We start from the raw sequence: 57,671 nt of genomic DNA on the forward strand, positions 1-57,671 counted from the left end.
CACGCCGATCGACAGGGTCAAGGCGGCCTCGATGACGAGGATCAGGGGTTTGGCAATCGCCTCCGGATAGGCCAGGAAGCCGTCGGCGATGATGAAGCCGATGAGGCCGACAGCGAGGAACAGGGCGGGGCCGCCGACCAGGAGCAGCCGCAGCGTCTTGAGCGCGGTATCGGGCGGCTGGCGCAAACCCGCGATCATCACGATCAGCCACATCGCGGCCAGCACCGTACCGGCCTGGAAGGTGCCGCCCGGCGCATCGGCGCCGACCCAGAACATATAGACGGCGATGAGCACGCCGAAAGGTGGGAGCACGCGTGCGAGATAGGCGAGGGGCTCAGGCACCTCGGCCGGCCGCAGAGCCGGCGCCCCGTCCCAGAGGCGATCCGGCGCCAACGACCAGACGCCGACCAGGGCGAGCAGCAGGACAACTTTCTCCAGCAGCGTGTCCAGCGCCCGATAGGCGAGCAGCACGGCGGTGACGGGATTGCCGAGGCCTGTTGCGTCGAGCGCCGCCGCTGCCGCGGGCGCGAGTGTCGGGGCGGGATTTGGAAGGAGGAGAACGGCGAAACCGAGCCCCACCGTGACGGCGGCACAGGCGATGGCCGTTGTGATGACCCCGACGGCTCCTATACGTCGTCCTTCGTCTATAGTCGTGGCCTTGCTGACGGTCCCGGTCGTGGAGGCCTCGGCTTTGGCGATCTTGGTGCCGGTGGCCTTGGTGCTTGTTCTGGCCTTGCGCATATGCGCCTCGGCGCTCAGCAGCAGGATGCCGGTCACACCAGCCCCGATCGCTATTTCGGTCAAAGCGACATCAAAGGCTGACAGCTGCACCCAACCGAGCCCGAGCAGCAAGCCGAAGGCAATGAAGGCGATGATCGCGTTCTGATCCGTGCGGGCCATCGTAATATGCACGGCCAGCGCGATGAGCCAGATGACAAGGGCAAGATCGAAAAGCTGTGCCATGGCTGCTTCATGACCCTGACTTCATGAGCCGGATTTGCGGCGATGGATCCGGCCCGCGATGAGCTGACTCGCCGTCGCGGCCGAGAGCTGGGCGAGGAGCCAAACGCAAACCAGCTTGAGACCGCCGGAGAGGCTGCCAGCCTGAGGCAGAAGCCCCAGCACGATCAACCCGAGGCCAAGATTATCTGCCTTGCTGAGGGCGTGCAGCCGGCTCAGGGTGTCGGGAAAGCGGAGCAGGCCGATTGTGCCGGCGAGAAACAGGAGGGCACCGGCGGAAACGGCAATAACCGTGAAGGCATCTGCGAGAAGGGTCACCGGCTTTCCTCCTCCGACCCAAGGTTTTCCGTTGGCGTGGTCTCCAGGCCGAGGGTGAACGCCGCACAGGAAAATGTCGCGAACAGCATTAGCAGCAAGGCCGCGTCGTTTGCAGCCGAAACCCCTGATGCGACGCCCAACAGCAAGAGCGCGGCGCCGCCGCCGGTTCCCAGCAACTGGACGGCCATCATGCGCTCGACTGCGATCCGCGCGCGCAGCACGCGGTAAAGGCCCAGCGCGGTCACAGCCGAAATGAACAGCGCCGTTCCGATGAGAAAATCAGCCATGGTCGCCGCCATGGAGCAGAACACGACGGAAAGCGGCCTCGTCGGCCGCGAGCTGCTGTTGCACCGGTTCTCGCAGATCAAGGCAATGGATGAGAAGCGCGCCATCGCCGTCTGAGGCGATCGGCAATTTACCCGGCTGAAGACTCATCACGGTCCTGGAGGCATCGCGGGCCATGCCGGCAGGCAGCGATGTCCGATAGGTCACGAGGCCCGGCGACAGTTCCGGCGGCGTCGTTACGGCACGCCAAGCCACATCGATGCCCGCTGATGCTGACTGGGGCAGGAAGCGCAGGAGAAAGCTCATGATGCCGCGCGATGACAGGGCTCCACCCGGCGGCCAGAGCGCCGTGCTGGCCCAGGTTGCGGCGGCTGCCGCGACGAGGCCGACGGGCAGGTCTTTGAGCGCCGGTCCGATCAGGACCATCCAAAGGGCGAGAAAGCCGATGCCGCGCCTGAAAAGCCTCGGCAAAGTGAGGCGCGCGCCGGGGCGCGTGACCCGCGTCATGCGCCGCCGTTTCTGGCGGCCTGTAATCGGCTCGCGTTTTTCGCGGCTTGCCGCTGGTCCGCGGCAGTCAAGCAGTTTTTAGTTGATGGTATAAGATTATCTATTTTTAGAAGATGCGTAGCTGAAAAGGCGGAAATCGTCGAATTCATAAGCTTTCTCTCGACAGATTCGTTCATTTCGGCCTTCATAAAGGTGAGTCGGACAGATCGATGATGTCTTTTCTGATCAACTATACTGCAATAGAGGAAGCATGCTGGAGAAAATTTCATATTAATGCTTGGTTTCATTGCAGACGGATGGCGGTCAATTCTCGGCTAACTAGCTGAGGTTAAAGTAGCATTCGCTCCGTTTATGGTCATCGGCTTCTTGTCCCACGGCTGTGCCTGGCGTCCCATTCTCGCGCTTCCCCACGACCGGATAAGCGAAAGCCTGTGCAAGATGCGTGGATGTCAGTATGCCAAATCTGGAGAACGGCGAGCGGACGCCGTCGAAGCGGATGAGTACATCTAATGGCCGTTGACCAATGAATCCGATCATCGATCCGCGCGGCGGCGATGCCGAAGATGACGCCTGCAGTTCCAAAAAGCGGTCGCTGTTCGCGATCGCGGGAAGCCTGCTCGGTGAGATCAACCTCCCCAAGCTGGCGCTGGCGTGGGTCATCCTGGCGCTGATACCCGGCGTCCTGCTGGGGCTTGTGCCGCTCATCGCCACCGCGTGGTTCTCATCGGTGTCGGACCGTGTCCACGCGATCGCGGGCATCGGATCGCTGATGCTTCTGGCTCTGGTCGCGGCGATCGGGTGGTATGCCTTTCGCCCACTCTTTCGCGTCGCCGAGCGAAACTTCTGGTCGTTGAACTCTCTGGTGGTGCAACCGGGCTATGCCTTATGTCGCGAGGGGTTGCGCCATCTCGCCGAGCGCTTCCTTTCGCATGACGCCAACGAAGCCCGTCGCGCGTATCTGAGGGCGGCAACCGCGATCGGGGCGGGCGTTCTTGCCTGCGGCGTTGCCTCCGCAATCGCGTTGACCGCGTGGCCGCACACCCGCTGGTCCGGTGGCATGGCCGACCTTGCAGATCCCCTGCGTTTGGTCGTTCCCGCGTTGGCAAATACGGTTTCCGTGATGGCGGCGTATCTGGCAGCCGCATCCCTCACCTGGGGCATTGCCGATGGTTCGATGGACCAGCCGCGCGATCTGGTGAACTTCGACAAGGTTCCCGCCAATGTCCGCAGGTGGCGCGTGGCCCATCTCTCGGACATTCACGTCGTGGGGGAGCGCTATGGCTTCCGGATCGAAAGCGGCCGCGCCGGTCCCCGGGGTAACGAGCGGCTTCACGAGGTCCTGGCGCGGCTCGATGCCGTCCATGCGCGTGACCCTCTGGATCTTCTCCTGATCACGGGGGACATGACCGACGCGGGGCGCTCCGCCGAATGGGCGGAGTTTCTGGATGCCATGGCGCGTCATCCCGCATTGGCCGCGCGCAGCTTCATCCTGCCGGGAAATCACGACGTGAATATCGTCGATCGCGCCAATCCCGCCCGGCTTGAACTCCCCGGCAGCGCCGGCAAGACATTGCGGCAGATGCGAGCGCTGTCGGCCATGGACACGGTGCAGGGAAGCCGCGTGCATGTCGTCGACCCGGCGGAATCGGGACTGGGGGCGGGGTCAGGACTGGGTGTCAGTCTGGCTGAGGCTCTGGAGCCTCACAGAATCCGGATCGCGGCCTTTGCGGATACTGGCGGTTTCCGCCTGTCGATGGGGCTCGGCGACGTCTGGGCGAGGGCCTTCCCGATGGTGTTGCCGCCGGCGGAGGCGGACGGTCTTGGGGTCGTTCTTCTAAACTCGAACGCCGAGACGCACTTTTCCTTCACCAACGCGCTTGGGATGGTCGGTGAAGAGGATATGCGGGCGATGCTCTCGGTACTGGCGCAATTTCCGAAGGCACGGTGGATTATCGCGCTGCATCATCACCCGGTCGAATATCCTATGCCGGCGGCGTTCTCCGAGCGTGTCGGCACCGCGCTGATCAACGGCAGCTTCTTCGTGCGCCAGCTCAAGCCCCATGGCCATCGGATCGTCGCGATGCATGGCCACCGCCATGTCGACTGGGTCGGACGCTGTGGTCCGTTGAAGATCATCTCCGCGCCGTCGCCGGTGATGGAGGCAACGGATAGCGAGCCCACCCATTTCTACATTCATACGCTCGCCGCGGCCCCGGATGGCGGCCTTGCCCTCCTTGAGCCGGAACGGATCGATATGACATCTGGACCGGTTTCGGCCCTGAGCCCCGAGCTGGCGGTTTCATGACTCTGCGACAGGGTTTTCGACCGGGGGCTGTTCCTGCTTTTCGGGAGAGCCGAACAGTTCGGCGATCCATAGGCTCGAGGGGTGCTGGGCGCAGAATGTGAGCAGGGCGATGGTGATCGGCACTCCGATGAAAGCACCGAAGATGCCCCACAGATAGCTCCAGAAGAACACGGAGAACAACACGACCGCCGGTGACACCGAGAGCGCGTTGCCCGCGACGCGTGGCTCGATATAGCTGCCGACGATGAACTGGATCAGGTTCAGGCAGGCGAATACCGCGAAGACAGCCTGCCACGACTCGAAATGCGCCATGGCGAAGAGCGTCGGGAAGACGGTGGCGACGAGCGGGCCGAGGAAGGGGATGTAATTCAGCGAGAAGGCGATGAAGCCCCATTCCTCCGCGAGCTGCAGGCCGACGAGTTTGGCGAAGGCGAAAACCAACAGGCCGGTGATGACGCTCATCCATGTTCTCACCAGCATGTAGCGGCCGATCTTGCGCGCCGTCGCCGTGCTGCCGAGAAGAAGGACCCGGCTGATCTCCCGGTTGCGCATGCCGCGCAGCTTCCGCCCGAAGTCGTCGACCTCCAGCAGGCCAAGAACCACATAGACGAGCACGACCAGCCAGAAGCTCATCGTGCTGTTGAGGCGACCGGTGATCGTCTGTGCCGTGCGCAGGATCCAGCCGACGTTGAAATTCTCGGACCATGCGCCGGCGACGGCCACGCCGTGCCCTTCCAGCCATATTGTGACCTGGTCGTAGAAGGCCTGAAAGCGCGCGGCGTCGCTGACGATCCAGCGGCCGACACGGCCGAAGGCCCAGACAATCAATGAGCCGAATGCGAAAAACGCGACGACCATGACGATGACGCTGATGGCCAGCGCCAGCAGTTTCGGCAGAAAGGCCTGGAGGCTCTTCTGCAACGGCCAGACGAGCGCGATGATGAAGAGCGCGAAGGCGACCGGCGCGAAGACCGAGCTGGCAATGGACAGCGCCGCGACGGTCAGAATAACTGCGATCAGGACCTGCGCGCTCTGGTAGATTTTGCCGGTGGTCATCTGCATTCCTGTCAGGCCTTGGTGGGTCGGGCGGCGGCGCCCGCTTACTGCTAGAGCATCGGACCAAAAGGTGTGTGCGGTTTTTGGACGAATCCGATGCTCAAACAAAGAGATAGAGCGGCAGCGCTGATTCCGTCAGAGCGTCCGCCGCTCTAGTATCAGACCCCTTCGGTCAGTTCATCGAGGTTCAAGGTCGATGTCTTGCCAATGGAATCCCGATGCGCGCGGTAAAAGTTTTCAGCGGAGCGACGCCCCTCGTCGTGCAGCATGGTCAGAAATTCCCATTCCGCGTTGAGCTTCGAGGAATATCCAAGATCGGCCATCGCGTCGCTCGTGATGCGATGCAGGCGCATGCCCGCCCAGCGCGCGCCTTCACCGCTTTCCGGATTGGCGTCCCGGCGCAGCAGCGCCATCATCCGCAGTTCCTTGAGCAGCACCGCATTGAACGAGACCTCATTCAGGCGATTGAGGATGTCGCGCGCCGTGCGCGGCGTGCCGGGACGCTCGACCGGGTTGATCTGCACCAGGATGGTGTCCAGCGCCTCGCTCTCCCTGATCAAGGGCGTCATGGTCGGATTGCCGGAATACCCACCGTCCCAGTAGCTCTCGCCGTCGATCTCCACGGCCTGAAACAGGGTCGGCAGACAGGCGGAAGCCAGCAGCACCTGGGGCGTGATCTCGGCGTTGCGGAAGACACGGCCACGTCCGGTGCGCACATTGGTCGCGGTGATGAAGAGCTTGATCGGACAGTGCGCGAGGCTGTCGAAATCGATGACCTCGGACAGGATGTCGGTCAGCGGATTGGTGCCAGCGGGGTTGAGATTGTAGGGCGAAACCACGCGGGACATCATGTCCATCGCAACGAAGAGCGGGGAATTGTCGAGTGTCCAGCGGCCGAGCAGAACGTCGAGAGGACTGCGCTGGAAGGGGCTGAAGCGGGCGGCCTCCGACACCCTGCGCCAGAACAGATCGAGCGCCTCGCGCGCTCCTTTCCGTCCGCCGGCGACATAGCCCGAGGCGAGCACGGCGGCGTTCATGGCGCCAGCCGAGGTTCCGGAGATGGCGTTGACGTCCAGCCACTCCTCCTCGAGAATCCTGCCAAGGACACCCCAGGTGAACGCACCATGGGCGCCGCCACCCTGCAGGGCGAGATCAATGGTCAACGACGCGCGCACGCCGCCGTCATGCTGGGCTGTCTGGGCCGGTGAAGAAGCTTGGGTCACGTTGTTCTCATCCTGGTTCAACGTGAAGCAGTCCCGTCAGGACGACTTCACCAATCCTGAAAAGCCGGCGACCGCCAGCAGGCTCAGCGCCCAACCGATGACCGATTGAAAGTAGAAGTAGTTTATAGCGATCAGGCCTCCCGGCTTGAGCGGATTAGGGCGCCAGAATGACTTCTGCCCCATGTCGAGCACAGGCAACAAGGTGTCGAGCGAATACATCGACGGATTGAAATGCGGATAGCTCGATGCCTCCCAGCGTTTGCGGAAACAGTCCAGCTGGGTCTGTCCCTTTTCGGCCAATCCCTGCGTCGCCTGGCTCGCTATCAATGAGCGGTGTTCGGTGATCTCGATCCCGCACAGGGTCCATTCCGGCGATCGCAGCACCACAGGGCTGTTGGGCATGATCGCGCCGCGATATTCGGCATAGATGAATACGCCAGTACCCAGCGCCCAGAATACGAAAAGCCAGACAAAGGCCAGCAGGGGTTGGCGGCCATAGGCGAGCGTAACCCCGAGAACGCCATCAGTCGCGCCCAGCAAGGCGCGCCAAACCGGGCTTCGCGCCCTATCGCGCCTCGCACGTCGCTGGAGACGTTCCTTGACGATCAGCACCGCGCGGGCGTCCTCGCCGTGGCCCATGTCGCGAAAGACCGCGGCCAGCTGCTCATAGGGTTGCGGCCAGAAATCCTCCCCGCCTCGTCCGGGCGCCTGGCGGGCGAGCCAGTCAAGGCGGCTTTCGTCGTCGACCGGCCCGTCGATGAAAGCGCCATAGCGGCAGCGATTAAGGAGAAGGTTGCCCTTTTTCGGCCAGCACTGCGCTTCGTCGTGGATCGTTCCTATCGAAGCGCCGGTGAGGTTGAGCATGCCGTCAACCTCGGCGTCCCGCCGCAGGAAGAAGGCGCCCTTGATTACCGCGCGGCTCAATTCCAGGGCACTGTCGCCCGGATTGCGCAGGGTCGCGCCGGAGCAATCAATGTCGCCCTCGATCTGCGAGGCCGTCAGCCGAACCTCGCCTGCGATACGGGCGCTGCGCATGACCACGTTGCCACGGGTCTCGACCGCCGTCGCGTCGATCGCGATGCCTGCCGTGGAGGTGAGGATGGCCCCCGCACAATCGAGATCGGCGGTCAGCACGGCGCCGGAAAGATTGATGCCACCACGGATGTCCGCGCCGCGCGCCAGCATGTTGCGGACTTCAAGGCTGGAAGCCTGCAACGCGTAGCCGCCGTGCGAACGGATGATCGCGCCATCGCATTCGAGGTTTCCGCCAAGGCGGCACTGGATGAGATTGACCTCGCCGTTGATTTCCGAGCCGCGCAGATAGATGCCCCCTCGCGCCTCCAACCGCTCCGCCTGAAGGCCAGGCAGCCGAGAGCCATCGAGAAAGAGGCGGTTGATGATGGCTGCGCGCAGGATTGGCGTGGCCTCGAAGTGGCAATCGTTCAGGCCGATATCGCGGAAGATGCGGCATGCCTCGAGGTCCAGAACGCCGTCGATCCAGGCGCCGGTGATCCGGACGCCTTTCTCATGCGGCCGGCATCCCGGCTCTCCGCCGAGCACGAGGAAGCGCAGAAACGGCGCCCGAACCACCCGCGCGGGATCGGGCTGATCAGGACGTGAACCGTCTCCCAACCGGTCGAAGTCGCCACTGAGCAGCTTGGCGACGACCTCCGCCTCCGCCGGCAGAAGCGGCATGAAGTCATCGAGCCGCGCTGTCGCATTGGCGCGTTGCATGTCTTCGGCGCTCCCGCCGCTGCCCCATTCCATCGTCATGGGATGATCAGCGGCGACGCAACTTCCGCGGCCCGTTCAAGGATGGTGGTCATAGGTGGACAGCCGTCCTTTCGAATAAGCGCAAGCCCATCGGGAGCTCATCAACTGCGGCTGCCGGGCGCGGTCGATGATGGATCGCCGCACCGCCGAGGTCCGCGGCCCGGCGCGGAAGCGGCAACTTCCGGCCTAGGTGGGAGGAACTCCGCGCTTGCCGGATTGTGGATCAGTTGTGGCCGTGCGGCCGCCTGCGGGCATCGGCGTCAGTTGACGCACGCGCTGGCCGGGGTGGAGGGCCTGGATCCCGCCCGAAACGATGATGTCTCCCGGTTCGAGCCCCTGCGAGACGATGACCTGTCCGGGATCGAAGCGCAGGACATCAATGGTGCGCATGGAGACCGTCGACGTCGCCGGATCAACGATCCAGACCGCCGGCGACTGACCTTGCTGGGTCAAGGCACTGGCGGGTATCGCGATGATCGCGGCGGTGGAGAGTTCCAGCCGTCCGACAACCGTCGCGCCCAGCTGCATGGCTTCCGGGGGATTGTCCAGGCCGACCTTGACCGTGAAGGTGCGTGTCACCGGGTCAGCCTGCGGTGAGACTTCGCGCACGCGCCCAGTCGTCGTGACGGTCGGCGCGTCAGCCAATGTCACGAAGACGGTGCCGTCATCGGCCTGTGTCTCCAGAAGCCGGGCGGGAACGTTGAAGACCGCGTCGCGGCCGTCCTCCCGCGCCACCTGGAGAACGACCTGCCCGGGCTGCACGACCTCGCCAGGCTCGATCGTCCGTGCGGTCACGATACCTTCGATGCCGGACCGCAGTTCGGTGAAGCCAAGCCTGTCCTGGGCGAGGTCGAGCTGCGCCTCGGCGTTTTCGAGTTGCGCCTGAGCAGCCTCCTGCGCCTTCAGCGCCTGGTCGAAGCGCGGCCGCGTCGTGAAACCCTGTGCCATCAGCCGGTCCTGGCGCTCGAAGGTGTTGCGTGTGGTATTGACCTCGCCTCGGGCCGCCTGGAGGGCTGCTTTCGCGGCCACGAGCTGATTGCGCTCAAGCGTTGGATCGAGGCGCGCCACCACCTGCCCGGCGGAGACGCGGTCCCCGACATTGACCAGACGCTCCGCGACCCGTCCTCCTATCCGGAACGCAAGCCCGACATTCTTTTCCGCCTGGATCTCGCCGCTGAGCGTGATGTCGCTGGAGAGCTTCCCCGCCTCCACCTTCACTACACTGACGGGACGTCCCTCGGCGGGCGCGGCGGCTTCCTGCTGGCAGGCGCCAAGTGACAAGAGCATCAACGCGGAGGCCATTCCGATGGACAAGCCACGGAAGCGGTGGCCCCTGACCTGATGATTGGATGTCGGGATCATGGCGCCGATACTCCAGCGGTGGACGTTCTTCCCGCGCTCATCCCGCCTTCCGAGGACGTGCCCCTGTTGAACACGGCGACATAGAGCACCGGGAGCAGGATCAGCGTGAGCACGGTCGCAACCAGCAGTCCACCCATGATGGCGAAGGCCATCGGGCCCCAGAATACCGTCGGGGCGATCGGGATCATGCCGAGGACGGTCGAGATCGCCGTCAGCATGATCGGCCGGAAGCGGGTGCTGCTGGCGTCCAGCGCGGCCTCCACGATCGTCTTGCCGCTTTCGCGCTCCGCCTCGATCTGGCCGATCAGGATCACCGCGTTTTTTGTAATGATGCCGATCAGGGCGAGGATACCGAGAAGCGCGACGAAACCGAGCGGTTTACCTGACAGAAGAAGCGCGCCAACCACACCGATGAGACCGAGCGGCGCGATGCTGAGCACGATGGCGAGCAGCCGGAAGCTCCGGAGCTGCGCCATCAGCACCGTGAACATGATCAACAGCATGACGGGCACGACGGCGATGACGGAGGCCTGTGACTTTGCGCTCTCCTCGACGGTTCCCCCGACGGTGATCGCGTAGTCGGGCGGCAGTGTCTTGTTCAACGCCTCGATGGACGGTTCAAGGGCGGATACGACGGTCTCGGGCAGGACGCCCTGCTTGACATCAGCCGCGACCGTCAGATTGGGAATGCGATCGCGGCGCCAGATCAGCGGCGCGTCCAATCCGTATTCGAAGGTGAGAAACTGCGACAGGGGTGCCGAGCGCCCTCCGGGCAGGGCGACCTGCATCGTCCGCAGCGTCTCCAGGGAAACGCGGTCGGCGTCCTGCGCGCGCACCACCACGTCGACAAGATAGATGTCGTCACGCACCTGCGTCACGACCGTTCCCGACACCACCGCATTCAGCGCTGAGGCCAGCGCCTGGGAGCTCAGCCCAAGACGGCGCGCCTCATCCTGATCGACCCGCAGGCGCAGTTCCCGCGACGGCTCGATCCAGTCGAAATTGACCTGCTCGGCCTGCGGATTGGCGGCGATGACCTGCGCCACCTTCATGGCGATCGAGCGAACCTCCGCGATATCCGGTCCGCTGACGCGATATTGAACCGGCCAACCGACCGGGGGGCCGAGTTCGAGCGGATAGACGCGGGCGACGACGTTCGGAAAGTCATTCGCCAGCATCTCCTCCAGCTTGGCCTGCAGCCGTTCGCGGGCCGCGACGTCCTTGGCGACGATGACGGCCTGGCTGAAGAAGTCATTGGGGAGCTGCGCGTTCAGCGGCAGATAGAAACGGATCGCGCCGCGCCCGATGTAGCTGCTCCAGCGCTCGATATCCGGATTGTTCTTCAAGGCCGCGTCGAAGCGGGAGACGAGATCCTCACTGGCGTAGATCGACGCGTTCTGCGGGAGCGTCAGGTCGACGAGCAGCTCGGGTCGATCGGAGGCCGGGAAGAACTGCCGTGGGACGAGCGGCATCGCCAGTACGGACAGGGCAAACAGCACCAGCGTGACCGCGATCGTGACCCAGCGGAGCTTGATGGCGCCGGACAACAACTGTCGGAAGGTCCGCTCCACACGTCCTGGCTCGGCTTTCGTCGCCTTGCTGTCGGGGGCCTTCAGCATGGCGACACCGAGCACCGGCGCGAAGATGATCGCGACGAACCAGGAGACCACCAAGGCTATGCTGACGACGGCGAAGAGGGTGAATGTGTACTCGCCGGCGGAGCTTGCCGCGAAGCCGATGGGTACGAAGCCCGCGATCGTGACCAAAGTCCCCGCCAGCATCGCCATGGCGTATTTTTTGAACGCGTAGGTCGCGGCCTTGGTCTTTGCCTCGCCGGCCGCGAGGCGTGTCACCATCGCGTCCGTCGTCGTCATGGCGTCGTCGACGAGCAGCGCCAGCGCGATGATGAGCGCGCCCAGCGAGATACGTTGCATGTCGATGCCGCTGACGAGCATCACGGCGAAGACGACGGCGAGCGTCAGGGGAATGGACAGCGCGACGACAAGACCCGGGCGCACGCCGAGGCTGATGAAGCTCACGGCCATGATGATCGCGATGGACTGCCAGAGCGATGTCATGAAATCAGCGATCGCATGATCGACGGTCACGGCCTGGTCGGCAACCAGCCGCGGCTCGATGCCGAGCGGCAGATTGCTTGTTATCTCGGTCATCGCGTTCTTGATGTTCTGGCCGAGGGCCAGAATGTCGCCGCCGTCTCGCATTGCGATGCCGAGGCCGATCGCTTCCTGACCATTGACGCGGAACATGGGCTGCGGCGGGTCGGCATGGCCACGTCGCACCGTGGCGATGTCGGCGAGGCGTACCATGCGATCGCCAACGGGGAAGTTGACGTTCATGAGGTCCGCTTCGGACTGGAATGCTCCCGAGACACGCAGAGAGAGCTTCTCGTCCTCGGTCTGGATGACACCGGCGGGACGCACCACGTTCTGGCTTTGCAGGGCGGCGAGCAAGGTATTGCGGTCAATGCCGAGATTGGCCAGTTCCCTCACCGAGAATTCCACGAATATGCGCTCATCCTGGGCGCCGATGATCTCGATCTTGGAGACATCGGGGACCAGCAGGAGACGCGAACGTGCCGCCTCGACATAGTCTCGCAGTTCGCGGCCGGAAAATCCGTCCGCGGTGAACCCGTAGATGATGCCGAAGGTATCTCCGAACCGGTCGTTGAAGAACGGGCCAACCGTGCCGGCCGGCAGCGTGTGGCGGATGTCCGCGACAAGGTTACGGACACGATACCAGGTGTCCTGCACATCGCGCGCCGGGACTGCCTGGTCCAACTGGACAAAAATCGTCGTGACGCCCGGCGTCGTGAAACTGCGCACGGTATCGAGACCGGGCGTCTCCTCAAGCTGGCGCTCGAGACGCTCGGTGACCTGGGTCAGCGTATCCTCGATCGTCGCTCCCGGCCAGGCGGCAGAGACGACCATCGACTTGATGACGAAGGAGGGATCCTCGTTGCGGCCAAGGCGCTGGAAGGCGAACAAGCCCGCGGCCACGGCGACGATCATGAGATAGATGACGACGGAACGGTTCTTGAGCGCCCATTCGGAAAGATTGAAGGTCATCGTGTTTCCGTTCCCGTCAGCCGCACCTGCTGGCCATGGCGCAACTGATTGACGCCGGCCGTGACGACGATATCGCCCAATGAGAGCCCTTTCCCGACCAGGGCGGTCGCTGGATCAGCGCTGACGATGTCGAGCTTGCGCATGGAGACGGTGAGTTTCTGGGGATCGACGATCCACACGCCGAATTCCTGTCCCTGTTGCTTCAGGGCGGTCGCCGGTATCGCGATGACCGATGCGTCGCTGCCAGCGATCGTGCCTGAAACCGTCGATCCGAGACGGAAGGCTGGCGGCGGGTCGGACAGTCCAACCCTTATCCTGAAGGTTCTTGTCACCGGATCCGCCTGGGGTGCGATCTCACGGACACGGCCGGAGACGGTGACGCCGGGATCGCTGGCGAGGGCCACGCGGACGGGTGCGTTGGGGGTGAGCGAGCGGATGACGTCGGCAGGCACCTCGAAAACCGCGTCGCGCCCGTCCCGCCGGGCAAGTTCCACGATCATGCGTCCAGGCGTGACGACCTCGCCCGGTTCGGCCCCGACCCTCGTGACGACGCCCGGCGCGTCAGCCTTCAGGGTGGTGAAGCCGACGACATCCTCCGCCGAGGTGACACGCGCCTGGGCCGCATCAACCTGCGCGCGTGCGGCCGTGCGGCCCTGTTCGGCGAGCTCGAAATCGGCGCGAGTCGTCACGTTGCGTTCGAGGAGGTGACTCTGGCGTTGAAACTGGTTCTCCGCCTTGCGCAGGAGACCTTGGGCCGCCGTCAGGGCGGCGCGCGCCGAGCGCAGATCGTTGAGCTCATTCTCCGGATCGAGGCGAGCGACGACCTCACCCTCGCTGACTGTCGCGCCGATACCAACGGTCCGTTCCGCCATTCGTCCGCCGATACGGAATGACAAGGCTGCTCTGTCCTGAGCCTCCACATGCCCGGTGAAAATCGTATGTGCAGCCTCTGGCTGCTTTTCGACGGTAATGGTGCGGACGATCCGGACAGGCGAAGGAGGCTTGGCTTCCTCGCGCTGGCAGGCAGCCAATCCAGGCAGGATGACCACAAGGGCAGCGGCCAAGAGGTGCTGGTCTTTCCTGCGCGCTGTCATGCCGAGGGCTTTTCCTGTGTGTCGACGGTCACGTTTCGAAGCACCGCTTCCGTCCATCCGCTTGTCGGGAAGCATTGTCCCGGCGAACCGTTCGGATACATCACATTACTTCCCCTGACAGCTGTCGGGCATGGCCCACAAAAGCCCAGGCGCCGGGCGAGCGCCATCGCGCCGCTTTTTTTGAAAGCAGCGAGGGAAGCTAGCAATAGTCGGCAACGGGGGGATGAGCTCAGAATCCCAACTCTTCGCTACTCATCCCAATCTTTGTTGAAAACCCGGCCTGGTCGATGCGGCAGCGGGAACTGTTTTTTGCCTCTGAAAGGAGCAGCATGGCAATGACGCCAAGGGCGGGAATCCGATCGAGCAATCATATGGTGAGCGGGGCGGGCAGCGGCTCAGAACATGGAATGATGTCCCGACACTCCGTTTGTCAAAGAGCCGCGCATCAGTCCCCCGCCCGGAAGCCAGCGGGCTACGCCGCGGGCCGGGTAAGGGTGCGGGATGTCGCGTCCTTGGGGCTTGCACCCGGGGAAGACATGGCATCGTCAGGGCATAGGTCGTCCTGACTTGCATCCTGCGGCGAGAGGTCAAACGACTTCAGGGCTTGCTCCGCCAGGCTGCGCTCACGCACCTCGCTCGGGCTGTAGCCGAACTCGCGTCGAAAGGCCCGGCTGAAGGTGGAGTGGTCGATGAAACCAACTTCGTTGCCAACCACATGGATTGGCAGGGAATCACCCGATGAAGTCAGATGGCGGTGCGCTTCCCTCAGCCGCTCGCGATTGATGAAATGAGCGACACCGCCCGCATGCTCAAAAAGCCGATAGAGCTTCGAGCGGGACATCGCCATAAGCCGGGCGAGCTGCTCTGGATCGAAATCCGGGGAAGCCATGTTCTGGCGGACAATCAGGCGGATACGGTCGATGAGGAGGGCGCTGAGCGACACCTCCGTTGCCTTGGCATGCGCCTTGCGCGGCGCTATGCAGGCCGCTACCAGCGAACGTGTTGCTTCAGCCAGGCCTTGCGCCTGTTCGGGAGGAATATGCGGCAGATGCCGGGCGAGGTTTTCCATATGGCCGGCAAGCAGGGCGCCAAGTTCTTGATTTATCTCCAGATCCTCGCCGCGATCGACATCCCCGTCCTCATTCCGGCAGAAGTCCCTCGGTAGAAACAGCGTTAATACTTCCGTATTTTCTGCTCGTTCCTCAAACGGTCTGGCGAGCGGGCTGAAATTCGAGGAGCCAGGTCGCAGGACCTCCGGGGCCGATGTCCTGCCATCGCCGTGATAAGCCAGCGCCACGCACCAGTAATCCCGGAAGGGCTTGGGCCTGTGTCGCCAATGGCGCGCGCGCGCATTCGCGTAGAGCGTTCTTGTCAGGACAAGATCGCCGAAAACCCAGAATGAGCTATCGGCTTCGAATGCCTCAGACGTTCTCGTTGTCGGTAAAAGATCAGTCGTTTCTGACAGCATCAATCGCCATGCACTCAACTGATCCCGGTTTGGCACGTTCCCGCTTGAGAAGTGGCCGCCAAAAATGGCTCCGTTGGAACCGCGCGAACTGGAGTAAGACGTGGTCGGCACGACAGCTTCCTTCCAGCTATTTGTGTCAACCTAAAGCACTGGACATGACCTTGGAACCGAACATATCGGCAGCAAAAAATGTGCCGCCGCCCGGTACTATTGGCAAGTGCCGGAGTGGAAACAAATTGTAACGCCGCTCCATATGCGGGGAGGGGCCTGATACTTTTGTGACGAGCTATTCCAGCCCGAAGGCGGCTTGAAGTCTCGGGGGGGGGGCGACCATTTGCAGTGGCCCACAAGCCCGTCTGCCGTCGCAGCCGGCTATCCATTGAATTGCGCTGCCAACGGCGTCTGCCGCCGCCTCGGCATCCTGTTATCCCGAACGACATTCAAAGCCGCCCTTGTCGGACAATGATCGTTGTCAATGCAAGGCTAGCGCGATGTGGCGGTATCGAACACGCGGATAGGGGCAGTTATGAGAAGGCTTGCGGCAGAGCCAAGTGCATCCGCGGCGACTAGCGGGGACGAGAGATCGGAGTCGGTGATCACCTGGCCCTGCAATAGTCTGTCGCCGATCAGGCGGACCGCCTCCGGGCTCGCGGCATAGAGGTCATGATTAATGCGATCGCCCGCATTGAGTGCGCTCAGGTCGAGAACAGTAACTCCCGACAGACCCGCCAGCTGCTGTTGGTACTCGTCACGCGTGACGTCTATTCCACCCAGGCGTGTAGCGCCCCGCGAGATGAAGCGCGAAAGCTGCAAGGCCCGGTCATGCTGCGCGACAAACAGGGTCACGCGCGGCCGCCGCGACCCCATGTCCTCGATCTGGCGCCGGAAGACGCCTATGTCGAGATCTGGAGAGGCAAGGATGAGATTGTCGATCTTCTTTGGCACGCCTCCCTTTTCCAGAGCGAGCTGGCGTATCGCCTCCACGGCGGGCCAGCTGCCCATGGAATGGGCGAGGATGGTGATCTCGCCCACGAAGGGGCTGCTCGCCGCCACCCGCAGGAGATAGGCGAGATCCGAGCGCGAGTAGGACGCGTTGTCGAAATCCCGGCTGTAGTCGAGAAGGCGCCCGCGTGAGGGCCAGGAAAAAAGAACCGGTGCCGCGTTGGCATCCGCGTCATGGGCCAACTGGGCAAAACGGAAGACGGCGCGGTCAAATGGCGTGTTGAAGCCGTGTACGAATACGAAGACGCGGCGCTTCCGGCCGTTTCTGGACCTGAACCAGTCCGCAAGATGGGCCTTGGAGACCGGTGTCGCGGAGGTCACCGTGAAGTCCGTCTCGGAATTGCCGGGCGAGGACCGTGGAAACTGGATGGTTCCCACCTCGCGATCGCGCGGGATAGAGACGACGATATTCGCGAAGGATACGGTTTCCCCGCGATCACCGGTGAAAAGAACTCCGGGATCGCTCGATGGCGCCCTGGTCGTCGCGGCCAGCATGTCGACCCGCGCCGCGCCCGGAGCCGGCGCTACCGGCTGCAGCATCCCGCGAGGCACAGAGGAGCATGCGTTGAGGCCAAGCGCGAGAGCCAGCAGGGGCAATCCATTGCGCCACCAGGAGAAGCCAGCCGGCATTATTCAAAGGCTCCGGAACAAGAACATCGCATGGAGGGCAGGTAGGATCGACAGGGGCGGGGACCGGTACAGCGCCGGGCGTGATTCTGGCATCAGCACCCCTGGAGCATTGAGAGCGGATCCACAAAATTGCCGAGGCCAAGTCAACATAAAGAACACATGTGACGGCAGCAAGCGGGGTAAAGGCGGATCCGTTGCAGCCATCCCGGCAAAATTTGGGACAAGGGGTCCAAGGATTGGGATTCTGTGCAGATGTTCAATCGGCAGGGCGGACTAAGTTCCCTCAAGAATGACAATCCGGGCAGGTTTCGGATTGCCGAGCCGGCTACATTCCCCCCTGAGAGGCGGAACGTTCAGCGCGGGAGAGGGCGAGATGACTGTCGAAATTACCGCGCCAAAGACGACGATGCAGAGATTTCTCGATGCCGTCGAGAAGGTGGGGAACATGGTTCCTCATCCCGTCGTGATCTTCCTGATCCTCATTGGCATCGTCATGGTGCTGTCAGCGGTGCTCAGCCTGTTTGGAGCGTCGATCACATTCGAGCGCATCAATCCGGATACGCATCAGGTCGAAATGGCGACGACCGCGATACGCAGTCTGCTCAACACTGACGGTATTCGCTTTATATATTCATCGCTCATTCCGAATTTCATGAGCTTCACCGCCGTCGGGCTCATGATCGTCGCCATGATCGGCGCCGGCGTTGCCGAAGAGTCCGGCCTTGTTACGGCTTTGATCCGTAAGCTGGTCATCGTCTCGCCCGGTTGGGCGCTGACCTATATCCTGTCCTTCGTCGGCATCCTCGCGAGCATCGCCGCGGACGCGGGCTATCTGGTGCTGATCCCGCTCGCGGGGATCGCGTATCTGGCCGTCGGCCGCCATCCGCTCGCTGGCCTTGCCCTCGGTTTCGCGGCGGTGGCCGGGGCATTCACGGTCAATATGCTGATCAAGCCTCTCGATGCCGTGCTTGTCGAATTCACCAACGATGCGGCCCATCTCGTTGATCCCAACCGCTCCATCGGTCTTGCCTCGAACCTCTGGTTCTCCATCGCGTCCGTGCTCTTTCTGACGGTTGTGGTCGCCTTTATTACAGACCGCATCATCGCCCCACGGCTCGGCACCTACGATCCGAATCTTGCGTCTGAAGGAACAACCACGGAGCAGGGCAGCGCGCTCTCCGAGCAGGAGTCTCGCGGTCTTCGTTTCGCTGGTTTTGGACTGCTGGCGCTGATCGCAGTCTTCTGTGTGTTGACGCTGCCTTCAGGGGCGCCTTTGCGCAATCCCGCAAGTGGCGAATTGATCGGCAACTCGCCCTTCATGAACGGCCTGATCGCCCTGATCATGCTCATGTTCCTGGTGACCGGCTGGGCCTTTGGCATCGGTGCGGGCACCTTGAAAACGCTCCCGGAAGTGATCGCGGCGATCGAGAAGTCGATCAAAAGCCTAGGCGGGACAATTTTCCTTTTTTTCGTGCTGAGCCAGTTCGTCGCCTATTTCACCTATACGAATATCGGCACGGTCATGGCGCTCAGCCTCTCAGGGGCACTCCAGGCCGCCAATATCGGTGCCTTGCCGCTGCTGCTAGGCTTCATCGTGGTGGTGGCGATCATCGACCTGCTTCTGACCGGGGCGATCGCGAAATGGGCGATTTTTGCTCCCGTTTTCGTCCCGTTGCTCATGAAGCTGGGCGTCGAGCCGGAAGCCGTGCTGGCGGCTTATCGTGTCGGTGACTCTCCGATGAACGCCATCACCCCACTCAACGCCTATTTCGCTCTGGTCGTCGGTTTCGCCCAGAAATACGACCGATCGGCGGGCGTCGGTACGATCGTGTCCCTGATGCTCCCCTATGTCGTCTGGATGTTCATCTTGTGGACCGCGCTTTTCGCATTCTGGAAAGTTCTTGGCCTGCCCTGGGGGCTGTGATGCCCGCGCGTGTCGCGTGAAACACCCCAACTTTCACCTGATTGGATGACACCATGAGTAGCTCCGCCGTACCTCTCGATGTTGAGTCCGCCGTCGATCATCTGATGCGCTTTCTCTCGGTTGAAGGCGTGACCGGGCAGGAGGCGAATATCGCCGCCGCCGTCAGCGATGCCTTGAAGAAGGCCGGCGTGCCGGCCTCCGCGATCCGCTTTGACGATGTCAATAAACGTATCCCCCTGCCAACGGAGACGGGCAATCTCATCGTCGATCTGCCTGGTACGCGGCCGGGCCCGCGCCTGTTGTTCTCGACGCATCTCGACACGGTGCCGCTTTGTGCTGGGGTGAAGCCTCGGCGTGAAGGCGACCGCATCGTCTCGGACGGTACCACCGCGCTTGGTGGCGATGCCCGCACGGGCGTCGCGCTCCTCGTCGTGCTCGCCGAAACGCTGATCAAAAACAAGCTCCCCCATCCGCCGATCACGCTGCTTTTCACCGTTCGCGAAGAGAGCGGCCTGCATGGCGCGCGTGAACTCAACCCCGCCGATCTCGGCGGCGCGGTCATGTGCATCAATGTCGATGGCCAGCTTGCCTCGGAGCTGATCGTCGGGGCTGTCGGTCAGGAGAATTGGGAGGTCGAGATCACGGGCAAGGCATCCCACGCCGGCGTCGCGCCCGACAAGGGCATCTCCGCCACGCTTGTCGGTGCCATCGCCCTCGCGGAGGCACAACAGGCCGGCTGGTTCGGCAAGGTCGTCAAGCCTGACGGCCGGGGGACCAGCAACGTCGGAATCTTCGGTGGCCGGGATGGCAAGCCGGCGGGTGACGCGACCAATGTCGTCACGGATTACGCCTATATTCGTGGCGAGGCGCGCAGTCCCGATGCCTCCTTCGCAACGAGCATCGCCGAGGGCTACAAGCAAGCTTTCGCGAAGGCGCAGGGCATGGTGAAGGACCACGACGGACAGGTCGCCGAGGTCAAATTCAGCCACAAGCCGGCCTATCCGCCCTTTGAGCTCGGCAAGGACGCTCCTGTCGTCAAACGCGCGGCCAGGGCGCTCGGGCTCCTTGGCATCGAGCCAACCTATCTGTTTTCGAACGGAGGGCTCGACGCGAACTGGCTCGACAAGCATGGTGTTCCAACGGTCACCATTGGAGCGGGGCAGGCGGAGATCCATACCATCAGGGAATATGTGAACCTTGATGAATATGAGAAAGGTTGCCGCCTCGGCATCCTGATGGCGACCCTGGAGGACTGAGCGTTGGCCGGAGTGTCCTTCTGCCACCCTCATGTCGCGCTGGCAGCCGGACGGTCCGGCGAAGTCCAATAGGGAGCTGAGTTTGAGCCCGATAGCCTACACCGGCACGATCATTGCCGTTGCGGTCGTCCTGTTCGTCTGGAACAAGATCCCCGTCGTCCTCGTCGCAATGATGGTCGCGCTGGCGCTGTGGGCGACGGGTGTCTTGACCTTGCCGCAGGCCCTCGCCGGGCTTGGCGATCCCGCTGTGATCTTCATCGCCTCGCTGTTCATCGTCAGTTCCGGTCTGGAAATGACGGGCGTCACGGCCTGGGCGGGGCAACTCCTGATCAAGGGGGCGGGGGAGGAGAGCAGGACCCGTCTTCTGCTGTTCACGATGGGCCTTGTCGCTGTGCTGACGGCTCTGATCAGCGTCAATGGCGCCGTCGCGGCGCTGCTGCCGGTCGTCGTCGTCATAGCCGTCCGGCTGAAGCGTAACGCATCGCAACTGCTGATGCCGCTCGTCTTCGCCGCCCATGCAGGCTCGATGCTGGCGCTGACGGGGACCCCCGTGAACGTCCTGGTCTCGGAAGCGGGAAGCGATGCGGGTGTCGGGGCGTTTGGCTTCTTCGAATTCGCGCTCGTCGGCATTCCGTTGTTGGCGGGGACGATGGCGATCATCGTTCTGTTCGGGGAGCGCCTTTTGCCGGAGCGCAATGGCGCGAGCATGCCTTCCGATTTCAGCAGGCACGCCAAGACCCTGGTCGAGCAGTACGGATTAGCCAGCGGGATTTACCAGATGCGTGTCCGGGCCACGTCTCCCTATATCGGGCAGACGTCGTCCGCCGTCGATTTTGCCGCCTATCCAGGCTTGCAGCTCGTGGCCGTTCAAGAAGGGGAGACGGCAAGCCCGTTGCGCCGCTCGCTCATCGCGGAGGGCGACCATCTTCTGGTGCGCGGTGAGGCGGAGGCTGCCGCGACACTGGCGGCGGACATGCATCTTGCTTTCCGCGAGGCGGTCAAGTCGGGCGAGGGGGAGGGAACGCTTTTCAATCAGCGGTCGGGCCTCGCCGAGGTCGTGATCCCCCCGCGCTCCGGACTGATTGGCCAGAACGTGTTTCCCGGAATGGTCACCGAGAGCGGCGATCTGATTGTCCTGGCTGTGCAGCGTGCCGGGGCCGAGCTCGCGGCCGCCAAAGCGGTGGAGGATGGTGGGGGCATCATGCTGCAGGCCGGCGACACGATGTTGCTGCAGGGAACCTGGAAGGCCCTCGATATTCACCTCGACGACCCGGATGTCCTGGTGGTGAGTTCACCCGAATTGGTCCGGCGTCAGGCCGTCCCGATGGGCCCGGGCGCGAAGCAGGCCGTCGCTATCCTGTTCGCCATGGTGCTGCTGCTCGCCACAGGCGTCGTTCCTCCGGCGGTCGCCGGGTTGCTGGCGGCCGGCGCTATCATTCTGTCCGGGATCATGAGCGTCGAGCAATCCTATCGCGCGATCAGCTGGACCACGGTGATCCTCGTCGGTGCGATGATGCCGCTCTCGACCGCCATGGTCGAAACCGGCGCGGCCAAGATGCTGGCTGAACGTCTCGTCTACCTGGTCGGCGACGCCGGGCCGATCGCCCTGCTCGCCGGCTTGTTCGTCCTCACCGCCATCATGGGGCAGCTCATCAGCAACACGGCGACAGCCCTGATCGTCATTCCGATCGGGGTCGCGGCGGCGGTGAGCATGGGGATCTCGCCGAAGCCGGTGCTGATGAGCACGACGGTGGCCGCGGCGGGCGCGTTCCTGACCCCGATCGCGACGCCGACGAACCTGATGGTCATGGGCCCGGGGGGATATGCTTTCGGCGACTACTGGAAACTTGGCTTACCGTTGCTGATTTGGTTCTTTGTCGTCGCGGTCTTTATCGTGCCACTTATCTGGCGCTTCTAAGCACGGGCATGCTTCACGGGGCTCCGCCTGTGCGGAACCCGTAAGCTCCATCCGGGCTGGCAGCCCATGCGCAGTCACGAGAGGGGAGCGGGAGGGCAAGCAGACGGTGCCCGTCGCCTGCTTCTCGCGGCAAAACAGGACGCGGTAACGATCATCCGTTGTTCACTCCAAGGAGGAAGAATTGGTTTATAAGTTTGGGGCGATGGTTATCGCCGGCTGTTTCATCTCAGCCGTCTATTCAGGCGGCGCTCTCGCTGGGCCCTTGCAACCAGCACAATTGAACGTGCCGCAGACGGGGGTGGAACTCGCGCAATGGGGACGCCCGCCGCCGCCAAGGCATGTCAGGCCGGCGCCAAGACGGTGCTGGTGGGAAAATCGCCGGATGAGGGATCATAGAGGGCGGTGGGTCGTGCGCCGTGTGCAGGTCTGCACACGCTGAGCAAGCCGTTCTCACTCCGCCTCGCGTGCGTCGAAGCTGATCCTGGAACAGGCGGTGCGCGTGGGGACGGTATGGCATGTGATGTCCGGGCCCATCCATATTGACGCCCGGAGTGCTCCGCGTTCTCAACCTGGCGGAAAAGCCCAATCTCGGATGGCGCGCCGCCGCGATCGGACGGCAGCGACGCGTCTTCTGCGCCGCTGATCTTCGTTGCCAAGCATTATCTTCACGTGAAGCATTATCTTCAGGTGAAGCGGGTTCACTTCGCTCGAAAATGCTTTAGGCGAGGGTCTTCCGGATCTGCACCAGGCTTGGGTCGTCGGGATGGCTCGTTGCAACGAAACCCTGCTCCTGTTCGACCTCTAGAGCTTCGTGGTTCTCGCGGCTCTCGATTGCTTCCAGTATCTTGACGCCCCTTGCCTGCGCGTGATCCGCGGCGTAGCGAAGCAACTCCCAGGCAACACCCTTGTGCTTGTCGTTCGCGCGAACGGAAATCGCGATTTCGGCCCGTTCGAAATTCGCGTCACAGGCGACCATGGCCGTTGCGACAACCGATTTCCCGTCTTCGGCAAAGGCTAGGAAGTGCTCTGTCTGATGGTGATCCACGTGAGTCATTGCGATCAGCCGCTCGTGACCGACCTCCTTCATGCTTGCCAGAAACCGGAAGCGCAGGTCTTCCGGCGCGACGCGGGAAAAAAATTCCGCCAGAGCCTTCTCATCGCCGGGCCGCACGGGCCGCACATGAAGCACAAGACCGGTGCGGGTGACTAGATCGTGGCTACCATTCTCATTCGTCATAGCATTGCTCCATGTCAGTATCGGTGGAATGACAATGTCCGCGGACTGCTGAGATGCGATTGCCCGAAGGTCCCTCAATTTTCTATAGAATAGTATGCGGCACTTTACATCAATTTTACCAGTAACGTGAACATGTGACTGATGCGGGACAAAGACTATCCTTATCGGTATAAGTTGTCATTGATACTCATCAAAATTGACGCGTTCTGCTAGAGTATGCCGCGTAACACGCGAGCGCCGCGTCCAGTTGACAAGCCTTGTCGCGGCAAGAGCGGCGCCCGGAAAGTCCGTAACCCGCACGTCGAGATGGACAGCGAGGCGGCAGGACGCCATCCATCCCATTCGTATCGCCAGATGTGTCCGGGACCTCCCCAGCGAATATGCTGGTTGAAGTCCGGAAACGGGGATGCCGCTTGTGATGCTTTATTCCGGCCAGAGCTCGCCCATTTGCGGATCATCCCGTGGCTGTATTGCCGTGCCCGGCTACCGTTGCGGGCCCATCAGAGTGAACGCGTGTTCGGCACAGAAGACATGGCTATGCAGATTGGCTATCCATTGCCGGCCGGCCGCGGTGACATTCAGATATGAAATGGCCTCTTTCAGGTGTGGCGAGACGCTGGACCAGTAGAAGTCCGGATATCGCTCGACCATATCCGCCGGCGTCGCATAACCAAGCTGGGTGTCGAGCCCGCATTCCTGAAACTCGTGGAACAGTGCGTTGGCCTTTTTCAGATAAAGCGGATCCCCGAGTTGCCCTATCAGGTCGGCAGCCTGTACGAGACGTCCCTCGCGTGAGTTGTACCCGTCGTGGTCGATCGGTCCGCTTGGAAAGCGGGTGTATTCGATCGCATGGGCAACGCGTTCAGCGTCAAGGTTGTACCACGGCCCGATACGCTCCAGCGCATAGAGCTTCGAACGGTCCACATGGTAGGGGGCAAGCGCCGCGTCCGAAGCGCCGCGTGGGAGTGTGACCGTCTTGCCATCCGCATTGATGACGAAGCGATCATGACTGTCGCCCTTCAGGATGCCGCGGACATATCCGATGTCGTGAAGGAGGCAAGCCACGATGATGTGCGCGTAGTCCTGGGCATCGACGCGCTCACTCAACATGCGACCGTGAAGGATGTCCCGCCCCACCAAAGTGACGAAAAACGTGTGCTCGACATTGTGATACAGGGCGTCACTGCGGCCGATGCACTCCAGCGCGATCTGTGCCGCGTAGCCCAACCGTTCGGCCTCGTCGTTGGCGGACGATCCATACAGGCGCCGGAAATCGTCGGCGATCTGCCTGCCAAGTTCCAAAGCCATCATCGCCGGCATCGTCATCATGGGAACGCCTCATGCATCCTTTTCAGGCAGCTTCACTATAGCCTCCTTCCTACGACAGGTCTTCTGCGCGATAGCACGAGGACCACTGGCTCCCGAGAGAATTGTCCCACAGTGGGCTCCGACGCCTTTTTAGACGCATCGGCGTTGGACGAGGGCCGTGGATGGATATCTGGCTCGCGTCTTCAGGCGACTGACGGGCGAGATCTTCGCCGCCATGTTTCAGCTGAGCCGCCTTCATGCCCTCAAATCTTAAGGAGAAGCCATCGAGGTCGTTCGCACCATCGGTTCCACTCGGATTTTCCGGGCCATATGTTCTATTGCCAACTCTGGAATGTTGTTTATAAATTAAGCGGAAAAGCAGGGCTTTCTTGCACGTTGGGGGATGTGCCACCTGCAGCTTTGGGGGGATAAATGACGCAAGATATTGTTAGCCTCTATCAGAGCCTGCTGCTGCGCACGCCGGCCGCCGACGAGGTCGCCTATTGGGAAAGCGTTCTTGCCGATGGCTATTCCTTGGCGGACCTTGAGCAGGCCTTCCGCGGGTCCGCCGAATACGTTGACCTGCATGAAGTGATCCTGCCCGTCATCGCTCTCTATCAAGGAGCGCTGGGCCGTGCGCCAGACGCCGCGGGATTGGCGTTCTGGACGGAGCAATTTCGTAGCGGTGCTGCGTCTTTTTCCGATCTTCTCGGCGCGTTTGCGCATTCCGAGGAGTTTCAGGGACTCCATCCAGACATCGGTCAAGACGTCTCTGCGGAAGATCTCGTCGGTATCTTCTACAAGAATATTCTTGGGCGTGAACCCGATCAGGCGGGCTTTGAATTCTGGGTCGGGCTTATCGAAACCGGGCGGATTACAGGCAATCAGCTGTCGTCGGCCTTCCTCGGCAGCGCGGAGTTTCAGGACCTCGCCGGAGACAATCTCCGGGATTTTCTCGATGATGTCGCCGATGGCGTGATCGATGAGGATCATGGTTCGCTCATCGAAGATGACGAGCCGGAACCTGAACCGGAACCAGAGCCGGAACCTGAGCCCGAGCCGGAACCGGAACCTGAGCCTGAGCCGGAACCCGAGCCAAGCCCCACTTACGCGGTGACGGCATCCGCCTCGACGGCCAGCGAAGGTGGATCGGTCACCTTCACCCTCGCGACAACCCATGTTGCTGCGGGTAGCATCGTCGCCATCAATTGGGGCGGAACGGTCGACGCGGACGATATCGATGGCACGCTTCCGACACGCTTCATCGTCGGCGAGGATGGCTTCGCTGCTATCACGGTCCATTTCCGCGCTGACGCCTTGACCGAAGGGCAGGAAACGCTGTCGCTCGGCGTGCCTGGGGTCGCGCCTGTCACGGTGATGGTCGCCGACACGAGCCTGACGCCTGCCGCCGTCTTCAATGCCGCGACAGGCAGGCTGGAGATCACAGCCGTCGATGCGACAGTCGCGTTGAGCACAGATGGAACGTCAGCCATCGTGACCGCGGCCGGTCGGGCCGCGCTGGAGGTGCCGCTCGCGGGCCTCCTGAGCCTGGCGATCACCAACGGGGCCAAGGTTACGGTCGCCGGCAGCGACGCCATCTTCACCGGCGCGCGGCAGATCGACGTGGATGCGAACGCACGACTGATTATTGATGTCGACTATCCCGCGTTGTCGGAGAACCATCAGTCGCATCAGGCGCTGAACCTCTCGGGGGTTCGCGTCGATGGCAACAACAGCCCCTCAGCCGTATGGGACGTTGTCGGCACGGCGAGTGGCGATATCAGCGACAAGTTTATCCTGTTCTGGGCTAATGGTGATGCCCAGTATTACGCTGGCGCCCCTGGAGGGGACTATTACAACGTCGGGGTCAATCTCGCGAATGTCCAGCTCTCCAACATCTACGCGGCGTATCTCGCGGATGGCGGGGCGGCCATAACCGACGTCGTGCAGACGAAGGTGGGTGGCGTGCCGGATTTCGCCGCGCGCCAGCAGTCGCTGCACGACAATCTCCTGGCCAATGTGACGGACGCCGCGATCGGGGATCGTTTCAACGGGCAGCCGGATCCCCGTACGGATGAGGCGAAGGCCTTCGGCGCGCGGCCTTACGAGGACGGCTATCCGCCGCTCGATTTCTCTCCCGCCGACAAGTGGGACGCAGAAAATGATGTCTACCGGCCGGATCTGGTGCGGACAGTCGTCAATCTTGACGATGGCATCAATGACGGCGCCTCCCTCGGCAGTCCCGACAGCCCCACGGGGAACAGCCTCGCTGATCACTGGATCAAGGATCGCGGTGTGCTCCAGCAGATCCATACGGTCGATACCGATGGCGATCAGGGACAGGCGATCGAGTTCGTCATCAACCCCGGCGGTGATCAGACCGGGATGAACCGCTATCAGGGCACGCTGATCCGCGATCTCGCGACCGGACCGATCGATCTCACCCACGGCAGCACCGCCGAATACAAGTTCTACATCGATCCGGACTGGCAAGGCGATGGTCAGGCGCAGCTCAGCGGCGCGTGGATCCAGTTGCAGAACCTGGCTGGGACTCTCTCGAATGGCGGACGATACGCCATCGCGGAATATGTCGACGCCGAGGCCTCGCTGAGGCTGACAGCCGAGGAGCGCGCCGCGGCGGGCCTCGCCGAGGGCGAGACCTTCACCGGCTTCCGCTTCTGGAATTCCGATGATGGTTGGGACTATTACCTGCCCTTCGACGATAACGGCTGGGTGACGCTGCAATTCAACTTCGGGAAGGACGCGCATAGCTGGACCGTGAACGGCGCGCTCGCCTACGTGCAGGAGGCCGGCGAGGTCGAGGGGGACGACAACGCCGTCCTCGAAACCCAGGTCCTGAAGAGCGTCATCTTCCACAGCCAGAATTTCGGTTTGGAAGAGCAATATGTCTATGACGACATCGCTCTGACCGGTGTGTCGCGCAACGCGAACTTCTACGACTGATCCGTGCGCATATGTCATTCCGGGGCGGGCCTAAGGCCTGAGCCCGGAAACCAGGACTGGCGCGCTTTGAGGGCAAGCGTGGCGTGGCCGTGCTCCCCACGGACACGCCACCGGTTCTGGGTTCCGGGTGCTTCGCTGAGCGAAGCCCCGGAATAACGACACCGCTCTCACACGGCGCAGGCGATCTGATACCCATGCGCCCGCGGCTGGCCGGTCTGCAGCGCGCGCCCTTGGAGAGAGGCCATCGCGCGGTCGCTACCCGGATGCCGCTGTCGGCTACTGCAACGCGACAGCGATGTCGTCTACGGCTGGCGCTGCTTTGATCAGGCCGGCGTCGAGCATGAATTGGCCGAAGCGTTCGTAGCGGCGCCTGTCGAGCGCTGACGGGCGCTTGGCGAAGCGGGGCAATGTGTCGATCCAGGCCTGCCGGTTCAGCGCGTCGTCGAGATCCGGATAGGCCTTGATGAACAGCTTCCAACCTTCTTCCGGATGGTTCGTGAGATAGATCGCCCCTTGTTCCACCGCGTCAAGGAAGCGGGTGAGGCGGCTGTCCTTTAGGAGATCGGGGCGCGTCACGAAAATCAGTTCGTCGTAAGCCGGAACGCCGCTGTCTTCCGGCAGGAAGGCGCGCCCCTCATGCCCCTTGAGGCGCATCTGCGTCAGCTCGAAATTGCGAAAGCCGCCGATGGTGGCATCGACCTGGCCACTGATCAGCGAGGGGGACAACGCGAAATTGACATTGACGAGTTCGACATCGCCCTTGTCGACGCCGACCGAGGCCAGCATGCGCTGGAGGAGAGCATCCTCGAAGCCGGACACGGAGAAGCCAATCTTCTTGCCCTTCAGGTCCGCCAATGACTTGATGGGGCCATTCGCCAGCACGGTCACGGTGTTGAGCGGCGTTTCCACAAGGGTGCCGAAGCGGACGAGGGGGATGCCCGCCGCGTGGTCGAGATAGAGGCTTGGCTGGTAGTGCACGCCAATGTCGGCCTGGCCGGATGCGATGGCACGCGGCACGATCGACGGATCCGACGGCGGCAGCAGCTCGACGTCGAGGCCCGCCTTGGCGAAGAGGCCAAGCTCCTTGGCCACCACCATGGGGGCGTGGTCCGGATTGACGAACCATTCGAGCAAGACCTTGATCTTTTCGACCTTATCCGGAGGGGCGGCCGAAGGCGTCGTCTGCGCGAAGGCGCCCGTGGCCGTTGCGAGACCGAGGGCGATTGTGAGAAGGGCTCTGTGGATCATGGCGTGTTCCTGTGCGCGGGGCGGTTCAGGTGTTCTGGGCCCAGGGGGTGAGACAGGGGGTGAGGCGATCGACGATGCCTCGCAGCGCGAGCGTCATCGCGGCCAGAATCAGCATCGCGGCAAACATCGTCTCGGTCTGCATGCGGGCATTGGCCTGTACCATGACAAATCCTAGACCGGCCGACGCGCCGACCCATTCGCCGACAACCGCGCCAAGCGGCGCGAGCGGCGCCGCGACCTTGAGGCCAGAGGCAAGGCCGGGCAGGGCGAGCGGCAGGCGCACATGAACGAGCGTCTGCCAGTGGGTGGCGGTCGTCAGGGCCGTCGCATCGAGCAGGTCGGGATCCGTGCGCCGGAGCCCGTCGGCAAAGGCCGAGGCCACCGGAAAGAAGATGATGATCGTCGTCATCACCACCTTGGAGGCGAGGCCGAAGCCGAACCACAGCACCAGGACCGGCGCGAGGACGAAGACGGGAAAGGACTGCAGCACCAGCACAAGCGGCCATACGAGCCTGCCGAGACGGGGCAGGGCCGCGATGGTGATCGCGGTGCCGATGCCCAGGGAGGCCCCCAGCGCAAAGCCCGCCAAAATCTCCCACAGGGTGGTGAGGCTGTTCGTCAGGAGAAATGACGGCTGGCGCAAGAAAACCGCGGCGACCTCCAGCGGCGGCGGCAGGATATAAGCCGGCGGCCGGGCCATCCAGATCAGGGCTTGCCACGCTACGACAAGCGTTGCTGCGATGCGAAGGGCGGCCAGGGTGACGCGCATGCCGTCCAGCCTCAGGACGCTTCGCGGCGCGGAGGGGCGAGGGGGGCAGGACGCGGTCTTGCAAGGCACATGGCGTGAACCCCAGCGAACGAGCCAGGATCAGGGCGATGCGAAGACGAGAGCGGGGTGTCGGGAAAGCCCATGTTCCGTTCCTACGCCGGCATCACCCGGATCAGGTTCAAGGGTCCAGCTCACCGCTATCTCAGTGCCGTACGGCACCCCCCTCGGAATGTGACAACTCTATGGGAAAAGCCCGGACGGCTGTCAAGCGGAGCCTTGGAACGAGTCCACCCGCGGGATGGTGCCGCCCGCCGCTCATTATTCTGCTGCATCGCGCGCCCTTATGCTGGCAGTTGCGGATAATCCCGCAACCTTCACCGATGCAGGGAGTTGATCCTCGATCAGAGCCTTAATCCGGGTTTTTTAATCAGATCTGCTTACGCAACTGCGGGCGGCGGTAACATTTTGAAAGGATTAACCATGATAGCCTGCGCGAAATCATGGTGAACCCTCGATAGCATCGGTAGGAACTCTATATGCGGCACATGGTCTTGATCGCGACGGCCTGGATGATGGGAACGGGCGCTGCGGCGGCGAATTTCACGCAGTGCATCAGCCAGATCAGGGCAGATGCAGCGCGCGCCGGCATCAGCCAGAACGTCATTGCCCAGGCATTGGCCATCAACCAGCCGGACGACAAGGTCCTGCGGCTGTCCAAGGTCCAGCCGGAATTCAAGACGCCGATCTGGGACTACATGGGCTTCCTCGTCGATGAGGAGCGCGTGCGGGATGGGCAGGCGATGATGCGCAAATACGATCGCGTCCTGCGCGCAGCCGAGCAGCGTTTCGGGGTCGATCGCCATGTCATCGCCGCGGTGTGGGGGGTCGAGACCAATTTCGGGTCGGAGGCGGGGGACAACTTTCTCCCGCATGCCCTCGCGACGCTCGTCTGCGAAGGGGGGCGGCGCCAGGCCTTCTGGCGCGGCGAGCTGATGGCCGCGCTCAAGCTCGTCGACCAGGGCGATCTTACGCTTGACGAGCTCTACGGGTCATGGGCGGGCGCCTTCGGCCAGACCCAGTTCATTCCCACCACCTACCAGCGGCTGGCGGTCGATTTTGACGGCGACGGACGCCGCGATCTCGTCAAGTCGGTTCCTGATGCCCTGGGGTCGACGGCGAATTACCTCAAGCGGGCGGGCTGGCGCACCGGCCAGCCATGGATGATCGAGGTCGCTGTACCATCGGGTTACAAAGGCCCCACGGGCCGCAACAACCGGGCCTCGCTCGCGACCTGGGCCGGCCGGGGCGTGACGCGCGCCGATGGCCGCCCGCTCTCGGGCGACGGAGAGGCGGGGCTTCTGTTGCCAGCGGGGCCCAACGGGCCGGGCTTCCTCGTCTATCCCAATTTCAATGCCATCTATGCCTATAATCAAGCGGAATCCTACGCGCTCGCGATCTCGCATCTCGCCGATCGGATGGCTGGACACCCCGCGTTACGGACGCCGTGGCCCACGGATGACCCCGGCCTGTCGCGCGCCCAACGCCTCCAGTTGCAGAAGCTACTGGCCGCCCGTGGCTACGATGTGGGGGTGCCGGACGGCAAGATCGGCGCCCAGTCCCGCGCGGCGATTGCCGCCGCCGAGCAGGCCATGGGCATGCCGGCAACAGGACGTGCCGGCAGCAAGATCTATCGCGCGCTTGGCGGCCGGTAGCGCGAGAGTTATCGCTGACAGCAGCGCAAGTGAAACGATTATCGTGCGTGGCTGTCCATCGGGACAGTCACGCATATGTATTTATTAGCCGGCTTTTTATCGCGGGTTTGGTTGGCAAAATGGAGAGCAGGGTCTTTTCGATCGCCGGATGCTGCCGGTTTATTCGCGTTAATTTGCAATAATATATTGAATTATATTGATTTTCTTAAAAATGCGACAGCTGCCGGCGTGGCCCGGTTCGCCAGTTTCCACGGCAGCGACTGTAAGAGCGGCGGGTTGTTATTTAGCTGGCAACTTATTTTTCGCCTTGAGATCAAGCGAAGCTCGAGGATATCCCGGCAGATTTAGCTCAGCGGCCGAAGGTACGGCAGCGCGGGTCCCCGGCGTCGCGCGGCGACGGGAAGGGGATCTATGAACGGTGGGGGCCTTGGTCCTTCCCTGCTGGCCGCAACATGGCTATTGCCTGTCGCTCTTGGAAAGCCAAGCCGGGGAAACCCGGCCTGACAACGGCCGCCGGGATAACGCGAACCGAGAGTGCGTTCTCGCAGCTGAATGTCGATTGGCTTAACCCGCGTCGCGCCCTCACGTTTCGCTGCGTCAGCGGGCGGGAGGAGATGTTCGTCCGTGTGGTGAATGAGAGACCCCAATTCCCGGGATCAGGCCTGGTTTGATGAGGCGATAGGCAGTTCCTGACAAATTTATTCCCCGTTATCCATAAGCGTCCCTTTGGATTGCCATGGAACAAACAGTGAATTAATGAGAACAAATAGAAAACATAGAGGAGCAGGACGATGGTTCAGTGGTTCTTCGGTCGGGTGATCGAACTCGCCTCTCTCGGTCTCTTCGTCGGCATGATCGGCGTTTGGGCAAGCGCTCTGGGTCTGCCCGCCTGATGTCTCTGCGGATCGCCGCGCGGTTTCGCGCGACGGCTTCGCAGAAGTTGCCTCGCTGCCGGCAGAGAGCTTTCGGAACAGGAGTTGCGGTTGCGCTGCCACGCCAGAGACCGCATCTCACCAGATATCGTAATGGACAGATAAGCTTGTTGGCGCGATGTTAGGCGCGGCCCAACAGGCAGGGGGCGTGATCGGCGCCTTCCGGATCGATCCGGCTTTCGCCATGGGATGACTGGCGAGAGTTCAGGTGAGTTTGCCGTCGCCCTTCTGCGCTCGGGTCTCAAAGCCGTTTGCTAAAAAGCACGGGGGCAAGACAATGAGCCGGTTTTCATCTTGGCGCGCATCTTTTGTCCGGACATGCGGTGCGGCCGTGATTGGCGCGTCGCTGGTAGCGACCGTCGCATCATCTGATGTCGAGGCTCAGGCTCTCGCGCCCGCGCCAGAAGGCGCGACCAAACGCACGGGTCGTGTTCTCGGCGAGGCGCGCGAATTCATGGTCGCCGCCGCCAATCCGCTGGCAGCGGAGGCCGGACGCGAGATACTGCGCGCCGGGGGCAGCGCGGTGGACGCTGCGATCGCGGTGCAGCTTGTCCTCAATCTGGCCGAGCCGCAGAGCTCCGGCCTCGGTGGCGGCGCCTTCATGCTGCACTGGGATGCGGCAAAGCGTGCGCTCGTGACCCTTGATGGTCGCGAAACGGCGCCCGCATCCGTGACGCCGGAGCTCTTCCTGACGGCGGACGGCAACGCGATGCCTTTCATGGAGGCTGTTGTCGGCGGCCGTTCGGTCGGTGTGCCCGGCACGCCGCGCCTGCTGGAGGCGGCCCACAAGCGCTGGGGACGATTGCCCTGGGCGCGCCTGTTCGAGCCGGCGATCCGGCTGGCGGAGGATGGCTTCGCGATTTCTCCACGGCTCAACGGGTTGCTGGGCCAGGAGCAGGCGTTACGTGCCGACGCGCGGGCGCGGGTGTATTTCTACGCGGAGGACGGAAATCCGAAAGCGGTGGGCGCCCTGCTGAAAAGCCCCGCGTTGGCCGCAACCCTGCGGGTGTTGGCGCGGGACGGCATGGATGCCTTCTATTCCGGGCCCATCGCGGAGGACATCGTCGCCAGCGTGGGCGGCCACGCGAAAAACCCCGGCGGCATGACATTGGCCGACCTCAAGGCCTATGCGATCGCGGAGCGCCCGGCGATCTGCCAACCCTATCGTGTCTATACGGTCTGCGGCATGGGGCCGCCCAGTTCCGGCGGCATCGCGATCGCGCAGATGCTCGCGACGCTTGAGAAGCAGAATCTCGCACGGATAGGGCAGGGCGCCGAGGCCGTGCACTGGATCGCGGAGGCCGGCCGGCTCGCCTATGCCGATCGGGCCCAGTATCTCGGCGATCCGGATTTTCTGGCCGTCCCGGTGCGCGGGCTCCTCGATGCGGACTATCTGCGTGACCGGGGAGCGCTGATGCGGCCTGATCGGTCCATGGGCCGGGCAACGGCGGGGGAGCCGCCCTTCGCTCGCCGGTCGCACTTGTTCGCACCGTCCGAGGGCATCGAGAACGGCACCAGCCATATTTCCGTCGTCGACGCGGATGGGAACGCGGTGTCGATGACGACCACCATCGAGAGCGGCTTTGGCGCGCGCATCATGACGGCGAGCGGGTTCCTCCTGAATAACGAGCTCACCGACTTCAACTTCGCGCCGAGCGAGGGGGGGAAGCCGGTCGCCAACCGGGTCGAGCCCGGCAAGCGGCCGCGCAGCTCGATGGCGCCGACCATCGTCTTTGACGCATTCGACAGGCTTTACGTGGTCACCGGGTCGCCTGGCGGCAGCCAGATCATCAATTTCGTCGCGAAGACGCTCGTCGCCATTCTCGACTGGAAGCTTGACCCGCAGGTTGCGGTGGATTGGCCGAATATCGGCAGCCGCAACGGACCGACGGAGCTGGAGGCGGGCACAGAGGCCGAGGCCTGGAAGGCGCCGTTGGAGGCGCTTGGCCATCAGGTCGCCGTCATGCCGATGACATCGGGAACCCAGGCGATTGTCCTGACGCCGTCCGGCTTTCTGGGCGGGGCCGACAGCCGGCGCGAGGGCGTTGCGATCGGTGATTGAGCTGCCCGATCGTGGTTCCGGCGACCCGCGAAAACGATATGTCTCTACCGCCTGGGTTCTGATGAGCTTCCATTGGCGGATTGGTGAAGGGAACCGTTGCGGCCGCGACTCGGGAAGATCGCGATATTGCTGCCACTGAGGGGCGGAGGAGGCAGTGGGTCGCCGTCCTGCGTCACCCGGTTCCGCCCCTCGTTCTTGGAGCGATAGAGCGCCTTGTCGGCGGCGGACAGAAGCTCTTCCGCGTCATAGCCGTGGGTTCCGGATGAAGCGACGCCGGCACTGACGGTCACTCCGCGACCGTCACAGGATTGCCGGACGGCTTCGAAGAAGGAGCTCCTGATTCTGTCCGCGACGAGGTGCGCGTCATTGACGCTCGCGCCGGGTAGCAAGGCGGTGAATTCCTCGCCGCCCATGCGGAACAGCATGTCACTCGACCTGAGATAGCGGCTGGCGATCTGGCTGAACTGCACGAGGATCGCATCGCCCATCGCATGGCCGAATGTGTCGTTGACGGACTTGAAGTGATCGAGGTCAAAAGCGATGACCGCGATCGGCTCATGCGCCGCCGCATGCCGGCGCAAGACCTGCAGACCACGCAGCTCGAAGCCGCGCCGGTTGAGAGCTTCCGTTAACGGATCGACCAGTGCCTCGCGCCGATGTTCGAAGCTGAGCTTCTCCTTCATGATGGCGGTGGCGATGAAAGCCATGCCGAGCATGAAGATGAGGGTCTCGAAGGCAAGAACCATGTTCCAATTCCAGGCGGTCAGGAAACCGCTGTCGGGAAGAGGCAGGTTCGGCGCGTCGATGGCTCGGATGATGAAAATCGCTGCATGGACGCAGAGCAAAACGACACCCGGCACGCGAGACGCCAGTTCACCGCGCCCCCGCCACAGCTCCATGGCGGTGGCGAAGGAATAGGCGGCGATGACGCCCGAAACGAGCATGACCCTGAGTGCCAGGGTTTCCAGGAATGTCGGTATCAGGCAGACGCCAAGCCAGATGACGGTGCCAAGGGAAAAGCCGGCCCATTGCATCGGGCGCCCATCGAAGGCGCGCGCGCCCTGCCAGGCCGCGCCATAACCTAAGAGGATAAGGCTGTTTCCGGTGATGATTCGCGCGGCATCGGGCATGAGCTCATGGGTCGCGAGGACAGCGACGCCGAAGCCGACCAGAAAGTAGCAGCCTCCCCACAGGGCGAGCGGGCGCCGGTCACGGTGTTGCAGCGCCGAGAAGCTGAGCCACGCGCCAGCAACGATGGTGATGAAAACCACCACGACGAACAGGGTCCGTACATCGAGCATCATGAGGCGGCCAACCTTCACTCCCTCGGCCTACCGGCGAGGCTGTCTCATCGAGGCTGCCCTCAGCACCCGCGATAGCAACCTTCAATCCTGTTGCTTGTAGCGCGCGCGGTATGCCGCGCAAGGGGGAGGCGATGCAACGGCTGGCGGCGTCGCATCCCGCTCCATGAAAATGGCCGGGACAAGCCCGGCCATGAGTGTCAGAAATGGACGATGAGGATAGGACTCAGCTGCAGCCGGTCGTCGAGCCGCAGGTGTCGCACTTCATGCAGGTGCCGTTGCGGACCAGGGTGAAGTTCGCGCATTCCGGGCAGGCCTCGCCCTCGTAGCCCTTCATCCGCGCCTCGGCCCTGCGATCGGACACTGTGCGCTGTTGATTGGCTGGGGCGGCGAAGCCGAGCGATGCGAAAGCTTCCTCGCCGATGGGCTCCCTGTCCTCTTCCGGTTCACTCTTCAAAGCCACGGCGCCGGTACCGGCGAAGGCGACCACCGTCGCGCTGGCCGGCTGCGCGGAGGCCATGGCGCCCGGGGTCTTCGGCGCATCGCGCTTGTCACCGGGAATGGTGAGGAAGTTGGTCGGTTTGCCGCGCACGAACCCCTTCGAGATCACCTGCTGCGTGGGCGCCGGCGTGCTGCCCTCCGGGGCCTTTGCCTGATTCTCGCCCTTGCCGATCACGTCGAAGCCGATCTCGCTCGGGTCGACATGGGCGAGGTCGTAGCGGGAGAGATAGGAGATCGCCAGCTCGCGGAACACGTAGTCGAGGATCGAGGTGGCGTTCTTGATCGACTGGTTGCCAGCCACGAAGCCGGCAGGCTCGAAGCGGGTGAAGGTGAAGGCCTCCACATATTCCTCGAGCGGCACGCCATATTGAAGGCCGAGCGATACGGCGATGGCGAAGTTGTTCATCATCGCCCGGAAGGCCGCGCCCTCCTTGTGCATGTCGATGAAGATCTCGCCGAGCCGGCCGTCGGCGTATTCGCCGGTGCGCAGGTAGACCTTGTGGCCGCCTACGACCGCCTTCTGGGTGTAGCCCTTGCGGCGATCCGGCATCTTCTCGCGCTCGCGCACCCGCTCGACCCGCTCGATGATCTTCTCGACGATGCGCTCGGCGACCTGCGCGGTCCGTGCGGCGGTGGGCTGGGCGAGAAGGGCATCGACGGCATCCTCGACCTCGTCCTCTTCCTCGTTGATGAGAGCCGAGTTCAGCGGCTGCGACAGCTTGGAGCCGTCGCGGTAGAGAGCATTCGCCTTCAACGCCAGGCGCCAGGACAGGAGATAGGCCTCCTTGCAATCCTCGACGGTGGCGTCATTGGGCATGTTGATCGTCTTGGAGATGGCACCCGTGATGAACGGCTGCGCCGCCGCCATCATGCGGATGTGGCTCTCGACCGAAAGGTAGCGCTTGCCGGTGCGGCCGCATGGATTGGCGCAGTCGAAGACGGCATAATGCTCGGTCTTGAGATGCGGGGCGCCCTCCAGCGTCATAGCTCCGCAGATGTGGATGTTCGCGGCCTCGACATCGGCCTTCGAGAAGCCGAGATGGGCGAGGAGATCGAAGGTCGGGTCGTTGAGGCGCTCGGCGGGAATGCCGAGGGTCCCGATGAGGAAGTCCTCGCCGAGGGTCCATTTGTTGAACACGAACTTGATGTCGAAGGCCGACTTCATGCCCGCCTCGAGGGTCGCGATCTTCTCCTCGGGCAATCCCTTGGCCGCGAGCGTCGTCTTGTTGATGGCCGGCGCCTGGGCGAGCGATCCGTGGCCGACCGCGTAGGCCTCGATCTCGGCGATCTCGGATTCGCGATAACCGAGGGAGCGCAACGCATCCGGGACAGCACGGTTGATGATCTTGAAATAGCCGCCGCCGGCCAGCTTCTTGAACTTCACCAGCGCGAAGTCGGGCTCGATGCCCGTGGTGTCGCAGTCCATGACGAGGCCGATCGTGCCGGTCGGCGCGAGCACGGTCGTCTGGGCGTTGCGGTAGCCATGGGCCTTGCCGAGCGTCAGCGCTTCGTCCCAGGCGGCGACCGCATGGGCGACCAGATTGCTCCCGAGCTCACCAAGCTTCGCGGCGGAGGCGTGATCAAGCGGCACGGGATCGGTCGCCAGCTTCTCGTAGCCCGTCGCCTCGCCGTGCGCCGCGCGGCGGTGGTTGCGGATGACGCGCAACATGTGGGGCGAGTTCTTGGCATAGCCGGGGAAGGGGCCGAGCTCCCGCGCCATCGCGGCTGACGTGGCGTAGGAAATGCCGGTCATGACGGCTGTGATGGCGCCCGCAAGGGCTCTCGCCTCAGCGGAATCGTAGGGCAGGCCCATCGTCATCAGGAGGCCGCCGATATTCGCATAGCCAAGACCGAGCGTGCGGTACTTGTAGGAAAGCTCCGCGATTTCCTTTGACGGGAACTGCGCCATCGTCACCGAAATTTCGAGGACGAGGGTCCACAGCCGGCAAGCATGCTCGAAGGCCTCGACGTCGAAGCGGCGTGTCGCGCGGTCATAGAACTGCAGCAGATTCGCGGAAGCGAGGTTGCAGGCCGTGTCGTCGAGGAACATGTACTCCGAGCACGGGTTCGACGCGACGATCGGGCCCGAGGCCGGGCAGGTGTGCCAGTCGTTGATGGTGGTGTGGAACTGAATGCCGGGATCGGCCGAGGCCCAGGCCGCATAGCCGATCTTCTCCCACAGCTCACGCGCCTTCAGCGTCTTCACCGGCTTGCCGGTGAGGCGCGCCTTCAGGGTGAAATCGCGATCTTCTTCCACCGCGTTCAGGAAGTCGTCGTCAACGCGCACGGAGTTGTTGGAGTTCTGGCCGGCGACGGTCGCATAGGCCTCCGAATCCCAATCGGTGTCATAGACGTCGAAGGAGATGTCCGTGTAGCCCTGTCGCGCGAACTGGATGACGCGCTTGATGTAGTTATCGGGCACGAAGGCGCGGCGGGCGAGCTTGATCTCGCGCTTCAGCGCCGGGTTCTTCTCCGGATCGTAGCAGGAGTCAGGCTTCTCGCCGCCCTGCGATTCACAGTTGATGCAGGCCTTGAGCACGGCCTTCAGATGCTTCTGGCAGGCCTTGGAGCCCGCGACGAGCGCCGCGACCTTCTGCTCTTCCTTCACCTTCCAGTCGATGTAGGTCTCGATGTCGGGATGGTCGACGTCGACCACGACCATCTTGGCGGCGCGGCGCGTGGTGCCGCCCGACTTGATGGCGCCGGCCGCGCGGTCGCCGATCTTGAGGAAGGACATGAGGCCGGAGGAGCGGCCACCGCCCGACAGCTTCTCGCCCTCACCGCGCAGCTTCGAGAAGTTGGAGCCGGTACCGGAGCCGTATTTGAAAAGCCGCGCCTCACGGACCCACAGGTCCATGATGCCGCCCTCATTGACGAGGTCGTCGCTTACCGACTGGATGAAGCAGGCATGCGGCTGGGGGTGTTCGTAGGACGACTTTGATTTCGTCAGCTTGCCGGTCTTGAAGTCCACATAATAGTGGCCCTGGCTCGGCCCATCGATGCCGTAGGCCCAGTGCAGGCCGGTGTTGAACCACTGCGGGGAATTCGGCGCGACCATCTGGTTCGCCAGCATGAAGCGCAGTTCGTCGAAGAAGGCGCTGGCGTCGGCTTCGTCGGAGAAATAGCCGCCCTTCCAGCCCCAGTAGGTCCAGCAGCCCGCGAGGCGGTCGAACACCTGCCGCGCTGATGTTTCCGACGTATAGCGCTCGGCCTCGGGAAGGAGCGCGAGGGCTTCGGTGTCGGCGACGGACGTCCAGAGGAAGGAAGGGACATCGTTCTCCTCCACACGCTTCAAGCGTGCGGGGACGCCGGCCTTGCGGAAGTATTTCTGGGCGATGACGTCGCTGGCGACCTGGCTCCAGCTCGCGGGCACATCGAAGGCGTCGAGCTTGAACACCGTCGATCCATCGGGATTCCTGATCTCGCTCGTCGCGGCTCTGAACTCGATGGAGGCGTAGGGAGACTGTCCCTCTTCGGTGTACCGGCGCTCGATCCGCATGGATGTGATCCCTTTGGCGGTCGCCCGCCATCGCTAAATATGGGGGGTGGCCCGCCATGTACCAAGCTTGAACGCTACGGAGAGGGGCACCGGGGGATGCTTCATCCGCACCCTTACCTTGCGTAAGAAACCGCAAGGGAAGGCCGCGTCCAAACCGCGGCACCGACTGGGCCCGGGGGACATTCAGACACGCAGCAGCCCACGCTGTTTCGCAACACCGCTTGCCGCTGAACACATTTGTGAAACTTATTCTGAGGTGCGTCAGCAGAAACGCAGCTGACGAAGCATGGCTGGAAGTTAGTGCGATCCTGCCCTGTGCGTCAATATCTAGGGGGTTCAAGTTTTTTGACGCGCAATCTCTAGAGCCGTTGTTGCGCCTTACCGTCGTTTCAGCACCACTAGAATAAACGTGCCTGATGGTAATGGGAAACAAGGCTTTTCCCCATTCCTGGGGATACCGGCCACAGTGTCACCATTTGTTCACCACAATCGAATTTTCCACCTCCATCCCCATGGGGTGAAGGCGGCGCTCTACATTTAGTGGTGTTTTGGCGATTCTGGCTCGACGCTGTGGAGATCCTATGGCAGCGCACTTCCGCGAATCGCTGCCGGGCGTCGCGAGGGACTTGACGGGCGTCGGCTTGGCGGATGCGTCGGTGGGGAGCGCAGACGGGTGTTCCGCCATAACCCGGGAATGCGCCTCTTAACGCACTTGTTTGGTCTCGCATGTGGGGGAGACAGTCTGTCAGACTGGACAAGCATCACCACGGGGGCCATAACCTCGGCGACGATCGTCGGCTCGGACCCGGCCTTTGGGATATGTGGTGATGAAAGACTTTCTCCTGCGCGTCTTTACCTGGTGGAACAAGCAGACGTTCGGAACGCAGTTCTGGACGTGGCGGTTTGGCGAACGGGTCGGTCAGGACGAGTTCGGCAACACCTACTATCGCACGAAGGGTGGCGCCAAGGATCCGGCGCTTGGTTTTGAGCGCCGCTGGGTTGTGTATGCCGGCTACGCCGAGGCCTCGGCCATTCCATCGGGCTGGCATGGGTGGATGCACCACACGACCGACGTCCCACCCACCCAGGACGGTTACCAGCCCAAGGAGTGGCAGCGGCCTCACCGCGAGAACATGACGGGCACACCTGACGCGTATCGCCCGGCCGGTTCCACACTCGCGGAAGGTCGCCGCCCGCAGGCGACCGGCGACTACAGCGCCTGGACCCCTTGATCTCGGACCCCTCGATCTTGGACCCCTCGATCTCTTGGTTGCCTTTGCCTCGGGAACTGCTGCCCTAGCCACGATCGCGCGGTGGGCCGCTGCGAGCCCCGCGCCATGCCGGTAATCTGGGGCAGTCAGGCGCCAGTCCGGCGCGTCGACGTGAGGGAGTTCGCGCGCCTGGAGGAGGCGCTCGCAGCGGACGCCTCCGCATGGCTGTTGCCGCGATCGCAAGACGCAGATGCGCGCGCCTGGAACCATCGCATCCGAACAATCAGAGGCATGACCGGGCTTTTTAACGGTTCGGCCTATTTCGCCTGCACATTAGGCCCGCATGTCGCGGGGGTTGCTATCATCAACAGCCGGCATGCGGAGTACCTTTACCTGGAGCTCTTGCTCACGCATCCCGGCCAGCAGGGCGCGGGATCGCTTCTGATCGAGCATATCGTGAACGATTGGGCGCGGCCGGTCACCGAAGTCAGGTTGGCGACGCTGGTCCGGGCAAGAGATTTCTATCTGCGTCTGGGCTTTTTGCCGCTGCAGGAGAATCAGATGCGTCTCGATCTGCGCGGAAGCCCCCAGTGGGAACAAGCCGGCGGCCGATGGCGCCTCAAGGCCTATGCCCATCTAGCGAACTTCGCGACATGGAGCGACGAGACATCGCCGCTTCCGCCGAAGGCACCGCCTCCCTAGCGGGCAGCGATGGCAATCCGTTTTCCATGGATTGCCTGTTATATCTACGATCCATCAGGCTAGTTTCCATGGCGCGCGGCTGCCGCGGATGGAATGGTGATCCCCAATGACGCAGAGATGGCTCGCGCGACCGCCGATCCGGCCGATCGGCCAAAGTGAATTTCATCGGCTGCGCGCGGCATTTCGCCATGAGATCGGGCTTTGGCGCTGTCAGGGCGATGAAAACGATCCCCACATCAAAGTGTGGAATTACCGCATCGGCTCGACACGGTTCCTGACCCATATTGGATTGGGCGACGTTCACTTCGGTTATTTCTTCGGCGAGAGCATGGTGGGCCTTATCTCCATCACCCTGTCGGCCGATATCGGCACTGTCGAGACTTTGATGAGCCATCCTGGACAACAGGGTGCCGGCTCGATGCTGATCGAGCACGCCGTGAACGCTTTGCCCAGCATCCGGATGCTGAAATTGGTGAGCCTGGACGAAAGCCGAGGATTCTATGAGCGCCTCGGCTTCGTGCGCGCCGGTCGCGCCATGGAGCTCGACGTGACGAGGAGTGATGCCTGGCAAAGGGTGGACGGCCGGTGGCGCATCGCGGCCTATGTCAACCTTCGTGGCTATCTGGCACCTGGACGATTGTGACATGGCCCGAATTCGCGTCGCGGGGGTGTCGCAAGGGACGCCGGAGGGTGTATGCAGTCACGTCGGCTTCCCTCCTGATTGAGCTGCGATAAGATAGAACAATGAATTCCAAGCTTCTGCCCGCTCTTGCCTTGGCGATGACCTGTCTTGTTGGGGCCAGCCATGGTGCCAAGGCGGATCGAATCAAAAATCCCGTCGCGGTTTTCTCGGGCCTGGACAAGATCACGGGTCGCATCGTCTCTTTCGAAGCGGCCGTTGACGAGACCGTTCAATTCGGTGCCCTGCAGCTCACGCCGCGCGCCTGCTATACCCGGCCGGCCACCGAGACGCCCAACACCACGGCGTTCGTGATCGTGGATGAGGTGACGACGGCCAGCAATGAGCGCCGCCGTCTGTTTTCAGGCTGGATGTATGCGGCAAGCCCGGGCCTGCACGGCATCGAACATGCCGTCTACGATATCTGGCTGACCGATTGCAAAGGCGGGACGGAGGTCATCGTCGAGCCCAAGGACGGAAGCGGTGACACCGCGCCGCCCGAGGTTCCTCCTTCGCAACGTCCCGCACCCACCCGTCGCTGATACTCACGCCGGTAAAGCCAGTTCCGCCAGCGCTTCAGCTCCACTGACGTCAAGTCCGGGCGGCCAGCTCCACCATTCGCCCTGCAGTTCGAGCGCGGCTTCGAGCTCCGTCATATAGGCCTTGCGTGGAACGGCGAGCGCGCCGAAGCGAGCGAGATGAGCCGTCACAAACTGGGTGTCGAGCAATGTGTAGCCGCCGCGTCTGAGGCGCGCGACGAGATGCACCAGGGCGACCTTCGAGCTGTCGCGCTCGCGGTGAAACATGCTCTCGCCGAAAAAGGCGGCGCCCAGCGAGACGCCGTAGAGACCACCGACGAGGCGGCCAGCGTCGCGAACCTCGACGGTATGGCAATAGCCCAGGTCGAATAGCTCGCCATAAAGCGCGCGGATGCGGCCGTTTATCCAGGTTTCCTCGCGACCATCATCCGGCGCCGCGCAGCCGGCGATCACCGCGTCGAAATCCTGGTCGACGGTGATCTCGAAACGGTCCGAAGCGACCGTGCGCGCCAAGCGCTGGGGGACGTGGAAGCCGTCGAGGGGAATGATGCCTCGTTCCTTCGGCTCGACCCAGAACAGGCCTGGGTCGTCGGCGTTTTCGGCCATTGGAAACAGCCCGCTCGCATAGGCCCTGAGCAGGATCTCCGGCGTGATTTCGACCGATGACCGATTCATCACCGCCCTATACCGAGACGGGAGGGGATGGAACATCATCGCCCCATCTCCCGATATTGATAATAAAATCAATCAGATATAGCGATATGCTGATCTGATGATATCGCATTTCGCGTTAAATGGAGGACATTATTTCGTCGACGCCGCCGTCATCGAGGAAATGCTCCAGCCAGTGGATATCATAGATGCCGTTCTGGATATCCTGGTTGCGCACGAGGGTCCGGAAAAGTGGCAGGGTGGTCTCGATGCCATCCACCACGAATTCGTCGAGCGCGCGCCGCAGCCGCATCAGGCATTCCGTTCGTGTGCGGCCATGAACGATCAGCTTGCCGACGAGTGAATCGTAGTGCGGCGGGATGCGGTAGCCCTGGTAGACGGCCGAATCGACACGCACGCCAAGGCCACCCGGCGGGTGGAAATAGGTGATGGTGCCCGGCGACGGCCGGAAGGTGGCCGGATGCTCGGCATTGATCCGGCACTCGACCGCATGGCCCTCGATCTGAACGTCCTTCTGCGAGATCGAAAGCGGATTGCCGGCCGCGATGCGGATCTGCTCGTTGACCAGATCGATCCCGGTGATCATTTCAGTGACCGGGTGCTCGACCTGGATGCGCGTGTTCATTTCGATGAAATAAAACTCGCCGTTCTCATAGAGGAATTCGACCGTACCCGCGCCGAGATAGCCGAGTTTCTGCATAGCCTTGGCGACCGTGTCGCCGATGCGCTCGCGCTCAGAATGGTTGAGCGCGGGTGAGGGCCCTTCCTCCCACACCTTCTGATGGCGGCGCTGCAACGAGCAGTCGCGCTCGCCGAGATGGATGGCGTTGCCCTTGCCGTCGCCGAGCACCTGTATCTCGATGTGGCGGGGCTTCTCGAGATATTTCTCGATATAAACAGCGTCGTCACCGAAGGCGGCACGGGCTTCCGCGCGCGCGGTGGCGAGCGCGTGATGCAACTCGTCGGCCGAGCGCGCCACCTTCATGCCGCGTCCACCGCCGCCGGCCGCCGCCTTGATGAGCACGGGATAGCCGATATCGGCCGCCACCCGCGTCGCTTCCTCGGCGTCGGTGATGCCACCGTCCGAACCCGGAACGCAAGGGATGCCGAGGCTGCGCGCCGTGCGCTTGGCTTCGATCTTGTCGCCCATCAGGCGGATGTGCTCTGCCTTGGGGCCGATGAAGGTGATGCCGTGATCGCTGAGCACCTCGGCGAAATGGGCGTTCTCCGAGAGAAAGCCATATCCGGGGTGGATGGCATCCGCGCCCGTGATCTCGCAGGCCGCGATCAACGAGGGAATATTCAGATAGCTCTCGCGCGCAGCCGGCGGGCCGATGCAGACGCTCTCGTCGGCAAGCCGCACGTGCATGGCATCCGCATCCGCCGTGGAGTGCACGGCAACCGTCGCAATGCCGAGTTCCTTGCACGCCCTCAAGATGCGAAGCGCGATTTCCCCGCGATTGGCGATGAGGATCTTGTCAAACATCGGCATCGTCATTCGATCACGAGAAGAGGCTCGCCGTATTCCACCGGCTGCCCGTCCTCGACCAGAATGGCCGTCACGACGCCCGCGCGCGGCGCGACGATATCGTTGAAGGTCTTCATGGCCTCGACGAGCAGGAGCTTGTCGCCCTTCTCGACGCGTGTGCCGATATCGATGAACGGCTTGGCGTCCGGTGACGGGCGGAGATAGGCGGTGCCGACCATCGGCGAGGTGACGCTGCCGGGGTGGTGCGCATCCGGCTTGGCCGGTGCAGAGATCGCGGCGGGGACGGGCGCGGCCGGGGCAACGGGCGCTGCAACAGGCACATGCACCGCCGTCGTCACGTTGCGCGCCACACGAATGCGCAGATCTCCCTTCTCGACTTCGATCTCGGTGAGATCCGTCTCGGAAATCAGGCGTGCCAGCTCGTGTACGAGTTCAGGATCGATCGGGCTTTGCTTGGCCGTTGGCAGTTTCGTCATTGAGAGGTTCCGGTAGCCTTGGCGGCAGTCTTGGGGGCCTTCATGCTGTCGCGCTTCTCAAGGATCGGCACGAGCGCGTCAAAGGCCAGATCGTAGCTCGCTGCGCCGAAGCCGCAGATGACCCCGATCGCGACTGCTGCGATGGTGGAGTGATGGCGAAATTCCTCACGCGCATGCACATTCGAGAGATGCACTTCGATGGCGAGGGCGTCGACGCTTTTGATCGCGTCGCGCAAGGCGATGGAGGTATGGGTATAGGCGGCCGCGTTGAGAATGATACCTGCGCCGGCGAGCCCTGCTTCCTGAATGAAGGTGACGAGGTCGCCTTCGCTATTGCTCTGGCGGAAGGTCAGTGCGACGTCACCACGAGCGGCCGCGCGATCACGCAGGCGCTGCTCGATATCGGCCAGGGTCAAGCTGCCATAGGTTTCCGGCTCGCGCCGTCCCAGCAGGTTGAGGTTGGGGCCGTTGATGACATGAATTGCGACCATATCCGCCCGAAGGTTGCGCCAAAACGAAAACGGGATCTTGGCTGATTGAGTTCAGTGGCAAGAGTGGCCCGATGGCAAGAGAACTTGATGGCTGCAATCAAACTGCCAACAGAATTCCCGAGCCATGACCGTGCTCTGCCGTTCCATCGCAAGGGCGCGTCTTAGCGCGAACCGCGTTCGAGGGGAAGAGCACGCGCTTCATCGACGATCGTCCCGGCGGGCCGGGCTCGCCGATGAAGCGCCGTCGCATGGCTTGATGCCGGGGGTCAGGAACAGGTGGTACGCCCGCACTGACGGACAGAGGCGATGGCCTGTTTCAGCGGATCATGACCAACCGCGCCGAAGACCACATCCTTGCCGAGCACGAAAGCCGGCGTCCCCGTCAGCGAGAGCCTGTCCCCGAGGGCGAGCGTCTCTCTGACTTCCGCCTTGAGCGCGTCGGACGTCGCATCCTTTTCGAGGCGTGAGAGGTCGAGCCCCATTTCCTTCGCGACCGCGACAGCCCGCTCCTTGCCGACCAGGCCCTTCGAACTCATCAGTCGGGTGTGATAGTCGAAGAACTTCTCGCCGGGGAGTTGATGTTGGGCGGCGCGCGCGTAGAGCGCCGCATCCAGCGATTCAGGGCGAAGGATCGGGAAATCCTTGAGGATCACGCGCAGCTTCGGGTCCTGTTTCACAAGCGCGGTGACGTCGTCGAGCGCTCGCTTGCAGTAGCCGCAGTTGTAGTCGAAAAACTCGACGAGGGTGACGTCGCCCTTCGGGTTGCCGACGACGATATTGCCCTCGGCGTCATAGAGCGCGGCCATCTCCGCGGCCACGGCATCTTCCTGTGCCTTGCGCTGGCTTTCCTGCTGGCGTTTCTCTAGCTCGACCATGGCCTCCTGAAGCACCTCGGGATTGCGCAGGAGATAGTCGCGCACGACCTGCTCGATGGCCGTCTTCTCCGTGACCGACAGTTCCGCGGCCGCGGCTGGCGCCTGGACAAGCGACGGGGTAGCGATGAGCGCCAAAACGGCGAGAATTGCGGCGCGCGAAAGGAACGAAAAGCGCATGCACGATATCCAATCTGTCAAAAGCGTTCACACCCTGTGCGCCCGGATTGTGTCACTTACCCGGCGGCCGCTCCGGTTGATAGGCTAAAATGTCGTCGGCGCGCAGCCAAGCCGGCGAATTGGGCTTGAGCTTCGCCTTCGCGCGAGTTGCCTGCGTGGCGGCCTGATCCCACTCGCCTCTGGCGAAATAGTATTGGCTCGCCGAAAGCTCGGCCATGCCGATGTCACCCTTGCGGGCATAGGCTGTCGACAGATCGCGGAATGCATCGGCAAGCTCGGGCTCGCGCTGGGTTGCATTCGAGAGCTCACGGATGGCCTGGTCGATGGTGCCCGGGTCGCCGGAGGCAACCATCGCTCGACCGAGCATGGCGCGAATCAGCGATGAGGACGGGGCGAGAGCAACGGCCTGCCGCAACGGCGCAATCGCCTCCCGCGCCCTACCGCTCTCCAGCAGGGCTTGGCCCTTCATCTCCCAGAAATAGGGATTTTTCGGCTGCTCGCGCAGAAGCTCGTCCATCAGGGTCACCGCCTGGCTGGAGCGGGCGGTCTTGTAAGCCAGGATCGCGCGAGCATAGCGGGCCGCCACCGACCGGTCGCTGGGAGGATAGCGGCGCATCACCGTTTCCGGCCGTTCGGTGAAGCCCGACAGCTTGGCGCGCATCAGTTCGTGCCTGGCGACGAGTGATGCTGAATCCTTCGTGTTGTAGGCGGGGCTTTTGGTAGCCAACTGCTCAAGCGCTGACATCCGCTCTTGGGGCAGGGGGTGGCTGAGCACATAAGGGTCCAGACCGGATGTGCGGAACAGGGCATTGTCCCCCATCCGCTTCATCGTATCGAGCAGGCCCTTGGCCGACTGCCCGGTGGCGGTGAGATAGCGGACGGCAGCCTGATCCGCGGCCTGTTCCTCTGAGCGCTGGTAGGAGAGCAGATTGCGCCGGACAAGTTCCTGCGAACCCGCCAGCACGCCGCCTGCGCCGATGCCACCCTGGCCGACGCGCCCGCCGCCGGAGCCGACCATCGCGCCCGCGCCTGCCAACATGCCGACGACTGAGAGGATCTTGGCATTGGCGATCTGCTGGTGCAGGCGCGCCAGATGCCCGCCGGCGATATGTCCGCTTTCGTGGGCGAGCACGCCGATGATCTCATTCGGCGTGCGCGAATCGATCAGTGCCCCGGTATTGACGAAGATCTTTTGCCCATTGGCGACGAAGGCGTTGAAAGTGGGATTCTGGATCAGAATGACCTTCACCGCGCTGACACGAATGCCCGCCGCTTTCAGGACCGGCGTGGCGTAATCCATCAGGAGCTTCTCGATCTCCGCATCGCGCACGATCATCGGGCTACGCTCGCCGCTCTGGGCCTTGGCGGCGGTGGGGACCAGAACCATGGCAGCGCAACTGACGCCCGCCACCATGCCACGGGTGATGGCAGCAGCCGCACTAAGCGGAGCCAGAAGACGCTTGGGAAAACGGAAAGATCGGGAGAAACGCATGCTGATGGAACGCACTCTTTCTTTCATCAGGTCCATGATTGCACGTCAGGATCACGCGACGTCATGCTATCGGGACAAATTGTAGAAATTCAGTCAAATCAGAAAGGCGTCATCGCGATTGACGCTCGTTTCGTCCGAGGTTCCTTTTATCATGACCAAGCCCGTGTCATCCGCTTCCTCCGATCAGTTCGGTCCTCGTCTCGCCGCGCGGATGGCCAACGTAGCGCCGTTCCTGGCGATGGACGTCCTGTCCGCAGCCAAAACCAAGGAACGCGCGGGAGACAGCGTGATCCACATGGAGATCGGCGAGCCCACAGCAGCGGCTCCCCGCCTCGCGCGGGAGGCTGCCCAGGCCGCGCTTGCTCTCGGTCGTATCGGCTATACCGAGGCTTTGGGCCTGCCGAGCCTGCGCGCGGCGATCGCCGGCCATTACCGTCGTCTCTATGGGCGCAGCCTGGCGCCTGAGCGCATCGCGGTGACGACAGGGTCCTCGGGAGGATTCGTACTGGCGTTCCTCGCGCTCTTTGAACCAGGCGCGAGGGTCGCGATCGCCTCGCCGGGCTACCCCGCCTATCGCAACATCCTGCTCGCGCTGGGCCTTGAGCCCGTGCCGGTTGCCGCCGATGCCTCATCCGGCTGGGTCATGCAGGCCGAGACGCTGCGCAGCATCCATGCGCAGGCGCCGCTCGCGGGCGTCCTGACCATGAGCCCGGGAAACCCGACCGGCACCCTGATGGGCCGCGACGCCCTTGAAGCGGTCGGGCGAACCTGCCGGGAGCTGGGGCTCTGGTTCATCTCCGATGAGATCTATCACGGCCTCACCTACGAGACGCCGGCTGAAACGGCGCTTGCCTTCGACGACGACGCCATCATCGTCAATTCCTTCTCCAAGTATTTTTGCATGACGGGCTGGCGCGTCGGCTGGCTGGTGGTGCCGGAACGGATCGTTCGTCCCATCGAGCGGCTCGCGCAGAATCTCTTCATTTCCCCGCCTTATCTCAGCCAGGTCGCTGCTGAAGCGTCCTTTGGCGCGGACGAGGAGCTTGAGGCGACCAAGGCAGGCTATGCCGCCAACCGCGCGTTGCTGCTCGGCGAACTGCCGCGAATCGGCCTCGACCGGCTCGCGCCGGCGGACGGGGCCTTCTACATCTATGCCGACATCTCGCGGTTCACGAACGATTCCATGGACTTCTGCCGACGCCTCCTTGTTGAGACGGGCGTGGCGGCGACACCAGGGCTCGATTTCGATCAAGACCAGGGCCATCGCTATCTCAGGCTGTCCTTCGCGGGATCTGAAGCTGATTGCCGGGGCACTGTCGAGCGGCTTCGCAATTGGTTGCCGCATATTTGAAAACGTATCGACACTCACATGCGAGCTCGTATTTGGCGTGTTAGTTCTATTCCGCTGAAATACCTGGAATAATAATCTAATTATTTTTTGTTATATTTTTACCCGCGCGCATTGCATGAAGTCAGGCGTAAATAACATTATTTTCAACAAATATTTATGCAATTGGAAGGCATTGTTTTATTTCATTAAGAGTTTTTCATGGCGGATTTTCTATCGGCGGTTGGCGGAGCGCTTCTTGCTGCCTGGTCTCAAACGCCTGTCGGAGCGGGTGTCACTGCCCTGTTTCAACCACAGAATGTTACGATTAACCAGACTATTGAGCGAACAACGCGCGGTGTTGAAACTCAAAATGTAACCCCCCTCCCAGCGGGGCCGATCGATTGCGAGAGCAATCTTAAGCCCGGTTGGACAAGCGACGGCTCACACAAGGGCCTTCCTCTGCCCTCGTCATGCCTGACCACATCTTCCGGTGAAACGCCAAAGGCCCCGTTGGTCGAGGCCAATGCCGGCGCAGGCGAGGAGAGCAAGAGCACCGAGCCGCAGCAACCGGAGGGAGGGAACAACGCGGAACACCAAGGCGACGGGAAACACAAGGGCGATGGGGAGCACAAGGGCGAAGTGCCCAAGCCCCAGGGCGAAACGCAGAAGCGTGAGAACAGCGCCGAAAAGCCTTCGGCTTCTGCCAGCGATACGACCAAGGGCGATGCGGGCTACAATCGCATCTCACCGTCGCGGAGCGACGTGGCGCGGATGGCACTCGCGGCGCAACGCTTCAGCCGGGGGCTCATTGCGCAGCATCAATTGAACGCCGACGGCGGAACTGTGGCTGATGACAAGGCATCGGCGGGTGGTCCTGACGGGACGCTGTGGATGTCCCCGGTCGTTGGTCTGGGGCGTATCACCGCGACACGTGGTGGAAGGCTGCGCTACGACAGCAGGGGCGTCTTCGTGGGAGTTGACCGGACGTATGGCAATCTTCTTGTCGGCGGTATGGTTGGTCATCTTTCGACAAGCGGCCGGAGCGCGAACGGGAGGATCGATCATGACGGCTTCCAGGCGGCGCTCTATGGCCGTGTGGACCTCGGGTCATTCGTGTTGCGCGGCGATATCGGAGGATCCTTCAACTCCTATGCTTTGAGCGAGCGATCCCTCGCGGCTATGTCACGGCGCGACATGCAACGGTTCAGCGCCGCTGGCTACGGCTTCTCGGGGGGGGCCTTCGCCGGCTATGTGACGCAGATGGCCGGGATACGTGTGATCCCGGAGATCGGTCTGGAATTCGATCGGACGACGTTGTCTGGAATGCGCGGCGCGGCAGCCAGCGCTCGTCCCGATCTGGCCGGCGCCGTGACAGTCAACAACCTCCGTGGTCTAGTCGGTGGGCGCATGGAAATGCCCTTGCCGTTCAAGAAAGCCGATGGCGTGAACGTCAAGCTGAAGGCTTACTGGGCAAGGGATCTGGTCGCCGACAGTCCCGCATCCGCCATCGTGTTCCCGGCGGTCTTCAACCAGATGGCCGCGGACCAGAAAGCCACGGGCGCGCGCAGACGCTCGCCTGACGCGGCGATCCTGGGGGCCGAAATCGAGGGCCGGATCGGGAAAAACACCACACTCAGCGCAAGTTACGTCACCGAACGACGTGGCGCGGAGACTAGTCACGCTGTGCTGGCGGGCTTGCGCGTCAACTGGTGATCCTTTTCCGGGCATTCTGGATGCCTGGCAAGGTTCCCACGGGAGGCGGCCTGTCACATGGCAGCCTCCCGTTCATCGCAGATCGCATCCCTGTTCAATCTGTTATAGACAACTGGCCTCGTGGCTTGCTCCCGTCTCGTTTCCAGGACGCTGAATGCCGGCCCTGACGGCAGAGGGAACAAGCCAGGGATCACCATGAACATCGCTCCGCCTCAGCCCCAACACGGCAGGCTCACCCATGCTGAGGTCGTGTCGATCATTCTGGGCGTGATCCTGGCGATGTTCCTGGCCGCTCTCGATCAGACAATCGTCGCGACAGCCTTGCCGACCATCGGCCACGCCCTCGGCGACGTCGTCCATCTGCCTTGGGTGGTGACGGCCTATCTGCTCGCCGCAACGGCCGTGACGCCGCTTTACGGCAAATTCAGCGATGTTTACGGCCGACGCATTACACTGCTTGTGGGCATCGGTATTTTCATCGTCGGTTCCGTGCTCTGCGCGCTCGCCCCGACAATGCTCACGCTGATCGTCGGCCGGTTCATTCAAGGGCTTGGCGGCGGCGGGCTTATCGCGCTCGCCCAGACGATCATAGGCGATATTACCTCGCCAAAGGAGCGCGCCCGCTATCAGTCCTTCATCGCTTCGGTGTTCCTGTCCGCGAGCGTGCTGGGCCCGCTGCTCGGCGGCTTCTTCGCCGACAAGCTGCACTGGTCCCTGATTTTCTGGATCAATCTCCCGCTCGGGCTTCTCGCCTTCCTGATGACCTATCGCCTGCTGCGCAAGCTGCCTCGGCATGAGCGCAAGCATCGCATCGATGTGCTGGGCGGGATCATTCTGCTTGCCGCCACGGTTTCGTTGATGTTGCTGCTGAATTGGGGCGGTATCAACTATCCCTGGCTTTCCATCGAGATCATCGGGCTCGCGGTCGTTTCCGTCCTCGCCTGGATCGGCTTCGTCGCCCGTCTGCATGCCGCGCCGGAGCCCTTCCTGCCGCTATCGCTGCTCAAGAACCAGGTCGTTCGCACCGGCAATATCTCGACCGGATTTTCGATGGGTGCCTTCATCGGACTATCCATCTACCTGCCGATCTACCTGCAGACCGTCTATCGCTTCAGCGCGGGCGCGAGCGGTGTGGCCCTGATACCGCTCATGGCGGGAACAGTGTGCGGAGCATTCATCTCCGGCATTCTGATGCCGCGGGTCCGGCACTACAAGCGCCTTCCGGTGGTGGGCTTGTCGATCTCGACGATCGGCCTGATCATCCTGGCGATCCATCCGGAGCCCCTCCCACTCCTGGCTCTGGAAGCCATTTTCATCGTCATCAGCATGTCGCTGGGCACATCGCTGCCGGTGACGACCATATCTATTCAGAACGCCGTGCCCTTGCACCAACTCGGGATGACGATGGCGTTGATGAATTTCGCGCGGCAGTTGGGCGGCGCGGTTGCCGTCGCCATCTTCGGGGCCATTGTGCTCGGGCTGCTGTCGCACAGCGGTGAAGGCCTGAGCCACGAAAACCTCTCGGCTGCCTTCTCGGCCAGCACGGTGGATTTCGCGCCGACATTCCGGTGGGTTTTCATTGCGGCCGCTATTTGGTTCGGCATTGCCCTGTGCGCCCTGATCCGCATGGAGGAGCGCCCCCTGCGCAGCACGATCGGCGAGGCACCACCCGCAGCGATGGAGTAGGGGGCCAAAGTTCCACGCGGCAACAAAAAAGGGCGGTCGAACCGCCCTTTTTTTGTTGTCCTACACCCGGCACGGCTCCCCGAACTGTTTCGGAGAGCCCGCAACGGTCGGAGCGTACTAACCGCCGGTAATGGTGGCTTTAGCCCTTGACCACCAGCCCGTGCGCTTGGGACGATCTTTAGCTGGCGCGGATGCCTGCGCAGGCTCCACCTCGGGTGCTTGGGCGGCCTGTTCATCCGACGCGGCGGCAGGCTCGGCTTCTTGCGCGTCCGAAGCATCGGCGCTTGCCCCAGCCTTTGCCTTCGACGTCTTTGCCCGAGCCGTCGTCGCGGTCTTGCGCGGCGCACGGGTCGATTTTTTCTTTGCAGGCGTTGCGTCCTTCTCGGTGGACGCCGCTTCAAGAGCCGTCTCTTCGCCAGAAGCGGTTTCCGTTTCCGGGGCAGCCGCGACAGCATCTTGCGCCACAGAGGGTTCCTTCGTCGCCGCTGCCTTGCGACGGCGAGGCTTTGGCTTCGCCGTGGGCGCGGACTCAACTGTCGGCTCGGCCTCGTCAGCCGGGGCGACCGCCGGCGCAGCCGTCGCCTCGGCCTTCGCGGCCTTGGTGGAACGGCGGCGCTTCGGCTTGGTCGAGGGCTCGGCGGAAGGGGCCTCCGCGACGGTCGCCGGTTCCTCGTCCACTAGGGCCTCCACCGCCTCAGGAGCAGCGTCGGCTACCGCTTCAACCGGGGCGAGGATGTCGTCTGCGATCGGCGTGGCATCGTTGGCGGCCGCAATCGCCGGCACCTCGCCCTGAACTTCCTCGGCCGCGATAGCGTCGGAAGTGTCCTCGGCGTCGGCCTCATCTCCGGACGAATCCTGGTCGGCTGTTTCAGCGTGGAAGCCGTTCGCGGATTCGCCACGATTATCTCCGCCGCGACCGCCGCGCCGCCGCCGCCTGCGCCGTCTGCGCCGGCCACCTTCATCGCCATTGCCGCCTTCAGCTTCGCGGCGCTGGCCATCCGGATGCCGTCCGGCGGCTGAACCGCTCTGGGCCGCTTCAGCTTCAACTGGCTTGTCCTCGTCCCCGGAGGTCTCCTCGTCGCCTTCATCCTCGGCGGCAGGCTCGTCCTCCTCCTCTTCAGGAATGATGGTGTCGACCTGCACGCGGGCCGGGAACATCGAGGGTTCGGGCTTGACCGCGAGCTCGCCGCGCTCCAGCGCAAAATGCGTCGCGCCAACGAAGCTTTCATCGGCGACGACGGTAATCGTCACGCCGAAGCGCATCTCCAGATCACGCAGATGGCCGCGCTTCTGATTGAGGATATAGAGCGCGACCGTCGCGGGCGTCTTGATGGTGACGTTATGCGTGGCGCTCTTCAGCAGCGTCTCCTCGACGGAGCGCAGGATATGGAGAGCGATGGAGGGCGTTGCACGCACGAAGCCGGAGCCGGCGCAATGCGGGCAGGGGACGGAAGAGCTCTCCAGGACGCCTGTGCGGATGCGCTGGCGTGACATCTCCATGAGGCCAAAGGCCGAAATGCGCCCGACCTGAATGCGCGCGCGGTCGTCCTTGAGGCAATCCTTCAGCTTCTTCTCGACAGCGCGATTGTTGCGCTTTTCTTCCATGTCGATGAAGTCGATGACGATGAGCCCAGCCAGATCACGCAGGCGCAGCTGCCGGGAAATTTCCTCGGCCGCCTCGAGATTGGTCTTGAGCGCGGTGTCCTCGATATTGTGCTCGCGCGTCGAACGCCCCGAGTTCACATCGATGGAAACGAGCGCCTCGGTCGGGTTGATGACGATGTAGCCGCCGGACTTGAGCGTCACCTGGTTCGAGAACATCGCGTCGAGCTGGGACTCGACACCGTTGCGCACGAAGATCGGGAGGGTCTCACGATAAGGCTGGACCGCCTTCGCATGGCTCGGCATGAGCATGCGCATGAAATCCTTGGCCTCGCGGTAGCCGTCCTCGCCGGACACGTGAACTTCATCGATGTCCTTGTTGTAAAGGTCGCGGATGGCACGCTTGATCAGCGAGCCTTCCTCATAGACGAGGGCGGGGGCGGTCGACTTCAGGGTCAGCTCGCGCACGCTCTCCCAGAGGCGCAGGAGATATTCGAAGTCGCGCTTGATCTCGGCCTTGGTACGCAGGGCGCCGGCGGTCCGCAGGATGATCCCCATCCCATCAGGAACCTCGAGCTCCTGGGCCATTTCCTTCAGGCGCTTGCGATCGGCCGTATTGGTGATCTTGCGCGAAATGCCGCCGCCACGAGCGGTATTGGGCATCAGCACGGAATAGCGACCGGCGAGCGAGAGATAGGTGGTCAACGCGGCGCCCTTGTTGCCGCGCTCTTCCTTGACGACCTGAACCAGCAGCACCTGGCGACGCTTGATCACTTCCTGGATCTTGTACTGGCGGCGCAGGGGGCGCTGGCGGCGGTCCGGCAGTTCCTCGGAGGCATCGGCCGATCCGCCGACCTGCTCGACGACGTCGTCCTCATGGGCGGCGTCGTCGCCATCGCTGTCGCCGTCCTCGTCGGACGTGGCGTCGGAGGTTTCGCCCTTGGCTTCGGCGACCGAGTGATCACCGTCCTGCCGGCTCTCGTCCGCTGCGGCCTCGGCGGTTGATGGGGCGGATGTCGCGGCCGCGTCCTCGGCGGCCGTTTCGTCACCACTGTCCGCGGGGACGGCGGCGGCGCTGCTCACCGTCTCGTCGTCATTGCGGCGTCGTTCGCGTCCCCGCGAGCTGCGACGGCTGGCGGCGCGCTCCTCGTCACGCTCGGCATCGCGCTCGGCCTGGGCCTCTTCCTCGATCAGGGCCTGCCGATCGGCGACCGGTATCTGGTAGTAGTCCGGGTGGATTTCGCTGAAGGCCAGGAAGCCGTGCCGGTTGCCGCCATATTCGATGAAGGCGGCCTGGAGCGAGGGCTCCACGCGCGTGACCTTGGCGAGATAGATGTTACCACGCAGCTGCCTGCGGTTGGCCGACTCGAAATCGAACTCTTCAACCTTGTTTCCGCGAACCACGACCACCCGGGTCTCTTCCGGGTGGGCCGCATCGATAAGCATTTTGTTGGCCATTGTTAACTCTCGTATGGGCGGCCGTCGCGCGGAGAGTCATGGGCCTGGACGTCTTGATGCTGAAGGCCATGGCGCCGCTGTCGAGCGACGGCCTGCCAATCCGGAACAATCTGCCAGTCCAACCCGCCGGGGAGGCGGGGACACGCGAAAGCACGCTGACGCGCCGGGGGAGGCCGGCGCCAGATGGATGTGAAAGGTGGGATGCACAACGGGCTAGGTGACGACGGCAGGCGGAAAACGCGGACGGGTGCGCAAACCCCGCCGCCGTGTCTGTGACGGCCAGCGTTGCTGCGAGGCGTGCCCGGTCCGGTGAGCTGCCCATATCCTCCAAGCCTTTAACTCATCAGGCCCGCGAACGCCGTGACCGGCGTCCGCGAGAGGCTACGGGTGCGCCGCAGCCATTATTTCAATTCCATGCCGAGGTACCCGACGCTCAGGCGCGGGCCATGACGGGCCCAGTCGCTTTGCTTGTCTGGCAGCCGCCGCGCGGGTGCGTGAAGCCGCCGCGCGTACACCGGAATGGAGACATGATTTCATTACAGATGCATAGCCGCCTTTGGCAAGCGTCATCCACAAGGTGATATGCGTGCAACGCTGTTTCCAAACCGTCAACGAGCCTGAATGATTGATTAACCATCAGTGACGTATGCCTTACATAGTGGGGCGGATCAGAAGCTTCGCGTGTGCCGGCCAACTGAAGCGATCACGGGGGATCGATCGAGGCCAGTACGGGTGATGGAGCGTGAATGATACGGATGCCTTGTGTACACGACGACTGAAATCCAGAGACGCCTCGTGCGTTTTGCCGTGGCCGGGGTGCTGCTGCTGCCCCTATGGGGCTTTCCCGTTGGCGCGGGCGCAACCGACGGGCGGACCGGCGACGCGGCTTCCCGTCAGGCCAGCATGGTCAGGGCCACCGCGGTCGCCATCGATGCGCGCAAGGATACCGCGCGGCTGACGTTCACGCTGACCGCGGGCGTGGAGGCGAAAGCGTTCCTTCTGGAGCGGCCGGACCGGGTCATCGTCGACTTGCCGGAAGTCAATTTCCAGTTACCCAAGAATGCCGGGCGCCCACCCGCCGGAAAGGGACATTTCATTGGCTCGTTTCGATTCGGCCTGTTCGCGCCGGAGCGCTCGCGCGTGGTCATTGACCTGCGTGAGCCCGCCCTCGTCGGCCGGGTCGAGACCGTCCGGACCGCGACTGGCGCGGAACTCGTCATCGAGCTGAACAAGGCAACCCGCGGCGCCTATCGCAAGGCCGCGCTTCGGCCGATGGTCGATTCAGGCGACGGCTTGCCGGGGCAGCAACCGGATACGCCAAAAGCGGTGACCCACGGCCCCAAGAACGAAGCGCTGCCGCTGGTGGTGATCGATCCCGG

39 protein-coding genes, 1 pseudogene and 1 riboswitch (2 of these 41 cut by a window edge) are annotated in these 57,671 nt (G+C 63.0%); of the genes and pseudogenes, 15 read left to right on the forward strand and 25 right to left on the reverse strand.

Going from position 1 to position 57,671, the window contains the following annotated elements; all coding sequences use genetic code 11:
- The 4 genes in view from KIO74_RS04675 to KIO74_RS04690 are tightly spaced (at most 21 nt apart) and all read right to left on the reverse strand, a layout consistent with a single transcriptional unit that may run on beyond the window.
- Positions 1-963 carry the 5' portion of a hydrogenase subunit MbhD domain-containing protein gene (locus KIO74_RS04675; RefSeq protein ID WP_213330922.1) on the reverse strand. 51 nt of this gene lie to the left of the window's left edge, so the window shows 963 of its 1,014 coding nt (coding positions 1-963); its start codon is at positions 961-963; its stop codon lies off the left edge, out of view.
- A 21-nt stretch (positions 964-984) separates the two neighbouring features.
- Positions 985-1,278 (reverse strand): monovalent cation/H(+) antiporter subunit G, encoded by a 294-nt coding sequence (locus tag KIO74_RS04680; protein WP_213330923.1) that lies wholly within the window; start codon positions 1,276-1,278, stop codon positions 985-987.
- Positions 1,275-1,565, reverse strand: a complete 291-nt coding sequence (locus KIO74_RS04685) for a multiple resistance and pH regulation protein F (protein ID WP_213330924.1) — start codon at positions 1,563-1,565, stop codon at positions 1,275-1,277. Before KIO74_RS04685 ends, KIO74_RS04680 begins: the two co-directional genes overlap by 4 nt.
- Entirely contained in the window at positions 1,558-2,070 is a 513-nt protein-coding gene (locus KIO74_RS04690) for a Na+/H+ antiporter subunit E (RefSeq protein ID WP_213330925.1), read from the reverse strand. Before KIO74_RS04690 ends, KIO74_RS04685 begins: the two co-directional genes overlap by 8 nt.
- 523 nt (positions 2,071-2,593) lie before the next feature.
- Here KIO74_RS04690 and KIO74_RS04695 point away from each other — a divergent pair.
- Positions 2,594-4,375: a metallophosphoesterase family protein gene (locus tag KIO74_RS04695; protein WP_213330926.1), complete on the forward strand. Its 1,782-nt coding sequence runs from the start codon at positions 2,594-2,596 to the stop codon at positions 4,373-4,375.
- Here KIO74_RS04695 and KIO74_RS04700 read toward each other — a convergent pair.
- From KIO74_RS04700 to KIO74_RS04735, 8 genes are all read right to left on the reverse strand, one after another.
- Positions 4,370-5,437 (reverse strand): AI-2E family transporter, encoded by a 1,068-nt coding sequence (locus KIO74_RS04700; protein WP_502762019.1) that lies wholly within the window; start codon positions 5,435-5,437, stop codon positions 4,370-4,372. The two genes, KIO74_RS04695 and KIO74_RS04700, sit on opposite strands and share 6 nt — an antisense overlap.
- Before the next feature lie 152 nt (positions 5,438-5,589).
- Positions 5,590-6,654, reverse strand: coding sequence for a patatin-like phospholipase family protein (locus tag KIO74_RS04705; protein ID WP_502762020.1), 1,065 nt, complete (start codon positions 6,652-6,654; stop codon positions 5,590-5,592).
- A 36-nt stretch (positions 6,655-6,690) separates the two neighbouring features.
- Positions 6,691-8,427 carry a bactofilin family protein gene (locus tag KIO74_RS04710; protein WP_249730862.1) on the reverse strand — a complete coding sequence of 579 codons (1,737 nt, stop codon included), beginning with the start codon at positions 8,425-8,427 and terminating at the stop codon, positions 6,691-6,693.
- A gap of 186 nt (positions 8,428-8,613) precedes the next feature.
- Complete coding sequence (locus KIO74_RS04715; RefSeq protein ID WP_213330928.1) at positions 8,614-9,789, reverse strand: efflux RND transporter periplasmic adaptor subunit; 1,176 nt, start codon at positions 9,787-9,789, stop codon at positions 8,614-8,616.
- Positions 9,786-12,875, reverse strand: coding sequence for an efflux RND transporter permease subunit (locus tag KIO74_RS04720; protein ID WP_213330929.1), 3,090 nt, complete (start codon positions 12,873-12,875; stop codon positions 9,786-9,788). Before KIO74_RS04720 ends, KIO74_RS04715 begins: the two co-directional genes overlap by 4 nt.
- On the reverse strand, positions 12,872-13,969 hold the full coding sequence (locus KIO74_RS04725) for an efflux RND transporter periplasmic adaptor subunit (RefSeq protein WP_213330930.1): 1,098 nt from the start codon (positions 13,967-13,969) through the stop codon (positions 12,872-12,874). The genes KIO74_RS04720 and KIO74_RS04725 overlap by 4 nt, the downstream gene beginning before the upstream one ends.
- A gap of 472 nt (positions 13,970-14,441) precedes the next feature.
- The gene (locus KIO74_RS04730) at positions 14,442-15,266 is read right to left on the reverse strand and encodes a helix-turn-helix transcriptional regulator (RefSeq protein WP_502762021.1); all 825 of its coding nucleotides are present in this window, start codon (positions 15,264-15,266) and stop codon (positions 14,442-14,444) included.
- Positions 15,267-15,920: 654 nt separating this feature from the next.
- Positions 15,921-17,069, reverse strand: a complete 1,149-nt coding sequence (locus KIO74_RS04735) for an alpha/beta hydrolase (protein WP_213330932.1) — start codon at positions 17,067-17,069, stop codon at positions 15,921-15,923.
- Between the two features lie 373 nt (positions 17,070-17,442).
- Between KIO74_RS04735 and KIO74_RS04740 the strand changes: the two genes are divergently transcribed.
- From KIO74_RS04740 to KIO74_RS04750, 3 genes are all read left to right on the forward strand, one after another.
- Positions 17,443-18,993 (forward strand): AbgT family transporter, encoded by a 1,551-nt coding sequence (locus tag KIO74_RS04740; protein ID WP_213330933.1) that lies wholly within the window; start codon positions 17,443-17,445, stop codon positions 18,991-18,993.
- 53 nt (positions 18,994-19,046) lie between these two features.
- Complete coding sequence (locus KIO74_RS04745) at positions 19,047-20,249, forward strand: M20/M25/M40 family metallo-hydrolase (RefSeq protein ID WP_213330934.1); 1,203 nt, start codon at positions 19,047-19,049, stop codon at positions 20,247-20,249.
- Between the two features lie 82 nt (positions 20,250-20,331).
- A complete protein-coding gene (locus KIO74_RS04750; protein WP_213330935.1) occupies positions 20,332-22,167 on the forward strand; it encodes an SLC13 family permease in 1,836 nt (611 codons plus the stop codon).
- A gap of 718 nt (positions 22,168-22,885) precedes the next feature.
- On the opposite strand, the gene KIO74_RS04755 is transcribed toward KIO74_RS04750, so the two are convergent.
- Entirely contained in the window at positions 22,886-23,404 is a 519-nt protein-coding gene (locus tag KIO74_RS04755; RefSeq protein ID WP_213330936.1) for a GNAT family N-acetyltransferase, read from the reverse strand.
- A 483-nt stretch (positions 23,405-23,887) separates the two neighbouring features.
- Positions 23,888-24,733 (reverse strand): HD domain-containing protein, encoded by an 846-nt coding sequence (locus KIO74_RS04760; protein WP_213330937.1) that lies wholly within the window; start codon positions 24,731-24,733, stop codon positions 23,888-23,890.
- A gap of 411 nt (positions 24,734-25,144) precedes the next feature.
- On the opposite strand from KIO74_RS04760, the gene KIO74_RS04765 reads away from it, so the two are divergent.
- Positions 25,145-27,676, forward strand: coding sequence for a DUF4214 domain-containing protein (locus tag KIO74_RS04765; protein ID WP_213330938.1), 2,532 nt, complete (start codon positions 25,145-25,147; stop codon positions 27,674-27,676).
- A gap of 276 nt (positions 27,677-27,952) precedes the next feature.
- Here the strand turns inward: KIO74_RS04765 and KIO74_RS04770 are convergent, their stop codons facing one another.
- Together KIO74_RS04770 and KIO74_RS04775 are read right to left on the reverse strand one after the other, a co-directional pair.
- Complete coding sequence (locus tag KIO74_RS04770; RefSeq protein ID WP_502762100.1) at positions 27,953-28,921, reverse strand: ABC transporter substrate-binding protein; 969 nt, start codon at positions 28,919-28,921, stop codon at positions 27,953-27,955.
- A 28-nt stretch (positions 28,922-28,949) separates the two neighbouring features.
- Positions 28,950-29,693 carry an ABC transporter permease gene (locus tag KIO74_RS04775; protein ID WP_213330940.1) on the reverse strand — a complete coding sequence of 248 codons (744 nt, stop codon included), beginning with the start codon at positions 29,691-29,693 and terminating at the stop codon, positions 28,950-28,952.
- A gap of 132 nt (positions 29,694-29,825) precedes the next feature.
- Positions 29,826-29,928, reverse strand: a riboswitch (TPP riboswitch).
- Positions 29,929-30,229: 301 nt separating this feature from the next.
- Between KIO74_RS04775 and KIO74_RS04780 the strand changes: the two genes are divergently transcribed.
- Together KIO74_RS04780 and ggt are read left to right on the forward strand one after the other, a co-directional pair.
- Positions 30,230-31,405, forward strand: coding sequence for a lytic murein transglycosylase (locus KIO74_RS04780; protein ID WP_213330941.1), 1,176 nt, complete (start codon positions 30,230-30,232; stop codon positions 31,403-31,405).
- 1,263 nt (positions 31,406-32,668) lie between these two features.
- Positions 32,669-34,399: a gamma-glutamyltransferase gene (ggt, locus tag KIO74_RS04785; protein WP_291978819.1), complete on the forward strand. Its 1,731-nt coding sequence runs from the start codon at positions 32,669-32,671 to the stop codon at positions 34,397-34,399.
- A 44-nt stretch (positions 34,400-34,443) separates the two neighbouring features.
- Here ggt and KIO74_RS04790 read toward each other — a convergent pair whose 3' ends face one another.
- The gene (locus KIO74_RS04790; RefSeq protein WP_213330943.1) at positions 34,444-35,703 is read right to left on the reverse strand and encodes a GGDEF domain-containing protein; all 1,260 of its coding nucleotides are present in this window, start codon (positions 35,701-35,703) and stop codon (positions 34,444-34,446) included.
- A 223-nt stretch (positions 35,704-35,926) separates the two neighbouring features.
- A complete protein-coding gene (locus tag KIO74_RS04795; RefSeq protein ID WP_213330944.1) occupies positions 35,927-39,700 on the reverse strand; it encodes a vitamin B12-dependent ribonucleotide reductase in 3,774 nt (1,257 codons plus the stop codon).
- An 827-nt stretch (positions 39,701-40,527) separates the two neighbouring features.
- Here KIO74_RS04795 and KIO74_RS04800 point away from each other — a divergent pair.
- The 4 genes and pseudogenes from KIO74_RS04800 to KIO74_RS04815 form a co-directional block, all read left to right on the forward strand.
- Positions 40,528-40,932 (forward strand): NADH:ubiquinone oxidoreductase subunit NDUFA12, encoded by a 405-nt coding sequence (locus KIO74_RS04800; RefSeq protein ID WP_213330945.1) that lies wholly within the window; start codon positions 40,528-40,530, stop codon positions 40,930-40,932.
- Between the two features lie 105 nt (positions 40,933-41,037).
- Positions 41,038-41,613 (forward strand): GNAT family N-acetyltransferase, encoded by a 576-nt coding sequence (locus tag KIO74_RS04805; protein ID WP_213330946.1) that lies wholly within the window; start codon positions 41,038-41,040, stop codon positions 41,611-41,613.
- 106 nt (positions 41,614-41,719) lie between these two features.
- The gene (locus tag KIO74_RS04810; protein WP_213330947.1) at positions 41,720-42,256 is read left to right on the forward strand and encodes a GNAT family N-acetyltransferase; all 537 of its coding nucleotides are present in this window, start codon (positions 41,720-41,722) and stop codon (positions 42,254-42,256) included.
- A 101-nt stretch (positions 42,257-42,357) separates the two neighbouring features.
- Positions 42,358-42,768, forward strand: a pseudogene (locus KIO74_RS04815) (DUF2155 domain-containing protein); the annotation flags it as partial.
- 69 nt (positions 42,769-42,837) lie between these two features.
- Here the strand turns inward: KIO74_RS04815 and aat are convergent.
- From aat to KIO74_RS04845, 6 genes are all read right to left on the reverse strand, one after another.
- The gene (gene aat / locus KIO74_RS04820; RefSeq protein WP_213330949.1) at positions 42,838-43,506 is read right to left on the reverse strand and encodes a leucyl/phenylalanyl-tRNA--protein transferase; all 669 of its coding nucleotides are present in this window, start codon (positions 43,504-43,506) and stop codon (positions 42,838-42,840) included.
- Between the two features lie 115 nt (positions 43,507-43,621).
- The gene (gene accC, locus KIO74_RS04825) at positions 43,622-44,989 is read right to left on the reverse strand and encodes an acetyl-CoA carboxylase biotin carboxylase subunit (RefSeq protein WP_213330950.1); all 1,368 of its coding nucleotides are present in this window, start codon (positions 44,987-44,989) and stop codon (positions 43,622-43,624) included.
- An 8-nt stretch (positions 44,990-44,997) separates the two neighbouring features.
- Positions 44,998-45,468 carry an acetyl-CoA carboxylase biotin carboxyl carrier protein gene (accB, locus tag KIO74_RS04830; RefSeq protein ID WP_213330951.1) on the reverse strand — a complete coding sequence of 157 codons (471 nt, stop codon included), beginning with the start codon at positions 45,466-45,468 and terminating at the stop codon, positions 44,998-45,000.
- A complete protein-coding gene (gene aroQ / locus KIO74_RS04835) occupies positions 45,465-45,959 on the reverse strand; it encodes a type II 3-dehydroquinate dehydratase (protein ID WP_213330952.1) in 495 nt (164 codons plus the stop codon). The genes accB and aroQ overlap by 4 nt, the downstream gene beginning before the upstream one ends.
- 266 nt (positions 45,960-46,225) lie before the next feature.
- Entirely contained in the window at positions 46,226-47,011 is a 786-nt protein-coding gene (locus tag KIO74_RS04840; protein ID WP_213330953.1) for a DsbA family protein, read from the reverse strand.
- 52 nt (positions 47,012-47,063) lie between these two features.
- Positions 47,064-48,530 (reverse strand): M48 family metalloprotease, encoded by a 1,467-nt coding sequence (locus KIO74_RS04845; RefSeq protein ID WP_249730863.1) that lies wholly within the window; start codon positions 48,528-48,530, stop codon positions 47,064-47,066.
- A gap of 124 nt (positions 48,531-48,654) precedes the next feature.
- Here KIO74_RS04845 and KIO74_RS04850 point away from each other — a divergent pair, with 124 nt between their 5' ends.
- The 3 genes from KIO74_RS04850 to KIO74_RS04860 all read left to right on the forward strand — a co-directional run bounded on the left by KIO74_RS04850 (position 48,655) and on the right by KIO74_RS04860 (position 53,232).
- Positions 48,655-49,854 (forward strand): pyridoxal phosphate-dependent aminotransferase, encoded by a 1,200-nt coding sequence (locus tag KIO74_RS04850; RefSeq protein ID WP_213330954.1) that lies wholly within the window; start codon positions 48,655-48,657, stop codon positions 49,852-49,854.
- Positions 49,855-50,343: 489 nt separating this feature from the next.
- Entirely contained in the window at positions 50,344-51,546 is a 1,203-nt protein-coding gene (locus KIO74_RS04855) for an autotransporter outer membrane beta-barrel domain-containing protein (protein ID WP_213330955.1), read from the forward strand.
- A gap of 195 nt (positions 51,547-51,741) precedes the next feature.
- A complete protein-coding gene (locus KIO74_RS04860; RefSeq protein WP_213330956.1) occupies positions 51,742-53,232 on the forward strand; it encodes an MDR family MFS transporter in 1,491 nt (496 codons plus the stop codon).
- Between the two features lie 117 nt (positions 53,233-53,349).
- Here KIO74_RS04860 and KIO74_RS04865 read toward each other — a convergent pair whose 3' ends face one another.
- Positions 53,350-56,292, reverse strand: a complete 2,943-nt coding sequence (locus tag KIO74_RS04865; protein ID WP_213330957.1) for a ribonuclease E/G — start codon at positions 56,290-56,292, stop codon at positions 53,350-53,352.
- Positions 56,293-57,054: 762 nt separating this feature from the next.
- Here KIO74_RS04865 and KIO74_RS04870 point away from each other — a divergent pair.
- Positions 57,055-57,671, forward strand: the 5' end (the start) of a protein-coding gene (locus KIO74_RS04870) for an N-acetylmuramoyl-L-alanine amidase (protein ID WP_291978829.1). Its footprint extends 691 nt past the window's final position; 617 of the gene's 1,308 nt are visible here — the first part of the coding sequence; its start codon is at positions 57,055-57,057; the stop codon falls past the right edge of the window.

The organism is Chelatococcus sp. HY11 (assembly GCF_018398335.1).
Taxonomy (GTDB): Bacteria; Pseudomonadota; Alphaproteobacteria; order Rhizobiales; family Beijerinckiaceae; genus Chelatococcus.

Coding starts and splice junctions, on each gene's coding strand:
- accC (WP_213330950.1), bottom strand. CDS start 44,989: ATGTTTGACAAGATCCTCATCGCCAATCGCGGGGAAATCGCGCTTCGC.
- KIO74_RS04765 (WP_213330938.1), top strand. CDS start 25,145: ATGACGCAAGATATTGTTAGCCTCTATCAGAGCCTGCTGCTGCGCACG.
- KIO74_RS04845 (WP_249730863.1), bottom strand. CDS start 48,530: ATGAAAGAAAGAGTGCGTTCCATCAGCATGCGTTTCTCCCGATCTTTC.
- accB (WP_213330951.1), bottom strand. CDS start 45,468: ATGACGAAACTGCCAACGGCCAAGCAAAGCCCGATCGATCCTGAACTC.
- KIO74_RS04795 (WP_213330944.1), bottom strand. CDS start 39,700: ATGCGGATCGAGCGCCGGTACACCGAAGAGGGACAGTCTCCCTACGCC.
- KIO74_RS04700 (WP_502762019.1), bottom strand. CDS start 5,437: ATGCAGATGACCACCGGCAAAATCTACCAGAGCGCGCAGGTCCTGATC.
- KIO74_RS04695 (WP_213330926.1), top strand. CDS start 2,594: ATGAATCCGATCATCGATCCGCGCGGCGGCGATGCCGAAGATGACGCC.
- KIO74_RS04690 (WP_213330925.1), bottom strand. CDS start 2,070: ATGACGCGGGTCACGCGCCCCGGCGCGCGCCTCACTTTGCCGAGGCTT.
- KIO74_RS04740 (WP_213330933.1), top strand. CDS start 17,443: ATGACTGTCGAAATTACCGCGCCAAAGACGACGATGCAGAGATTTCTC.
- KIO74_RS04800 (WP_213330945.1), top strand. CDS start 40,528: ATGAAAGACTTTCTCCTGCGCGTCTTTACCTGGTGGAACAAGCAGACG.
- KIO74_RS04760 (WP_213330937.1), bottom strand. CDS start 24,733: ATGATGACGATGCCGGCGATGATGGCTTTGGAACTTGGCAGGCAGATC.
- KIO74_RS04715 (WP_213330928.1), bottom strand. CDS start 9,789: ATGATCCCGACATCCAATCATCAGGTCAGGGGCCACCGCTTCCGTGGC.
- KIO74_RS04735 (WP_213330932.1), bottom strand. CDS start 17,069: ATGCCGGCTGGCTTCTCCTGGTGGCGCAATGGATTGCCCCTGCTGGCT.
- KIO74_RS04755 (WP_213330936.1), bottom strand. CDS start 23,404: ATGACGAATGAGAATGGTAGCCACGATCTAGTCACCCGCACCGGTCTT.
- aroQ (WP_213330952.1), bottom strand. CDS start 45,959: ATGGTCGCAATTCATGTCATCAACGGCCCCAACCTCAACCTGCTGGGA.
- KIO74_RS04850 (WP_213330954.1), top strand. CDS start 48,655: ATGACCAAGCCCGTGTCATCCGCTTCCTCCGATCAGTTCGGTCCTCGT.
- KIO74_RS04790 (WP_213330943.1), bottom strand. CDS start 35,703: ATGATGCTCGATGTACGGACCCTGTTCGTCGTGGTGGTTTTCATCACC.
- aat (WP_213330949.1), bottom strand. CDS start 43,506: ATGAATCGGTCATCGGTCGAAATCACGCCGGAGATCCTGCTCAGGGCC.
- KIO74_RS04745 (WP_213330934.1), top strand. CDS start 19,047: ATGAGTAGCTCCGCCGTACCTCTCGATGTTGAGTCCGCCGTCGATCAT.
- KIO74_RS04840 (WP_213330953.1), bottom strand. CDS start 47,011: ATGCGCTTTTCGTTCCTTTCGCGCGCCGCAATTCTCGCCGTTTTGGCG.
- KIO74_RS04720 (WP_213330929.1), bottom strand. CDS start 12,875: ATGACCTTCAATCTTTCCGAATGGGCGCTCAAGAACCGTTCCGTCGTC.
- KIO74_RS04805 (WP_213330946.1), top strand. CDS start 41,038: ATGCCGGTAATCTGGGGCAGTCAGGCGCCAGTCCGGCGCGTCGACGTG.
- KIO74_RS04780 (WP_213330941.1), top strand. CDS start 30,230: ATGCGGCACATGGTCTTGATCGCGACGGCCTGGATGATGGGAACGGGC.
- KIO74_RS04725 (WP_213330930.1), bottom strand. CDS start 13,969: ATGACAGCGCGCAGGAAAGACCAGCACCTCTTGGCCGCTGCCCTTGTG.
- KIO74_RS04865 (WP_213330957.1), bottom strand. CDS start 56,292: ATGGCCAACAAAATGCTTATCGATGCGGCCCACCCGGAAGAGACCCGG.
- KIO74_RS04860 (WP_213330956.1), top strand. CDS start 51,742: ATGAACATCGCTCCGCCTCAGCCCCAACACGGCAGGCTCACCCATGCT.
- KIO74_RS04810 (WP_213330947.1), top strand. CDS start 41,720: ATGACGCAGAGATGGCTCGCGCGACCGCCGATCCGGCCGATCGGCCAA.
- KIO74_RS04775 (WP_213330940.1), bottom strand. CDS start 29,693: ATGCGCGTCACCCTGGCCGCCCTTCGCATCGCAGCAACGCTTGTCGTA.
- KIO74_RS04710 (WP_249730862.1), bottom strand. CDS start 8,427: ATGACGATGGAATGGGGCAGCGGCGGGAGCGCCGAAGACATGCAACGC.
- KIO74_RS04685 (WP_213330924.1), bottom strand. CDS start 1,565: ATGGCTGATTTTCTCATCGGAACGGCGCTGTTCATTTCGGCTGTGACC.